The organism is Sediminibacillus sp. JSM 1682029, assembly GCF_041366435.1.
GTDB classification, from domain to species: Bacteria; Bacillota; Bacilli; order Bacillales; family Amphibacillaceae; genus Sediminibacillus; species Sediminibacillus terrae.
The window spans coordinates 574,235-631,383 of record NZ_JBEWYY010000001.1 but is presented as its reverse complement, the minus strand read 5'-3'; the positions used below and the strand labels follow the sequence as shown (position 1 = coordinate 631,383).

Here is a 57,149-nt window from a genome sequence, read left to right as displayed (position 1 = left end):
AGGCTTAAAATCATACATACCAATGACCTGCACAGTCATTTTGACAACTTTTCCAGAGCAGTGTCGTTGATCCATCAGCACAAGGATGATCATACTTTAGTATTGGATGGCGGAGACTTTGCCGATTTTAAAAGCATTGAATTACAGGGAACAAAAGGAATGGCGGCAATTGAACTGCTGACTGAAGCAGGGTATGATGCATTGACTATTGGAAATAACGAAATGTTCAACGGGATGGGAACACTGGAACATATGGCAGGAAACAGTCCGATTCCATTTATCAGCAACAATCTATTGAAAAAGGATTTGACAACGGTTGATGGAGTGGTTAGCAGTACGATCATCAAAAAAGATGGGCTGCGCATATTAATAACCGGTTCGTCTCCAGATTTAGAGGAATTCAATGATGGGCTCGGTATACATGTCTCCGATTACAAAAACGCACTGCAAACAGAACTGGATAGGCACCATGGGTTGTTCGACCTTTGTGTGGTATTAAGCCATATTGGAACAGCCGTAGATCAAAAACTTGCTGAAGAAATCGAGGGTATCGATGTGCTGATTTCCGCTCATGACCACCAGCTATATACCGAACCCAAGCTGATAAATGGTACGATTTGTAATAGTGCGGGATCGTTCGGCGAATATATCGGCATCCTGGAGTTGATGGTAGAAGACGGCAAAGTTTCCTTGATGGACTCCGGGATGCTCTCCACAGAGAAGGCAGAAGCATCCAGTAGAATTACGGAGGTGTTGGCAAACAATAAAGCAAAAGCGGTGGAAAATTTAAGTCAGCCGTTATATTTATTGAAACAGCCGTTATGGCATGATGTGATAGAGGAAAACCCGCTGTCGAATTTAATCGCCGACGGGCTGAAAGATTTATTGCAGGCCGATATCGGCTTGATCAACAGCGGTATTGCCCATGCAGGTTTATTTGAGCAAGTGTCAGAGAAAAAATTGATCGAAATCTGTCCTTCTCCCTTAAATCCCACCACGTTCGAGGTGAAAGGGAAAGCTTTAAAAGCAGCATTGGAGCAGTCACTTGATGCTCAGGTGTGCTTGGCCGATGGCAGAGGCCCTGGATTCAGAGGGAAATACGCAGGCAGACTGCATATTTCCGGAATGACTGCCGTGCATGACGGCAATCATCTTACAAAGGTGACCATTAAAGACCGGGAAATCGAGGATGATACATGGTACACCGTGGCCAGTTCGGATTATTTGCAGCGGGGTTCAGGCTTTCCGGCTTTGGCGGAGAATCGTAACCCCGTATTCCAACCGGGATATATTCGAGACGTCATCAAAGAGTATGCAGCACAACCAGCCTTCCTGAAAAAAGCGACAACCGGAAGATGGATAAAAGGTGCCGGCATCCATGTTTGAAAATAAATCAGAAAGGGCGCCCATGCAAGAGGAATTCGTCAAAAATGTCAAGCATCACTTTAAACAGGAAGGCGAAGCGTGGCTGGAAAGACTGCCGGAGGTCATCAAACAATGTGAGCAGAATTGGCAAGTGACAATGGAAGAACCATTCCAGCTCTCGTTCAACTATGTGGCTCCGGCAGTTGGAAGGGATGGCGAGAAAATGGTGGTGAAAATATCCTTACCCGGTAAAGAATTTGCTAGCGAATTGGAAGCTCTTCAGCAGTTGGCCTCCTCGTCGATGGTGAGTTTGCTCGACCTCGACGTGGAGTTGGGTGCTCTTCTTTTAGAGCGAATAGAGCCAGGGGAAATGCTCGCCGAGATAGTAGAAGAGGATAAAGCTTGCCGAATTGCCGCAAAGGTTTTCGGACAGATGACAAGAGAATTTTCGAAAGGAACGGTGTTCCCTACCACGGAAGACCGGGAGGCATCTTTGACAAAGGTTGTTGCCATTCATCCATCTGGATGCGGACCGGTTAGCCGATCGACATTGCTGGAGGCACAGCAGGTTTTTCACCGCTTACACAGTACAGGAAAAAAACAATGGCTTTTGCACGGTGATTTCCATCATTACAATGTCCTTCTGCACGAAGAAAAGAAATGGAAAGTGATCGATCCAAAAGGTTTAATCGGAGAAAGGGAGTACGACTTAATACAATATTTATTAAACAAGCTGCCGGACGATGATCCTTTTTCTGTCATCGACAAAAGGATACAAATTTTCTCGGAAATCCTGCACCTCGATAAGCATCGTTTTGTATTATGGGGATTTTGCCACAGCGTGTTGGCCACTTGCTGGACGGTGGAGGCAAATGGCAATTATCACCGTCCTTTTTACCGGGCGATTGCTGCTTTCCGACAGCTTCATCAAAACTACTACAATCATGAAATCCATGAAACAGAGATAAGCTAATCAATCGACTGATCTGCAATATCTTGTGTTTCTTTTAACCGTTTGAATTTTTCCAGGGCAGTCGTCCAATTCACCGGCTGTCCTCGTTTTAATTGATATAGCAATTCATGGAAGACGGGCTGAAGCCCATAAAAATTCCGGACACGCTCAAAAAGCTTTGCCACAGGTTCTTTCCCTTGATAATGCTGCAGGATTTGGCGGGTGAAGTCCGGTCCGAAATCCCAATAAAATCCGGCAAAATCAAAGGCTGGATCCCCGTATTGGGAATCAGTGAAATCGATGATACCGTTTACCAATTTTGATTCCCTGTCGAAAATAATGTTATTGGCAGATAAATCGCCGTGAATCCAAGTCTTTTGGATTGGTTGTTGTTCTATTCCTGGAAAAAAGGAACGAAAAAATCTAGACACCATATCGGCCTCTTCTTCAGTCAAATTAGGAAGGATATACTTTTCGACCGAAACAAACAACTCCTCCCAATAATCCGGTGTATGAATAGTAAAAAGGGGACTGTCAACCTGCTTGACTGGAAGCTGGTGCAGCTTACTCAGAAATTCGCCAAGCAGCTTTGCGTTGTGTTGATGAGAAAGTAGTGCAGCATGTTGATGACATGTCAGAGCCTCTCCCTCGATAAGTGGGTAATATATAGCAATAGTTCTGCCATGGATATCCTGAAGCGTCTGACAGTTGGGAATCTGTAATGGCGGTCTCGCTTGCTTGATTGCTTGCAATAGGGCGATTTCTCGTTCCGTATGGCGGTGAACGTCGTGATTCTTGGGAAACCGGAAGACAAGTTCATTATTAAGAATGAGGATGTCATGATCCCAGCCTGTATGATTGAAGTTGGTTGTTTCAATAGTCAAAGCAGGGAAATGGTGACTAATGATTGAGAGTATTGTCTGTTCATTCATTCTTGAGCTCCTTTCGTTCCAATCAAGGGATTAAACCAGAGTTGTGTGTAATCAACCCATCCGAGTGCATTTAGGTGAATGTTTTCTATGTTTTCCGGATAGATGGCAAACTGCTTCAACCGGTATAAAAAAAGGAAATGGTGGTGCTTGCATAATGCAGCTTCTTCTTGTTGTAATCGGTGAACATATTCCCTTTCAGAAAGACTTTCAGCCATAATCTGTCGTATTCTTCTTCGACTATATTCAGGGAGGTGACGGGCTGGTAAACTGTGTGTTCCAATAAAACAAGTCAAATAAGCCAGAAGTCGGCTCTCGTCGGCAAGCTGTTCTCCCAGCAACAGGTCCGCTTCATCTAGGTTCTGCCCTATAAGTTTCTCGTAGGGAAGAAAATGCAAGGCCACTTCCACACCTGCTTTTGTCAATTGTTGCTGTATCCATCTGCCATCCAATTCGTTCCCGGCCCCCGTATAACTATACAAATGAAGTTTTTCCCCTTGATAGGTACTAGCATCGAGCAGTGCTTTTCCCAAAGAGAAATTCCGCTTGGGTGATTCGGTGGCGTTCTCTGTATCGCGTGATAGCCTGTAGGCTGGCAAATGCCGATTTCCCTGCAGCTGTTTGATTAACTTTTCTGGTTGTAACAAATGGAAAATAGCTTTACGCAATAATGAGTCAACGGCCAGCTTCCCTTGTCTGCCATTCAAGGACAACAGTTTGCTGCCTTGATCGACCGATGTTGTTTGCCGGAAGTTCGCCGTTGAACTAGACGAGTATGGATATTGATAAAAATTGATTCGTTCACTTTCTATAACATCACCGGCTTGGTTGTCATACAGATCAGGGAAAAAATACATGATGATTTCATCCAGGAAGGGCCGTGTCCCGAAGTAACATTCAAAGGCACGGAGGTGCAGTTGTGTTTCTGTATTTTCCATTACCTGAAACGGCCCTGTCCCGATTGGCGGACCAGGATGGGGGCCGGGAGCAGGTACTATGCTGCCGCCCATGCTTGCAGCAAGATGTAAAAAATGTGGCATCGGTTTTTGAAAGGTAAACTGTACGGTGTAAAGGTGAAGTGCCACCGTTTCTTCCAGATTATCGACCATCCAGTGATAGGCTGAGTATGCCGCCTTATGGCGAAGGAAGCTGTAACATACATCCTCTGCGGTCATTTCATTTTCATCGTGAAAAAGAACCCCTTTTCTTAATTGAAAAATCCACACGGTATAGTTGGCATGATGGGACCAGGAATGAGCCAGCTCTGGTACATGCTTTTCAGTTTTTTTGTCATGACGGACCAGTCGGCTGTATATATGCCGCATGATATGGTTTTCCGAGCGGCGATGGACAAGTAAAGGGTCCAACTTTGGCAATGGCCGGTAAGACGGGAATTGAATCCGGTCGATTGTTTCGCTTTGTCGGGCCTTCCCTCTATCAGAGGTGAAAAACAGCCAGTCGATAAATCGTTGTTGCGTATACCTGCTTACTGATAACGCTTGTAAATAGCGGATTCCTTCTTCCGCCGAAACCGAACTGCGAGCTTTTGCTTCTGCTAGTATCAAGTCTTCAGGATCGGCTATTAGCTGAATAGAGGAAGTGTTCCCTCTCCCTCTGCCCGGCTTCCATATGATCCAGCCAGCCTGCTGCAAGCGGTGGACGATCAATTTTGCATTCCGTTCCGTGCAGGATAAGTTTTTGGCGAGCTCGCTGATGGTTATGGAATGAGCCTTTTCATGTTCGGATAATATCCCGGATAAACGTTGATAGTGTTCCAATAATCTCACTTTGTCACCTCTCATGGAAAAAGGGGAAATTTATATGGTTTGATTATACACTTTTTTTCCTCTTTTCAGCAGGTAGACTTTAAGGAGGGGGAGATTTTATGAAAAATGAATGCAAGAAGAAAGAAACTGGTGGGACGATCGATTTTGGAAAGAAACGTATTATTGGAATAGCTTTAATCACAGCAGCAGCAGTTCTGGGGGATTCCATGCTGTTGATCGCACTGCCGATCTATTGGAAGGAAGCCGGAATTGATTCCCTCTGGCAAGTAGGGATGCTTTTGTCGGTGAATCGTTTTATCCGACTGCCGGTCAATCCTCTAATAGGTTTGTTTTATAAACATTTTCACCGACGTACCGGTATCATGATTGCAGTAATCCTGGCCGTGTTTACGACAGCTTCATATGGATGGCTGAAGGATTTTTGGTTGCTTCTGCTTATGCGTGCCATATGGGGGGTTGCCTGGTCCCTTCTTCGTCTCGGCGGTTATCTGTCCGTGATTGAGGCATCGAATGACAGGAATCGTGGTCAGTATGTCGGCCTGTATAATGGATTATGGGGGATTGGAGGATTGACCGGTATGCTTGTTGGCGGCATGTTGATTGATCAAACTTCCTTCCTGTTTACTTCCAGCTTGTTTGCATTTGTCGGTCTATTAGCAATTCCGGCAGTGTACCGATTCATACCAGTCCATCATCAAGAAAGTACTTCCGAGCCAGGAGCACAGACAGCGGCATGGAAATGGAGATCTGTCCACACTTGGTTTGTGCTTGGTACTGGAGGGGCTGTTGGCATCCTTGTATTTGGTTTATTCGCATCGACGCTCAGTCAATTAATCGCTGGGAATATACCGAATAACTGGTCTGCAGGCGGATTTGCTGTTGGAGCGGCAACTATTGCCGGTGTCGTACAGGCAGTACGCTGGGGATGGGATCCATTTGTCGCTCCATTGATCGGGAAAACGCTAACGACTCACCGGGGTATGGTTCGGTCGTTGTTGATTGTACTGTTTTCCGGCGGGATGATTTTTATCCTGCTCGGAAACGCTGCTTCGCTGGCCATTCTGTTACCAGCATTATTGGTGTTCCAGCTGATTTCAACAGCGTTTGTCACGACTTCCGACACATTGGCCGCCAGTACAGCAGCGAAGACTGATAGGGTGAAAATGATGACGGCTTATACCATCGTTGTCGATGTAGGTGCAGCTTTGGGGCCGCTGATTTCATTCCTATTGCTGGATTTGACGAGTATAGCGCTTGTTTACACAATGGCTGGTTATATTTTTTTCGTAGGTGGCTTTTGCTGGTTGGTCGCATATGTGAGGGGTGGCAGTAGTTTTGATATTGACAGCTGATACAGATGATACACAGAAGGGATTCAAGAGGAAAATCTAGAAAGAAGGAATGGGACGGAAAATCTAATCAAGAAAGGGATCATGTCGATGAACCGAGAGAATCAATCGAAAGCGGATGTTCAGGCGCAATTTGGAAAAAATGCAGCCAATTATATAACAAGCACAATCCATGCCCATGGCCAAGACTTGGAAAAATTGAAAGCAATCATCGATTGGACAGGTGAAGAGAACGTATTGGATATTGCAACAGGTGGAGGACATGTGGCAAATGCACTGGCTCCTCTTGTTAAAAAAGTGACCGCCGTCGATTTGACCACGGAAATCCTGGCTGTTTCCAGGATGTTTATAGAGAAAAACGGGCATAGAAACGTAGAATTTATGGAAGCAGACGCTGAACAGCTGTCATTTAAAAATGAATCCTTTGACATTGCTGTCTGCAGAATTGCAGCCCACCATTTTTCAAATGTAGGGGCGTTTATTCATGAAACCTACCGGGTGCTGAAAAGGAACGGCGCATTTATCCTCATCGACAATACAGCACCCGAATCCGAACGAATGGACCACTTTTATAACAAAATAGAAAAACGCCGAGATTATAGTCACCAACGTGCCTGGAAAAAGTCGGAATGGCTGCAGTTGATCGAAGAACAAGGGTTTGATTTGGAAGAACTATATCGATTCCCCAAGCAATTTCAGTTTGAAAAGTGGTGTAAAACAATGGATTTGCCCGATAAAGAAAAACACACCTTATCGAAGGAAATGCTTAAGGCTCCCATGGATATCAGGCAGAAATTCCGCATCACTGAGGAAAAAGGGGCGGTTTCCAGCTTTCAAGCGGAGGCGAGCCTCATAAAAGCTTTGAAAGGATAAAAGAATGAGTCTTTTTACTTAGTTTGTTTACTGGACAAACTAAGAAGTGATTGATAAAATATCCCTGAGAAAGCGATTACAGTTGAAAGGGGTGTAGACGGAGAGTGTTCGATACTTTCCGGCGGTAAATGAAAAATCATAAACAGTTTTATATCATTCTTGTAACCCTGGTAGCGACACTTGGTGGATTGTTATTCGGCTACGATACTGCCGTGATTTCCGGTGCAGAGGGAGCATTGCAGGCTTATTTTGCCGATAATCTCGACCTCAGCGCGCTAGTACACGGTATAACCGTTTCGAGTGCCCTGATTGGATGTATCATCGGCGGTCTTCTGTCTGGTTATTTGGCTTCCAGGCTTGGCCGGAAGTATTCGCTCGTGCTGGCTGCCGTGTTATTCCTTGTTTCCGCGCTTGGTTCCGCATTTCCCGAGTTTCTATTTTTTACAAAAGGTGAACCTACGCTTGCTTTGTTGGTGACCTTCAATCTCTATCGGATAATAGGGGGAATCGGTGTGGGCATTGCTTCTGCGGTGTCACCGATGTATATCGGAGAAATTGCACCTCCCGAAACGAGAGGCAGTCTGGTTTCGCTGAATCAGTTCGCTATTATATTCGGCATGCTGGTCGTCTATTTCGTAAACTGGGGTATAGCCAGGGGACAGTCTGTCGCATGGGTAAATGAAACCGGTTGGCGCTATATGTTCTTATCAGAGGCAATACCGGCAGCGTTGTTTCTTTTTTTACTCTTCTTTGTGCCGGAAACACCGAGATATCTTGTCTCCAAACAGAAAAATGAAAAGGCGAGGGAAATACTCAACAAAATCTACGACAAAACGATGGCGAAAGCCACGATGTTTGAAATTGAAAAATCCTTCGATGAAAAAAAGGCAAAACTGTTGGCGTTTGGCAAGAGAATAATTGTAATCGGTATCTTGTTATCCGTTTTTCAACAATTTGTCGGCATAAACGTGGCGCTTTATTATGCTCCTCGAATATTTGAAAGCATGGGAGCTGCCCGGGATGCATCCATGTTCCAGACAATCATTATGGGACTGGTCAATGTCGTGTTTACCCTCATTGCCATCTTCACAGTTGATAAATTCGGTCGTAAACCACTGCTGATTATCGGCTCAATCGGTATGGCTGTGGGAATGTTCGGGGTAGCTGGCATGGCATTTTCTGATGCGATCGGCATCGGAACCTTGATTTTCATCATTATTTATACTGCTTCCTTTATGATGTCATGGGGTCCGATTGTCTGGGTGCTGATTGCGGAAATTTTCCCGAACAAAATCCGCGGCCAGGCAGTTGCGATTGCCGTGGCAGCACAGTGGGCAGCTAACTATTTTATATCTTCTACTTATCCATCGATGATGGAATTCAGCGGTGGTTTGACTTATTCTTTCTATGGGCTGATGAGTGTCCTCTCTGCATTGTTTGTTTGGAAAATGGTCCCCGAAACCAAAGGGCGTTCTTTGGAAGAACTGGAATCGATATTGGTTAGAAGCAGGAAGCATTCAGCATAATCCATCCGGTTTCGGATAGAGTATGCAGTGCTCGTTGAAACAGCCAACCTCTGGGATATCAACTGGAGGTTGGCTGTTTCTTGACTCCTCGGGATGCATGATGGCTGGTATGCAGGACCGATGGCCGGGCGGCTTTATACCATTGCAGGCAGACAAGAAAAATGAGGAAGGCGTCAATTAAATCTCCACCATAATACATCAGCATGCTCCCGGCTTCTGCATCCGCTACATGAACTTGTGCAGGAGGGTGCGCGTAAAGATATTTGGCCAGGATGGCATGCCCTGCCAGCGCCAGTAACAGGATACTAGCACGGTAACGGTAACCCGCACGGTGTGGAGTCGGATCGATGTACACCATGGCAGCGGTGAATACATATCCCGCAATAAAAACATGCAAATGAATAAAGACATGTAAAAAGATACTGTGATGCATCGCTTGGTACAATCCTGTTGTGTATAATACCCACAAACCGCCGATGTTTAAGATACCGGCAAATGATGGATCGCTCAGCAACGAAAATGGGCGGCTTCTTAAAAATCGTGAGACCCTCTTGGCATTGGCTACAGACAAGGCGCGGAGTAACAGCGTCACAGGAGCTCCAAGTACCATCAATAATGGAGCGAGCATTCCCAGCAATAAGTGTCCGAGCATATGAAAGAAAAAGCTATCATGCGCTAGGATTGCTATTGGTCCGGCAACAGAGATTATGGCAAAAACGGAACCTGCAAACCAGAAACATGTCCGAAATACCGGCCAAGGCCGCTGGCGTCTCGTTGTATGTATGATTCCGAATAAATAGGCAAAGCCGGCGACCGCGAAAGGAAGCAACAAAAGCAGTTGGGGAATCCGGTACAATCGGTGATCCATTTGTTCATTTTTCCTCCTTTACTTTTGGCCGGGTCCTGACGACCATGATCAAACCAGCCAACAGTATCAAACAGGCTGTAATGTTCCAGACCAAGTCATAAGGGAGGATGTCGACATGATAGCGGATCTGATGCAACCTCCATAATTTATGTTGGATTGTCCCGTCATATAGTTGAAAGAGCCCAGCCCCAGTCAAAACGCCGCCCCACCAACGTTTGATATACCAGGCATTCCTTCTTCGCAAGTCCGCCACAAGAAACAAGCCGCCGATGGTAGCAAACCAACTGAAAGCATGAAAAAAACCATCTGAAACAAGTCCTATACTCGTTGTCGATTTATCATAAAAATGATGCCAGTGAAGCAGTTGATGAAAAACGGCTTCATCAAAAAAGGCAATCAGGCCCAAACCGAATAGAAAACCGGACCAAAGGTTGCGGGAAGCATATTGAACAGTAACCGGATAATCTTTATACATGAAGCTACTCCTCCTTCCGTAATGAATAGCATGCTTTTCCTATAGTTTGCCACAAATTAAAGAGATGAAAACCTAAGAATCGGAAGTGAACGTTTGTAAGAAGACGTATCTCGAGAAGAAGAGCGGCTCTCTGGGAAAGAAGATCAACTAGTAGAAAAAGAAGAGCGACTCTCTAGGAAAGAGGATCAACTTCCGGTAAGAAGAGCGACTCTCCGGGAAAGAAGATCAACTAGTAGAAAAAGAAGAGCGACTCTCTAGGAAAGAGGATCAACTTCCGGTAAGAAGAGCGACTCTCTGGGAAAGAAGATCAACTAGTAGAAAAAGAAGAGCGACTCTCTAGGAAAGAGGATCAACTTCCGGTAAGAAGAGCGGCTCTCCAGGAAAGAAGATCAACTAGTAGAAAAAGAAGATCTACTATCTGGGAAAGAAGATCAACTAGTAGAAAAAGAAGAGCGACTCTCTAGGAAAGAGGATCAACTTCCGGTAAGAAGAGCGGCTCTCCAGGAAAGAAGATCAACTAGTAGAAAAAGAAGATCTACTATCTGGGAAAGAGGATCAACTTCCGGTAAGAAGAGCGACTCTCCGGGAAAGAAGATCAACTAGTAGAAAAAGAAGAGCGACTCTCTAGGAAAGAGGATCAACTTCCGGTAAGAAGAGCGACTCTCCGGGAAAGAGGATCAACTAGTAGAAAAAGAAGAGCGACTCCCCAGGAAAGAGGATCAACTTTCGGTAAGCGGCTCGCCCTAAAAAGAAAATCAACAAGGTGATAATTCATTTGTACTAAGTCATCCGCTCCGTATGCTTTTTAAACAGCTTCATCACCAACAGGTGGATCATTGCCTGGCTATATTTGTAGACAAACCAGGGCAGGGATGGCCGATAACCGTGAATAGCAATTATGCAATCGTCGTTGGGAACTTGACAAAACTCCAGTCTGCCTGAAGAGTCGGCTGCAAGAAGCCCTCCTGCTATTCGAAAAACGGTTCGATTTGAACTACTTGCGTCTGAAGAATATTGAAGAACGAGCAGTGGATGGCTCAGAAAACGGGTGTGTATTTCGCACGAACTCCCACGCCATTTTATGTTGATTAGCGGGCTTGCCATTCGATTCAACCAGTTCAGGTAATAAAACGCTGTCCACTCTGCATCTTTTCCATAGGTCAGTCTGACACGCTGAATAGAACGAACGCCTGCAGTCCGGTCGGAAAATACTTTCGATACCTCAAATAAGGTCGATGGAAGTGGGAGTGTTTTAACCGGTATACCGGAAGTTTGGAGCATCTTTTCTACCTCGGCAGGGCTATCAGAAGGTATCCCCCCGTCAGGCTTCAAATAAATGATTTTTTTTAAGTTTGTTTCTCTGGCAGCTCTCGTAAAGCTGTCAGCTGCCAGCACCGTCATTTCCGGCAGATGCGCCTGGGATAGACGTGCTGCTGGGAATGCAACAGGGTAAGAAAATACTGCCAAGTCTGCCCCTTGCAATTCACTTTTTATAGCATTTACGTTAAAAAGGTCTGATTGTAATTTACGCAGTCCCATGGCATTGTAACTTCCAGCCAGTTTGTCCTGGATATTGTCCTGTAGAGTTGAACCGGCTCCTATAATAGCAACCGTCAACCGATTTATCTTTGTCATCGTCATTCCTCCGACCCTATATATCTTGTTGTTTATCTTTTCATTGTAAATCAACCATGCCCATTTGATAAAATGTAGAAAAGCTAAGGTGAGGAGAGGATAGGGGTGAAAGAGTTTAAAGTAACCTATTTTTTTGATCAGGAACACTACATCCGCCGGTTCATCTTTGCAGAGTCCCAGGAACTGGCCGAAGAGCTGATTCAAAGTGAGCGGGATGATTACGTCACATTTCGAGACAGCAGGGGTATCTATCACGAACTTCATCCCCGGGATGTCCGGGTAATCCAACTATCGGAGTATTTCCGAAAACAAAAAAAGCCGGAATAGATTACATTCAAAAAAGCATCCATTCCTGCCTCGGCGCAGGATGAATGCTTTCACTTCAGCTTTTAGATAAACGCAAGTACCGTCGATAACCGCTTATGGCAATCAGTATGCCGACCACCCCGCAGGCAAGCAAGATGGTTAAAGGCACCCATATATCCAAAATGCCGCCGCCATGAAGCAAGATTTCTTTATAGCCTTCCAATCCCCAATATTGCGGGATGAATTTGCAGATGGTCTGCATGATGTCCGGCATGATTTCGATCGGCATCCACAAACCGCCAAGCAAGGCTCCTCCCAATGCAAGGATTTGCGTCAGTGCGATCCCCATGTTTTCGCTTTTCACCAGGACTGCCATTGCCAATCCCCAACTTGTTGCAAGAAAAGCCTGAAAAAGGGACATGACGATAAGTGCCATCGGATCACCAAGCGGCAGGTCGTATACAAGGAACCCGAATAGGAACAGAACAGCGATTTGCAGGAGGACAATAATCATAAAAGGCACCCATTTACCCAAAAAATAGCTTTGGACAGGCAGGGGAGTGCTGGCTATGCGAGCGACCATCCCGCGTTCCCGATCCTTTATGAAGGTGATGACCATGGAAATCATGATGAAAAAGGTGAACATGACCGCATATCCAGGGATGATCTGTGTGATGATTTCTTTATATTCCACACCTTCCTGGCCGGAAAAAACAGCAACAAAAACAACAATGAATAAAATTGGCAAAATAAAAGTCCAAAACCATATTCCTTTATCTTGTATGTTCTTTTTTAACTCGGTCCTTGCTATCGCCCACAATCTAATCTCTCCTTCTGATTTAGTTATCCCGCAGCATTGTACCGGTCAATTGAAAGAAAATATCCTCCAGCTTCGGATAATACAATTCCAATCTACGTGGTTGCAGTTCCAGTTCTCGAAATCGGATGACCAACTTCTCCAATACGAAGAGCGGATCTGCATCGATGACTAAAAAGCCGTCTCCTTTAGAGGTGATAGGGTAGGGGTGGAGATGCTCTGCTTCTATTGTATCGCCGGAAACATATAAAGAAGGGGTGCCATACTTTTCCAACAACCTGTCCATGGTTCCGTTTTCCAATAATACTCCCTTGTCGATAAGACCGATACTGTCACAAAGGTGTTCGACCTCTTCCATGTAATGACTGGAATAAATAATGGTGCTGCCGTCTGCTTTTAACTGCTCGATAATGGAGAAAATGGATTTTCGTGATTGTGGGTCTATACCAACGGTGGGTTCATCCATGATAATGATGGCGGGTTCATGCAGCAGGGCGCAACCGATGTTCAACCGACGTTTCAACCCTCCGGAAAATTTCAGCACTTTGTCTTTGCTTCGTTCGGCCAAACCGATTTTTTCCAAAACATCCTCCATACGATTATGCAAATCTTTTCCTGAAAGTCCGTAAAGTCGGCCGAATAGCAGCAAATTATCTCTTGCTGTCAATGTTTCTTCCAGACAAAGTTCCTGCGGTACATAGCCGATCAGTTGCTTTACTGCTTGTTTTTCTTTTGTTACAGAAAAACGGTCAACGACAATGTCACCTTCAAAATGCTGTAAAATGCCAGCAAGAATTTTCATCAATGTCGACTTTCCGGCACCATTCGGACCGACAAGACCAAAGCAAGTTCCTTTGTCGATGGTAAACTCGATACTGGCCAGTGCCTGGAGGTTGCCATAGGACTTGCTAACTCGGGCTACTTCAATCAATTTTTCCCCTCCTTAAAAGTTCCTTTGTAAAAACATCTCTTTCACTTTACGCAAGTTACCGGAAAAGGTTTCAGAAATTTTCATTAATTGGAGCCGTAAGATAAGGGAGGTGACGTTTGAAATTTTTCCAAAAACTCAAAAACGAGGTTTTACCGGAGAGAGTTTAAAAGAAAGGACCGCCGATCGATCGTTTGTGTTGTCGATTGGCGGTCCTGCTCATTTTCATATTTCACCAGCGTATTGATTTCATTGTATGAAGTATTTTTTCCTTCTCTGCTTCAGCGATTTGCCAGGTTTTGATTTCTGACACCAACGCCGCCATCGTGATCCAGCCTTTCACAAAACTGTTTAGGCGGGCTGTCAAGGTGGCGTTATTAAAGGCTTCAAAAGTAGGGTACAGTTTTTGCAACTTGGTCACTGCGTCTGGGTATCTTTTTAAAAAGTATTTTTGGTGTCTTTCTTCAGCTAGTGTGAAGCTGTTAAAAGGGGCGATTTCTGTTTGAATGGTCATCGGTGACAGTGTTTCCAACTGTTTTTTAACCCTCTGAATCATAGGCAGCTGATTCGCATCATGATATAACAACAAAGACAAGTATTGGCGGCCTTTATAGTTTCTGCGGTTAGAGTTATGGCTATTCCAAAAATGTTCAAGCAGTGCATCATAGGAAAGAAGCGATGGATCGAAGTCGATTTGGACCACTTCGGTATGATTGCCGATTGTTTTATAAGTCGGATGATTTGTTGTCCCGCCGGCATAGCCAGTGCGGATGCGAACGACTCCAGGTAAATGCCCGAACCGGGCTTCTGTACCCCAGAATCATCCCATGCCAAGAGTGGCGATCTGCAGTGAATCGGTCCTTCCCGTTTTCATGATAACCCTCCAAAAATCAATTTTCATTCATCATACGTGTTTACTTCGACAATGTCCAGTGGATGGTCAAAAAGTTTGATAGACTTTTCAACATAACATGATAAACTAAAAGTAGTACATAAAGGGAGACATTTCTATGAAGCTCTGGTTGAAGAAAATATCTGTCATCTTGATAACATTCATGACGCTGGGTATGTACATCCCTCCGAACTATCTGGATACGAGCGCAGCAGAAAAAGACGAAGTTCTCTCAAAATCCGATTCCGAAACACATACTTCTTCTACTGTTGGTGTGATGGAGAGGGAAGACGAAGCAGAACCGCCGACTGATGGAACAACAGACAATAGCCAGTTGATTGCATCTTTCACGGAACAAGCAGCTGAGCGAACGGCTGCAAAACTTGGTCCAAGGATTTATCCCAAAGTGGAAGATGAGTTCACTTCCAATATTCTTCCGGTGCTTCAACAAGTTGTCCATGATATTTTGACAGAAGCAGGCGATGACAAAATCCCTTATTTTGTCATCACGGAACAATCGGGAAGCGGCTATGGCGAACGTATTTTCAATATCCACGACTACCAGACTGATGAGGATGTAGCTAAATTTCACGTTCGGCGTGATAACCGTCCTGGGGAAGGATACTGGTTTAATTTCCATTATCATTTAAACAGGGACGGCTTTGAAGGGCACTACACGATTGGGGAAATTTACTGGGACAAAAATACGCCGCCAAAATGGATGGCATAGTTATAGAAAAAGAAAGGCAGGAGCTGCAGGCTCCTGCCTTTCTCTATTATTAACCGTCTGAATCCTTCTTGTTTGCAGCATCACTTCCTGAACCGTCAGACCCCCCTGGTTGATCTGCCTCGCTTTTATCCTGGCTGTTTTCGGCTTCTGTGGAGCTGGAGGTTTCCCCCAAGTCCATCTTATTATTTTCCGTCTGACTATTGTTGTTTTCATTGGAGTCATTATTTTGGTTGGTGGTGCTGTCAGTATCCTTCTCGTCATTCTTGTTTTCTTCGGTGCTTCCACTTGATTCATCTGATGACTCCGAATTGTTTTCCTCCTTGTTCTGTCCTTGTTCATTTGAGTCTCCACTACCAGACTCTTCTTCGGGGATTTGGGAAGAATCACTCGAATTTTCCTGTTCACTTTCATCTTGATCCTCCGAATCTTGCTCTGTGTCTTCGTTGGGAGATGGTTCCTCTTCATTTTCTTGTTCGGTATCTTTTTGGGTTTCGGTATTGTTCTTTGGATCCTTGTTGTCTGTTTCATTTTCATCCCCCTGGGAAGAAGAATTGCTTTTCTCTTTCTCTTCATTGTTTGATTCATTTCCACCGTTATTTTGTTCCTGATCAGAACTGCTCTCCGAATTTTCTTGTGCGTCGTCATGTGTGTCGACAACGATGGAAGCAGGATCGCTTTCCTCTTCTTCCGAGACGGCCCGGACAGTAAAGGTGTAGGAACCACCCGAATCGATGGCAGGAATGTCTATTTCCGTTTTGTCTGTTTCTTTAGTTGTGGCGGCGGAACCATCTTCGGCAGATACCTCCACCTCAAAATGCACCTCCCGGTCGTCGTCTTCCTCCTGTTCATAGTCCCAGTCTAATCGGACCGTTGCTTCTTCTTTAACGTAGTCTGCAGACAATTCTTCGGGCGCAGGCAGTTCCGGGATGAATTCCTCTGATTCCTCTTTGGGGACTTCTCCTTTTACAAACAGTTCGGTTGAGATTTTGTCTTCAGGAGTAAAACTGCTGGCGAGTTTCGGAGGATTGGTCCCTTCTTCTATTTCTTTTTCTACGACACTATCCGGCTTAGTGAAGTCTTCAGTGTCCGTATCCTTGGAAACCTCTTTCATGACATGCTTGAATATCTTTTTGGCGATATCTTTTTCATTTCCTGTCAACGGGTTTTTTCTATCTTGATAGCCGGTCCAAATTGCTGCTGTGTAATCGGTCGTGTAACCGGCAAACCAGGAATCCGGTGAGCTGTCATCCGGAATATTGTATTTTTCTATTGACTCATCTGAATAATTGGTGGTGCCGGTTTTTCCCGCTACAGGCAGTCCGGGAATATTCGCCTTGTATCCTGTGGCTGCCGGTTTTTTAATGACATCCTTTAACATATCGGTAACCATGTAAGAGGTATAGTCTTCCATTGCCTGTTGACTCTCATGTTCCGTTTCCAATGTGTCTCCGTCTCTTTCTTCGATTTTCGTAACAGTGTATGGTTCGTTATATGATCCACCGTTTCCGAATGCGGCATAAGCCCCGGCTATTTCCAGGGGGCTCGTGCCTTTTGATATTCCGCCGATTGCTGCACTTTCCATCAAGGGTTCCTCCAAATTCAAACCAAGCTTTTCGGCGAAATCGGCGGCATTTTCGTGTCCGGCTTTATTGAACGTTTTGATGGCCGGAATGTTTCGCGAATCCCATAATGCTTCGCGTATAGTGATCTCCCCTTTATATTCCCCATCCCAGTTTTGTGGTTCCTCGCCATTTTCATATTTAAATTTTTCATCGTCGACTATATGTGCGGTGGACCACTTTTTATATTCAATAGCAGGTCCGTATGCCAAAATCGGTTTCATGACGGAGCCAGGCTGCCTGCTTGTATCGGTGGCAAAATTGAAACCGCGTTTGGTTTCCTTGGCATAGTTACGGCCGCCGCCAACAGCCCGGATCGCCCCGCTTTTTGTATCAAGCAATGTGATTCCTGCCTGGAAAGGCTGCCCGTCCTTATCTTCTGGATAATCAATTACCTCTTCCTTGTCCAGTATGTTTTCGACAGTTGATTGGGCATCAGGGTCCAGGGTAGTGTGGATTTTCAAACCATCCTCGTAAATATTGTAATCGCCGAGGGCATCTACCTCACTGATGACAACGTCTATAAAAGCCTCATACCCATCAGAAGCTGATAAGTAAGTCCGTTCTCCCTCATCCCGTTCGACGAGTCCCTCGGTGATCGGCGTTTTTTCTGCCTCCACACGTTCCTTATGGGAAATTTTATCGTGTTCTTCCATTAGAGCGAGGACGATATTACGTCTTTCCTTGGCGCGTTCGGGATGGTCGTATGGGTTGTAACCGTTCGGGCTTTGCGGCATACCGGCAAGCAGTGCCGCTTGCGGCAGCGTCAGCTCTTCAAGCTCCTTGCCGAAATAGTAGTCGGCTGCAGTCTCGATGCCGTATATGTTATCGGAGAAATAAATTTTGTTGACATACATTTCAAAGATTTCCTGTTTACTGTATTCCTGCTCCAGTTTAACAGCCAGCCAAGCTTCCTGGGCTTTTCTTTTTAAAGTCTTCTCCGACGATAAAAAGGAGCGTTTTACGACTTGTTGTGTAAGCGTGCTGGCTCCTTCAGAGCCAAATCCTTCGGTTACATTGGCTATCACCGCTCCGCCAAGTCTCAGAGGATCAACACCGAAATGATCATAAAATCGGGCATCTTCTGTAGCTATAATGGCATCCTCTACTAAATCGGGGATTTCGTCATAATTTACTTGCTCTCTTTTTTTGTTGCCTATCGCTGCCACCACGTTGCCGTCTTTATCAAGGATTTGGGAGGCGGCCGAATCTACCAATTCCTTTTCACTTAAAGGCGGAGCCTGGTTCGCGTAATAAGCAAACACACCGGCACCAGTCAGAAGGCCGGCCAGTCCTAATATAAAAAGCAGGAAAATTAGTTTCAGCCAAAGTGGTTTCTTTTTCCTTCTTTTCATTCGGGAATTCTGTTCAGCCATGTTGGTTTCCTCACTTTCAATAAAGCGTACACGGTTCTTCCAGTTTCGGGTTTTCTGTGTACGCTGATTCATACTAAAAAATAAAGACTCTTGGTTGTATACCCGATTCAGTCTGTGATGGAACTTTCAGTTTTTGCCAAAACGTCGGGCTGTTCAGTCATGTTTCTTTGTATTTTGGAATCTACTATAAAAAAAGCCATTTCGGGGGACAACCTGGAGGAAGACTGGACAGTCCGCCCGGCAATAAGTACAATTTTAGAGGAGGGGGGGATGAAGATGAGCGAGAAACAAAAAACAATGATTCAAGTGAGGGATAACGGCTCCATCCTAGTCAAGGGGGAAGTCGAATTGTTGGATGCAGAAGGCAATGTGTATGAAACAAAACCCGCATTTTCTTTATGCAGGTGCGGTGCTTCCAGCAACAAGCCGTTCTGTGACGGTACGCATAAGAAAATTGGATTCGAAAGCAAAACGCGGGTACACGAGAAAGAATAAAAATAGGTGAGCTTGAGAAAAGCGGAAGGGGAAAGTTATGGAATTCATCGGTTTGATTATTTCAGTGGTGGTCACCATCTACCTAGTGGTCGATGCGCCTAAGCATGGAAAGAGCCCGGTTTTATGGGGAGTACTAGGCTTTATATTCAGCTTGTTGACGCTTGGAATCTATTGGATCCAGACAGGGAGAAAAGTCATTGGCTGGGTTCTGACTATCGTTATCATCATCGGGATTATTTTGATTCTGTTTGCGTTCTTTGCGTTATTTTGGTTCATAGTCGATTCTCAATAGTCATGAGTGGATAAATGAAGGAGGGGCAATAAAATGTTTAAAAAGGTAGCTTCAGATGCGCTGGGATTAAGTGATATCGGAAGTGTGATCACACCGGAGGATTACGACAAAACGGACGCCGATGATTATGTGATGCACGAGGATGGAGAAAAAATCTACTTTTTGATCAAATCAAAGTCAGATGAGTATTGCTTCACAAACAAGGCGTTGATTCACTTGGATGGCACGAGTGCCACTAGCAAGAAGAAGACATTGCATCGACATAGTTACTATGCAAAGGATGTCTCGAACGTGGCACTGGAAACAGCAGGAACCATCGATTTGGATGTAGAAATCAAGTTCACGTTAGGCGGGACGGCATTTTCTATCGATGTACATAAAAAGTTCATCGCCGAAATAAAAGATTTATATAAGACTCTTTTGAAAATGGAGGAAATCACAGAGGACAACCAGCTTTACCTTGATTACGCGAAGCAAAGTCTTGAGCTGGCATCTGCCACGCTTAACCAAAGCAGGAGCAGCGAAGCGCGTATATCGGAGGAATTCCATGATATCAACCAGGCAGCATTTGACTGGTTAAAAAGTCAGAAAAAGCTTTATACAAGAAAAGACTACGGAGAAATTTTTGAACTGTTTATCAATCATTGAAGAAAAGGGCTGTGCATAAGTCGATAAAAGACTTACGCACAGCCCTTGTTTTTTCTTGGTCGACGTCCCGATTGAATTCCACTATTCCCCTGAAATAGCAAAAAACGATGATGTCCAGAAGAAAGAGAAAAACGGAGAGAAGTGCTTCTAAAGACTTATCGAGTCGTGAAAGAACATGAAAATAACAGGAAGAAGGACCCGGAAATGGAAACCCTTTCCCCAAAAAACCTTGTAAGATAATCTTACAATGGAATTGCGCGAAAATTCCGATACTGCTACATTTATACTTAACATTTGATGTTAAAAGACATCACATGAAAGGGGAGGGGAACTTATGGATCCTATTTTTTTAATGAATAATGTATGGATCATGGTTAGCGGAGTACTCGTGTTTTTGATGCTTGGAGGATTTATCTTGCTGGAGGCAGGTTCGACCCGTATGAAGAACGCCGGTCATATTGCAGGCAAGACAGTATTCACTGTCGGAATCACCTCTTTGGTGTTCTGGGCAGTCGGCTGGGGGTTAATCTATGGAAGTGAAGGAACGTTAGTCGGGTTTGGCGATTTCTTTTTTGGTGATGCCACCACCATGGGCGAGGGATTGGCGGGTTCGACCGACTTTTTCTTTCAAATGGCATTTGCTTGTATCGCGATGACCATTGCTTTTGGAGGATTCGCGGAAAGGGCGAAATTGTCTGCTTATGTAGTATTCGCTGTTCTGTTTTCGGCGCTTATTTACCCGGTGGTTGCCCATTGGATTTGGGGAGGCGGCTGGCTCGCCGATCACGGGAAACAGGATTTCGCTGGATCGACAGTTGTCCATTTGACTGGAGCAATGGCTGCGTTGGCAGCAACCATCATTTTGAAGCCGAGAATCGGTAAGTATAACAAAAATGGTTCTTCTAATGATATTGCCGGTCATAATCAGGTATATACCGCGTTAGGTGTGTTGATTCTTTGGATCGGCTGGTTTGGGTTCAACGCAGGGAGCACACTCGGAGTAGCGGATGCGTTCTTCGGATATGTTGCGCTGAATACTCAATTGGCAGCAGGTGCCGGTGCCATCGGTGCAATGCTGATTGTATGGACGGTCACTGGAAAAGCGGATGTGCCGACCACCTTGAATGGTGCGCTTGCAGGCCTTGTTGCCATCACGGCATCTTGTGCATTCGTGGAACCTTGGGCAGCAGTAGTCATCGGGTTTGTCGGTGGATTGATCGTCTTCTTGAGCATGAAATTTTTCGACAAAGCAAAAATCGACGATCCCATCTTCGCATTGTCTGTTCATGGTACAGTAGGTGTATGGGGAACCTTGTCCAATGGGTTATTCGCGACGCCTGAATTGGCAAGTGTCGGTCGACCGGGCCTATTCTATGGCGGAGGCTTCGAACAATTGGGCGTTCAAATCATGGGGGTTGTCACCAGTGGGTTGTATGCCTTTGTTGTTGCCTTCATCCTGTTGAAAATCATGCAAAAAGTCATGGGCGGCCTCCGCGTTTCGGAAGAAGAAGAAATCGTCGGCCTAGACTTGAGTGAACATGGCAGCTATGGTTATCCTGAAAATTTGCCACAGACCAATAAAAATACGGAAGCGACAGGAGCGTAATGTTGTCAAAAAGGATGGATTCGGTTGTGAAATCTTATGAGGAAATCAACGCTCAGCGCCAATCTCTCATGGCAGCTGCAGCAGATCATCAAAAACTGAATTCATACCATGATCAATTGATGGCAAACACTGTCCGATTGGCACTTGAAAAAGTCAAAGGAGAGCTGGGAGACCCCCCTGCTCCCTTTGCTTTCTTTTTAATGGGAAGTGCCGGCAGGTTTGAACAATCGGTTTGGAGCGATCAAGACCACGGTATTGTTTTTGCCGGGGATGATTCGAGTAAATCTTATTTTTTAAGGGCAGGAGTTGAAATAGCAGACGCATTGGAGGCGGTTGGTTATGAGCGCTGCGATGGAGAAGTGATGTCTTGCAATCCGCTGTGGTGTAAGTCCGTGGAGGGATGGCATCGGCAAGTGACGGAGTGGTTGACGGAAGCCAGCTGGCAGTCCTTACGTCATTTTTCCACTTTCTTTGATTCCCGGGTTTTGATAGGGAATACCGACTATTTAGCGCAACTGAAACAAACCGCTTTTTCGATCCTTGAAAAGCAGCCGGGCCTTTATCGTCGTCTCATTGATAACGTTGATTTTTATCGGAAAGGAATCGGTATATTCGGACAGCTGCTTCCTGAACGACAAGGGGAACAGACCGGCTCCATCCATTTAAAACAGAAGGCGTTTTTTCCGTATGTCAATGCGTTAAGACTACTGGCCTTAAAGAATAAGATTTACGCTCCTTCCACCTTATCGAGATTCAACCAGCTGCCCGAGGAAGACCGTTTTTTGAAGACGTATGAAAAAGACTTTAGAGCACTTCTGGATTTCCGGTTGAAATTTCGCAGAGATGCAAAGACATATAAGGAAGTGCACCTTGTCCCGATTCAGGATTTAAACAGACAGGAAAAACAGGAGTTAAAGAACATGATGAGAAAAGGATATAAGCTTTTTTCCAAAACGAAATCCAAAATCGAAGAAGCGTGCCCGAAATGATCATGGATCAGATGATTCAATTTGTGAAACAGATGTCGGGAAAATTTGGAGTAAGTCCTTATGCAACGCTTCCGAATCAGTCAGACCCTGGAAAAATAGCTTACATGCGGGAGTTGCAGCGGGAGTTGAAAAACAAAGAGGTACTTGAAGTACCTTTATCAGAATTGAGGGTGGTCGTTTTTGATTTGGAAACGACTGGTTTTTTTCCGTATAAAGGGGATCAGATTCTATCAATCGGGGCTGTGAAAATGCGAGGTGATCAGCTTCTTGACAAGGAAACGTTTTATGCTCCCGTGAACTGTGAAACGGCTCTTCCTGAAGAAATAACGAATCTTACCGGATTGACGGATGAGGCGCTTGCAGAGGCTGATACCATTCATGATGTATTAAGGGAATTCTACCAGTTTATCAAAACCGACCCGTTAGTGGCACATCACGCCAGTCATGAAAAGCAGTTTATGAAGCATGCAACCTGGATGTCACTTCGTATGAACTTCCAACACCGGGTAATCGATACATCTTTTTTGACGAAGACCGCAGAACCAGATGCACAATTGGTGACATTGGATGAATGCTGTGCCCACTTCGGAATAGAAATTCCCCATCGACATCATGCGCTTCATGACGCCATTGCCGCCGCACGCCTTTGGGCGGCATGTATTGAAACGGTGCAAAAACGTGGATTTACAAACCTAAAGGAAGTATACGCACACTTGGCATCCAAATGAGGCTGCCATTGGAGAGGAAGTAAAAGGAGGGGAAGGGGTTGAGCCGTGATATTCCTGACGATGTAGCTGCTTTCCCGATCAGTGTAGTGAAGGATTTAACAAGTTTGTCTGCCAGACAGATTCGGTACTATGAAAAGCATGGATTGATTAAACCTGCCAGAAACGAAGCTAATAGAAGGGTGTATACCTTGAACGACATTAACAGGCTGCGAGAAGTGAAGGAGCTGATCGACAAAGGAATCAATATTGCCGGCATCAAGGCAATGCTTAATTCGTGATCAACAAGGAACAGCTTCTTGGTTTTCAAAGAAAAGGCGGTGCAGAAGTAGAAAATGGATTGGCAGAAATCGAAAAGGCTTATGACTGCTCTTACACAGTCATAAGCCTTTTTTATCCTGCCAAAATGGTCGTGGGGGGAGCAGGTCGGGTCATGTGTTTCTTTTGATTAATAATTAACAGCATTATAGGAATTGATTCTGCCATGCTCGAAATAGTAACCAGTTCCGCTGATTGGATCGGCTGTTTGTTCGATGGCCTGACGGATCTGGACATTGTTTCTTCCTTGTCCGGCTAATAATCCGGCTAAACCTGCGACGTGAGGGGAGGCCATCGAGGTTCCGGACATATATGCATACCCATTGTTAGGGACAGTGGCTGCAATATCTACACCTGGAGCTGTTACATCTACCCAGGTACCATAGTTGGAGAACGATGCCTTTTGATCGTTTCGATCAACCGCTCCGACAGCGATGACATTGTTGTAGGACGCAGGTTCGAAAGTGGTGGAAACACCGTCGTTGCCAGCGGCTGCCACAACTACGGAACCTTTATTCCAAGCATAATTCACGGCATTTTCCAAAGTTTGTGTATCGCAATTACATCCCAACGATAAGTTGATGACTTCTGCGCCATAGTCGGCAGCATATCGAATGCCATCAGCGATATCAGCCAGTGAACCACTACCGTTGGCATCTAATACCCGGACAGCTAGAATGGATGTATTCGGTGACATGCCTGCGATACCCGCTCCGTTGTTTGTTTCCGCAGCGGCTGTACCTGCAACATGAGTGCCATGACCGTTCAAGTCCATCGGTGTGTAGTCGTTATCGACGAAATCGTATCCTCTAATCGTTTTGCTGTCCAAATCAGTATGGTTGTAATCGACGCCTGTATCCAAAATAGCTATTTCCTGGCCGCTGCTACCTCTCGTTACATCCCATGCTCTGTTAGTGGAGGTGTTCTGTGGTCCATACTGATAATTGCGATAGTAAGTATCATTTGGTGTCCAGGTCGCACTAAATGTGTAGTTCGGCTCTGCATACTCTACATTCGGGTTTTTCTCGAGTGCCTTTACGACTGCTTCTACATTGCCTACTTGCAGCACTTTGAAAGGGGAATCCACCTTATCCTCATCAGGAAGGACTTTTGCATTCAGACTCTGCAATGTCTTGCTCTGCAGGGATTTTCCCGCTTTCTCTTTGAATTTGACGACTACCTCGCCTTTTTGATAGCTCCCTTTCTCGACAGATGCTACTGGAGCGGGTGCTTCTTTTGACTTTTCCAGCTGATCGGTTGTGGATGCTGCATCGGTGAGTGACGGAAAAATGGCCAAAGAGACAACAAGTGACAAACCGGCAAACAATGAACTTTTCATACAATTCCTCCTTTAAAAGATTTATCTACCAATTCTGCGATAAATTAGGAATTCCTGCTAAAATAAGGTTGGGAAAATCCTAGAAAATTACTTGGATTAAAGAGGATTGGGAAGGGGATGTTTCCTGGTGGGAATATATGCCAAAAGCCCCGACTCTTCATTTTTTCTGTAAAAAAAGAGGAAAGCTGTTGATAAAAAGGGGAGAATAAACATGCTCCAGCTATCCTGTTTGAAAAATAAAGAAAAACCCTGTGTAATCGGATTACACAGGGTGAAAAAAGAGTGCTGTTTAAATTTTGAATTGTTTGACCAAATCCTGTAACTCTTCGGCCATTTGAGAGAGAGAAGTGGCTGATCCACTGATTTCTTCCATGGATGCCAGCTGCTCTTCAGTAGAAGCTGAGACATTCTGGGCTCCATCTGAAGTGAAATCCGCAACCTTTGCTACTTCTTCAAATGTGCTGACAAATTGCTCGGTACCAGAGGCGATTTCCTGGATTTTAGAAGTGACCTGTTCGATTTGCTGGGAAACGGTGGTGACAAATCCGGTAATTTCGGAAAATGACTCGCCGGCATGGTGAACCACTGTAATCCCTTTTTCGACTTCTTCCGTACCTGATTTCATCGATTCCACTGCGTTGGATGTTTCAGTTTGAATCGTTCCGATCATTTGACGGATTTGGTCTGTCGATTGTGCCGATTGTTCAGCTAACTTACGGACTTCGTCTGCAACGACCGCAAACCCTTTGCCGTGTTCGCCGGCCCGCGCCGCTTCAATGGCAGCATTTAATGCAAGCAGATTGGTTTGTTCGGCTATATCAGTGATGACGTCGACTATTTTGCTGATTTCTTTAGAATGGCTGCCAAGACCTTGAATACTGCCGGACAGCTCGTTGACTGTTTGCTTGATATATTCCATTTGCCCGACCGTTGTTTCAATTGCTTTGTTTCCTTCTTTTACAGCAGAAGATGCACTTGCTGTCGTAGATGAAACTTCATTAGAGCTTTCTGCAATTAGCTGGATCGATTTGGACATTTCCTCAGCCATTTGCGTACTTTCGACAATCCGAGAAGATTGGCTGTCCATTCCGGAAGCCACTTCCTGAATGGAGGACGAGATCTGCTCCGTAGCAGAAGTGTTTTGTTCGGTGCTGGCGTTCAACTGCTCGGACGAAGCAGCCAGTCCGCTGGCTTTTTCACGTACTTGCAAAATGACGTTGCTCAGATTGTTGCGCATTTTGTTGAATGCTTCTCCGAGTTTGCCCAGTTCATCGTTGCGTTGGACATCGACACTGACACTGAGGTCGCCGTCACTGATGCGATCAGCTGCGCTGACCAGGTCGCTTATCGGTTTGTTGATGGAGCGGATAATAAAGAAGATGACTGCTCCGCCAAGTAAGATTGCTATTGCGATGACAATGATGGTAGTAATCAGGATGGGCATTACTGCTGAACTGACTTCGTCCTGGAACATGGTGCCGACGACTTTCCAGCCGGTGACATCACTGGTCGCGAATGCAAGTTTTTTCTGTTCTCCTTCGAAGCTGTAATCAAAACTTCCTGATTCATTGTTTTGAATATCCTGGAAAAAGTCTTCCGTTGCTTCAGATCCCGCTTCATTGGTCGGGTGGCTGATGTAATGATTGGTGCCATCCAATAAAAATAAATATCCTTCTTTTCCTATCGAAACCTGGTTCGTCATATCGGTAAGACTGCCGAGTTTCAAGTTGACAGCAACGACACCCTGGTTGTCGGCAGTTGCCTTTGCCAATGTCACCACTACCTGTTCGGAAGACTTGGAGACATACGGATCGGTTACGATCACATTGCCTTTTTCCTCCATTGCTTGCTGGTACCACGGTCGTTCACGTGGATCGTAATCAGGCGGGTTTTTGAAAGATGTCGGTGAATTCATGAATTGTCCTGCCTCGGTGCCGACAAAAGTCTGCTCCACATCTGCCTTGGAATCCTGGATAGTATCCAGCAATTCCCGCGTACGGGCATCATTGTTGTTTTCAATGTCGGCAGCTTGAATCGTATTGGACAGGTAATCGATGTTTTCCTGTTGGGCGGAGACGAATTGGTCTACCGTCTGACTGACAAGGTTCACATTCTTCTTGATGGTTTCTTCCATCTGGCTTTCCACTTTGTTTGCGGAGCTTATGTACGAGCTGACTGCAATGATGACGCTCGGAATTAATAGTACTCCTAAAAAAGCAATAATCAGTCTGTTTTTTAAACTGAATGATCGGTTGCCGCTCTTTTTCTTTTTCATTGGTTTTCCCCCTGTTCTTGTTGCAAAATAAAACGTTGCCTCGTTTAATTTATGCCCGCTATGATTATATCGTCTTAATTTACAACATCTTAATAGGGAGAGAACATTTTTTAAGCATTTTTTTTACAAGCTGTTCAACTTCTGAGCGAGCAAAGAAGAGGCGTCCGCGGAGAGATCGCGTTGGTAGGCAGCAAGATTTGCTTCCAAACAGGGAGCTAGCATGTCATCGGAGAAAAATTGTAAAATCTGCTGCTCCACGTTTTGCCTTCCGACACTGTCGATGGCGATGCCAAGCTGCTTGATAAGTTCCAGATTGATTTCTTCTTGTCCTGGCAAAGCATGGTAAATAAAGACCGGTTTCCGCTTTTTGGTACACTCGCTGATGGTAACGCCGCCCGGCTTGCTGATAACAGCATCGATTTGCTCGTATATTTCATTCATCTCTTCCCTGGACTCGACATATCTTAACGGTTTAATCGACCGGGAATGCTCTTTTTGCAAGCTAGTGTACAGTTTTTCATTTTTTCCGCAAAGCACAAAATACGTACAACTTTTTTCCGATATATTGCCGATCAGCTGTTTTAAGCCGCCGACTCCCAAACTTCCTCCACTGATCAGCAGGTTCGGTTTTCCTTGTCCGGGTATTCGGAACCGGGAATGCTTGATAGCCTTGTGGGTGGGAATTCCCGTTAGGTAGATGGTGTCAGGATGCACCCCTTTTTCAATCAAGTCATCTTTGAAAATACGAGACGAGACAAAGTGCATATCCGCATCTTTCTTTGCCCACATTTGGTGAGCGAAAAAATCGGTATAAACATTGATGAGCGGAACATTCAGGTGTTCCTTCTGTTTTAAACGTCCGATGATATAGGACGGGAGGGAATGCGTACAAATGACAGCATCTGGTCGTTCCTCCTCCAAAAGTGCTTGGAATGCGTTCGTGAATAGGAGGTCATATAATCGGAAATTTTTTTGTGCCGATGCATCATCATATACCGATTTTCGGTACAGCCAATTATATGTCTGCGGCAAGTATTGGATCCACTTTAGATAAGACCCGGAAATGAGGCTTTCCAGTTTACCGAAAGTGTAAGCCAGAGGATCGACTTTTTTGCAAATGAACCGGGAATCGAGTTCCCGGATGTGATCGATGATTGTATCGGCTACTTGGTGATGTCCTGATGGAAGCTGCAAAAATGGTAAAAAGAGAAGTTTTTTCACATTGGATTCCCTCCATTTTTTATCCTGAGGTTAGTATGGATGAAAAAAACATTTTGTTTTCACGGGGGGATGAGTATCTCTCTGGCAACGAAACCAGTATTTACTAGTCTGGCTTTCATCGGATTCCTGTATAATGAAGGGCGGAGGTGCTTACGATGTATCTAATGTTGACAACTGTCGCCATCCTTTTGGCGATGATAGGAATAAAAGCTTATCAGAACACCAAGCATGTGGTTATCAATACATTGCAATTGGATCACGAATCAACAAATGGCGTCATACAGGAAGCACCACTGCAGATTCTGCACCTGTCAGATTTGCATTTGGAAAATATATCGATATCCCCACAGCAGCTCTACGATAAATTAAAAGATGAATCGATCGATTTGATTGCACTTACAGGGGATTTTCTTGACAGAAAACGAACGATTCCCAAATTGGAACCGTATTTGCAAAAGTTGAATCTTTTGAAGCCTGCTTACGGAATGTATGCTGTGTTTGGAAACCACGATTATGTATTGAATAATAAAAGTTTTCAAGATTTACGAGAGGTGTTGGAATCGAATAATTGTACGGTGCTTCAGAATGAAAGCAGAACCATCCTTTTAGACGGACAGCCGTTTCATATCATCGGTATCGATGACTATGGTACTGGTCACAGCGAGCTTGCCCCCTCTTTCGAAGGTGTTGGAAAAGGTTTTCGCCTTGTATTGACCCATGATCCCAACGTCGTGTTGGAAATGAAGGATTATTCGTATGATTATCTGCTATCCGGCCATTTTCACGGTGGTCAAATTCTTTACCCCAAAGCTTACCATTTAGTGAAAATGGGCAAGCTGGTGAAGATGAATATGATCAAAGGTTTACATCAGTATCAGGGCAGGGCTCTTTATATTAGTGAAGGTCTTGGCCAGACTGGTTTGAATATCCGTATCGGAAGCAGACCGGAAATTACCATCCACCGGTTACAGTCCGAGGCAGAAGCAATCCAAGAAAAAGTAGTAGGCTAAAGCGGCTGATTTATCAAAGCAAGCCATTCTTATTCTTCACCTTTCCGCGGGCACGGCTTCAGCTTACTTTGCAAAGAATACCGCCTTGCCAAGTGGAACTTCAGCTCGCGCTCTTCCCGCTGGAGTCTGCGTACCTTGCCTCCGTTCACGTAGAATTACTCGCAAACAAACGATGCTCCACTCCTGGTTGATTTCTGTTTTCTGTCTCATACCGTTACATGGAAAGCTAAACCGTATGGAAAGAGGAGTCCTTCTTATTTCTATTTATGTTGTTGGTTCGAAAGTTCCGATTTACCCTCCGTAGTGTTTTTCGTTTTCGTCCCTGTTTAGTTATTTTGTCTTGCACACATAAAAATCAGCCCCCGAAAACGTATCTTGCCGCAGCGATGCGAAGCACGCATCAAACAACAGGATAATGAGAAGTCTATCTTAGGAAGACAAAGGTTAAAAACCGAGCGAATTTGAACTATCAATCAAATTCGCTCGGTTTTTGTTTTGGTGCCCAAGCTTTTCCGGCCACTTCATTGTGGTCACGATGCTTTTGTTCCAGTCTCTTGGAAAGGGCTACTCTTTATAGGCACTCAGCAATTTTTGTTTAGACATAAATAAATACATCGGATCCTGCTTGGTCTTATGAAGGCTTGAAGTGTTCGTAGCGAGCTTATTGATTGTGGAGAAAATGACATGTTTGAACAACTTATAAGCTGGGTTGGAGATAGAATGGGTTTCAAATCCAAGCCTTCTGCAAATTTTGTGGTTCAACACCGTTATCCCGATAATGCCTTTTATTTGCTCCTGTTTCACATGATCTCGTACATAGGCTGCCAATCCAGGGAGGGAGGCTTGCACCGTTTGATAAACGTGCCTGGCTTTACGGATCTCGCCCTGAATAGCAGATGTTTCATTGATTAACCGGATATTATGAAGATGGATTTTGATCAATGTATCGTTTCTGGTAATGGAGGTGCCATCTGCCAATGTAATATCTTTTCCTTGATAAGAAGTGAGCCGCACCCTGAAAACATTTTGAAAGTCGTTGGAATTATCTTTGATATAGGAGAGCCGGGTGCATTGAAAGTAAATGGGATCTGAATAAGTCCAGAACTGAATAAGGTTCCTTCTCATGTTCTTCATTCCTTTCGTTCGGATGACCATGTTTATTTTGTAGTAAAAAATCATATTTATTTACCTATATATGTAATTGGAAAAAATTCCTTTTCGCAATGGGACAGACAGTGTACGACACTGGTCTGTTTTATTAGATGAGGCTTTTTCCGCTGTATTCCGTCGGTTTTTAACGAATGCCGGCCCCGTTCCAAGAAAAAATGAATAACAGGTTGTTAAATAGACCTGCCTGTCTTCTTTATTTAGTAACAAGCGGTTGGATTACCCATTGAATTGTCGAAGATTCGGCGCCGCTTCGACAGTGTGTTGTAGGATCCACCCCTTGTTGCCAATCATTTATAAAGGAGCTGGTATAGATGGTACGAGTAGCGATTGATATCGGGCATGGATCAAATACGTGGGAAAATGGTGGAGGAAAAGGGGTTATTCGCAATGGAGTGGTATATGAAGAGCATGACTTCAATTCTCTTGTTGCACAGGAACTGGATCGCCAGCTTCGCAATAACGGGATCGACACATTGCTTTATCAGCAGCCATTTTCACCAGAGGTGGGCTTGACCCAGCGTACAAATTACTATAATGCCCAGAATGTCGATCTGGTGTGGTCGATTCATGCGAATGCAAGTTCTTCAGCCAGTGCGGAGGGGCGTTGCGCCTTTTACTGGTACACAGCAAGTGAAGCGCGGCGGCTGGCAGAATTGTATGTCGAGGAAGTGCAAAATGCCGGTTACAGCACGCATGGCACAGGTCTTCATGCCAGTCAGCCGGGCAGTTGGACGAATCTTCACATCTGCCGGGAAACGAATATGACTGCAGTTCTGACGGAGAATGGATTCATGACCAATGATGCTGATTTTCAGCGGATTTTCGGTTCGGGACAAGCTACTTATGTGGCCAATATCGCCCGTATCCACGCTAAAGCTATTTGCAGATTCTTCGGCATCAGCTTTGAAGATGATGGGGGCGGAAATACCGGACAACAATATATTGAGATTCTTGCTGATTCCTTATGGACGTATAATTCAGCTGATTGGAATGACAGGGCGGTCATAGTCAGCCGTGGTGAAGTGTTTACCGTAATCCGCGATCGATTCTACGTGGACGGCGGGTATATGTATCAAATCAAAAGCGGGCTATATATCACAGCCAATCCGACATATGTGCGAGTATATACGAGGTAACAAGTCATTTCGGGCTGTCGAGTGAAAGCTTGGCGGCCTGTTTTTTTACTGTCCTTCTGCCAGTTATTACATATTCGTGTCCAATCTGGAGAAGCTATTGTTTGATAACAGGTGATTTGCATTGATTCCATAAAATGACTGGCAACTGCCCTTGAAAAGGAGATGTTACCATGGCCGGAGGCACTCGCATACCTCGGGAAAAAGGGTTGGACAACAGCTTGTCGCTCATGCAGGAAGGGTATCTCTATATCCCGAACAGATGCCGCCAGTATCAATCCAATATTTTTGAAACACGACTACTGGGAAAAAAGGCGATTTGCATGAGCGGCGAAGAGGCTGCAGAAATTTTTTATGATAACGACCGTTTTCAGCGTAATCTGCACCGAAAAGGGTACAGAAGACGTTGTTCGGTATGAATGGTGTCCAAACATTGGATGGGGCTGCCCATCACAATCGAAAGCAATTGTTTATGTCGCTGATGACAGAAAAAAGGTTGAAAGTATTGAATGATATTACTGCAGAACAATGGCAGGCGAGCATCACTGAATGGGAAAAAAAGGACAAAGTAGTTTTGTTAGAGGAAGCCAGGCAAATCATGTACCGGGTTGGTTGCAAATGGGCCGGTGTGCCGGTTGAAGAGGGACAAGTGAAACAACATGCTGGAGATCTTGGGGCGATGATTGACGCATTCGGGGCGGTCGGCCCCCGTTATCAAAAGGGACGCAGGGCCCGGACGCGCATGGAACGATGGGCTCGTCAGATTATAACGGATGTGCGTAGCGGGAAATTAAAGCCGCCTGAAGAAACGGCTGCCTATGCGATGGCTTTTCACCTGGATTTAAGCAATAAAAAGCTAAGCACGCAAATGGCAGCGGTTGAATTACTGAACATCATCAGACCCATCGTTGCTATTTCCCGGTATATCACCTTTGGCGCGATGACAATGCACGAGCACCCGGAAATCCAGGAAAAGGTAAGACAAGATAAAGAGAGTTACCGCCAATGGTTCGTTCAGGAAATAAGACGCTTTTATCCATTCGGCCCATTTACAGGAGCCAAGGTTCGTCGGGATTTTACTTGGAATGGGTTTGATTTTAAAAAAGGCACCCTTGTCCTGCTCGATCTCTATGGGACAAATCATCATCCGGAAATCTGGGAGGAGCCTGAACAGTTCCGGCCAGAACGCTTCCGTCATTGGAAAGGGAGCCCTTTCGATTTTATCCCTCAAGGGGGCGGGGAATACGATATGGGACATCGTTGTGCCGGTGAATGGGTCACCATTGAAGTCATGAAAACCAGCCTGGCTTTTCTGATGCTGATTGAATATGAAGTACCTCCACAGGATAAGAGCATTGATTTAGCACGGATGCCGGCTTTGCCGAAAAGCAGGTTTGTCATCACAAATATAACCAGTATAAGCTAAATGAGGCTGGGCAAAAAGCATCGTGAATATCATAAACCAATGTGCGAATCTTCACCCGGCAAGGTACTTTCGTTTTCCGCAGGCACGGCTTCAGCTAAATTGGTAAAGGAAAGCACAGTATCTTGCTGTAACTCACTAAAAAACAGAATGATAAGAAGCTTATCTAAGGAACTACAAAGCAAAAACCGGAAGAATTCAATCAGTACTTGGAATTCTTCCGGTTTTTGCTTTGGTGGCCAGGCTTTGGTCCTGGCTGTTTTCGGAAAAAATTCCATTCACCCTCATCCTTGCTTCTAGGCACATAATACTTATAATCGAGTCATAGCACTCCGCTACGGAAAACCCCTTCGCTGATAACAGCTTTCTTTTTGAAAAAGGATACCATGAATTTCAATTAGTAATCACCCGCAAATATTTAAAAATTCGGAAAATTGAATATTGAAATATTGTCGAATCGGTGTATAGTAGACGAAAGGGGGAATCAACATGAAGTGGGAAGTACCGCCGCATAGCGGCAAAGGATTCAAGTTAATTGGAACTCAGAAGGTCGATGGGGAAATTCTTTTATATTTCATCGGTTCCAATGTAAACAGAGAAAAGGTATGGTTAAGCCGTATTCACAAGGAAAACGAAGCCATACAACATTATGTTTCTTCATATTTGCCTAAAATTCTTTCAGGTGTTTATGATGTTGCTTTGACAAATCCAAAACCGAATTAAGTCATAATTGAGAGCTTTTCCATTCTATTATCGAAAACGAATGGAAAAGCTTTTTCAGTTGCTGAAAATAATGGAAAGAGTTGATCGTGATAAAATGTTTTAAGCACCAATGTTGAAAAAAGTGTAAGAAGAGAAGAATAGGCTTCACCTTGTCGATAAAGGTTTTATAGGCGGAGGGTGGCGGTGACAGGCAACTCGTCTATTTCTTTGACCGTCCAAAATGATCAGTCTGTTTAACTGATCATTTTGGCAACGATCAGGATGATGCTTGCTCGAAGCTTCCTGCTCAAGGTCCCGGCAACAACCATACACATAAGTTAAGACGTCTCTACGTTTGCCCTCATTTGAACAGCTTTTTAAGTACTTTACCGGCCGATTTACCTGCAGCTCGTCTGCCGATTCTTTTTCCGACGCGCCCTTTTCTGACAGCGTCGATATCATTCCAAATGCGAAGAATCTTGTAAATGTTTGATTTTAGTCCCATCTTTCACCTCTCCTATGAATCACTGGATAAAGGGGCATGATTATTTCCCTTTCCCTCAACCCCTTACTCCAATAAAATGAAGCGCCTGCCGGACAGAGCCAAAGGACTTGATTGAAAAGTTGATTCCGAGCTGGGTGGCAACCTGGGCCAAATCCGGCCGCATTCCGGTGATGATCGTTTCGACCCCGAGCAAACGGATGGTTTCATTAATTTTAAACAAATAATCGGCAACGTAAGTGTCGAGATTGATGATGCCGGAAAAATCCAGTATCAACCACTCGATATCCTGGTCAGCAACCGTGGCGGGAATATGATCCAGAAACTGCTGAGCTCGTTCGGTTTCAATGGAACCGATCAGTGGTAGAACGGCAATTCCATCAAGTATCGGCACCACAGGGGTGGCAAGCTCATTAATTTCCTTTAATGCTTTATCGAGCGATTTTTCCGTTTCTTTTCGCTCTGTTATATCCCGTATGACAGATTGCACAGCTTGTTGATTTTCTATTTTCAGCGGGTTGCAATTAACTTCGACGTCCACGGTAGAGCCGTCTGTACGTTTGATTGCCTGCTCGCTGGTTGATACAGAAGTACCATGGACTTCTATCTGACGGATGCGATCTTGCACCGTTTGGTGGTAATCTTCATGGATATAAGATAGAAGTTCTTTACCGATGAAATCCTGTGCCGTTCCTCCAAGGAGCTCAGCCCCTGAATGGTTAATATAAACAATTTCTCCATCGATATGAATGATTATTGCTTCTGTCAATTGCTCTATCATTTGCTTGAATATACCATGATGGTCCAAAGAAACGTCGTTAAAACGAACGATAATCAACACATCCTTTCGCTATCATTCCTCTCCTCACCATGACACAGTTTGCCATATTTGTCGATGGCGCTCGTTGAGTATGTGTCAGAAAGAACAAAACGAAGTTATTCAGTCCCTTTTGGGTCTTTCAAAGCATCAAACAAATTTAACGCTTCGTCTAGTGTTTGGGATATTCTTAAAATTTCCGGGCTGTCTGGATTGCACGTGAAAACCTGATACATTCTCGAACGAAGGGTTTCGATTTTCCTTTCTACTTGCTCTATCTCTTTCATGTGCATCTCCCTTTTCTATCTATCTTTCAGAACGTGTGTTCTTGATAGATTAACGCCATTATAAGTGATTTCTCAGAAAATGGATAGAAAAACATATAAAAATACAGATTTTATTTGTTATGGTATAGTGAATGTATCTTGTTATGGAGGTGGACTAGTGATGGTTAAACAACAAATCCTCGGATACATTGGTACATACACTAACGGGGACAGCTTAGGCATTTATTCATTTTCGCTTGATCAATCGAATGGGGAGGTTTCCGTCCTAGCGGATGCTGCTCATGTAGAAAAACCAACCTATTTAACGATAAGCAAAGATAATAGGTTCCTTTATTCCGTTATGCAGGAACAGGATGGGGGCGGTGCAGCTGCTTACTCCATTAATGAAAACGGTACCCTTTCCCTGGTGAACAAGCAGGTGCTGGAGGGAGCAGCCCCTTGTCATATCAGTATTGACGATTCAAACCAGCAATTGGTTACGGCCAACTATCATAAAGGTACGGTCGATGCCTATCCTGTCGATGCGGAAACAGGAGCAATTGAAGCTGCTTCATCCATTGTCGAACATGTCGGTTCCGGCCCTCATGAAAGACAGGAAAAACCGCATGTTCATTTTTCGGGCTACACCCCAGATGAAAAATATGTTGTCGTAGTTGATTTAGGCTCCGATACGGTAAAAACATATGAAATCGATGATGGGAAACTGGTGGAAGTGAGCAGTCTTTCTACTAAACCAGGGAGCGGACCGCGCCATATTGTGTTTCATCCCAATGGAAAGTTTGCCTATGTAATGACGGAGCTGAGCAATGAAGTCCTGGTCCTTGCTTATGATCAGGCAAAAGGAAGTTTCTCCCAAGTACAGGCGATTTCGACTATTCCGGAAAACTTTACGGAAAACAGCCAGGGAAGTGTCATTCATATTTCTTCAGATGGACGCTTTGTGTATGCTGGAAATCGAGGCCATGACAGCATTGCTTTGTTTGCCGTGGAAGGGGACGGCGAAAAACTGTCGTTTGTCGAACATTATTCGACAGAAGGGGATTGGCCACGCGACTTTAGTATGGATCCGTCTGAAAGGTTCTTACTTGCTTCCAACCAAAACTCCAGTAATTTGACCTTGTATACACGCAATCCGGAAACCGGGAAACTGAAGTTAAAGCAAAAGGATGTGTCTGTGCCTAATCCGGTGTGTGTGAAATTTCTACATCAATGATAAAAAAGACATTCGCTCATTTAAAGCGAATGTCTTTTATTCTTCAGGGGCATTTTTTGGTTTTTTCTCGTCCTTTTCTTCTACTGCTTTCTTTGTTTTCTTCTTCCCAAAAAGAAGAGCCCTGACTTTGTCGCGCTGCTTTTTATGGGTTAGAACATATAACGTATCGCCGGTTTCGAGAATCGAACTTCCGGTTGGTGTGATCACTTTTCCATCCCTTATGATGGCGGTGATCAATGTTTCTTCTGGCAGTGTTAAGTCCTCGAGCGTCACACCTGTCGCAGGTGTATTTTCACTAATGGTTGCCTCCATTATTTCGGCTCCAGATCTCCCCAGTGTAATCAATTCCATCGTTGGAAAAGGGCTTGCCTGCCTTGTTTCCGTCAATTTCAACTTGCTTCCAAGCCAGGATAGTGTACTTCCTTGAATCAGGGCGGAAGTAAGCACGACGAAAAATACAACGTTGAAAATCAACTGACTGTTTTCAACTCCGGCGAGCGTTGGATAAGTGGCGAGAATGACTGGTACTGCCCCTTTCAAACCAGCCCACGAGATGAAGGTCTTCTCCTTTCCTGTGTACTTCATGAAGAGCATGCTGAGAAAAACACCGACAGGACGTGCGATAAACATTAAAACCACAGATAACAATAGTCCCTGCCAGAAAATATCTAGTAGTTGTTCAGGAAATACCAGTAATCCCAGAAGGATGAACATGATGATTTGCATCATCCAGGCAAAGCCTTCGTTGAACCGCAAAATGGAAAATCGGTACATCAAATCATTGTTGCCGATGTATACTGCCATAACGTAAACGGCAAGCAGCCCGCTGCCTCCGATAGCAGAGGTGAAAGCGTACGTGAATATAGCACAAGCAAGCGCGAGAACGGGATACAATCCGGAAGCGTCGAGCGTGATTTTATTGATCACAGCCGTGGTTGCCTTTCCAAGCAGGATACCGATTACCAATCCGATTCCCATTTGCCAGAAAAAGCTGCCGATTGCAGTCCATATGGAGCTGTCCGGCAGTTGAATGACCTCAATGAGCGTTACGGTCAAAAAAACGGCCATCGGATCGTTGGTGCCGGATTCGGCTTCCAATGTAGAGGTGATCCGCCGTTTAATATTTTTATTGCCAAGGACAGAAAATACTGCAGCCGCATCCGTAGACCCGACGATTGCACCGAATAGCATTCCTTCAAGCAGGGATAAATCGAGGATATACATGGCAGCCAAACCAGTCACCGCTGTTGTAATCAACACGCCAACCGTAGCTAACGAACCCGCAGCCCCCAGTACAGGACGGATATTTCCCCATTTGGTTTGCGTACCGCCTTCAAACAAAATGATAATCAAGGCGACAATACCGATCAATTGGCTGAGCTTGGCATTTTCAAAGAATATGTAATTGTTTAGAAACATACCGACCAACAGAAAGAGTACGAGCGAGGGAAGCCCTAATCGTGAAGAAAATTTTGTGGCTAATACCCCGATGATCAACATAGTAGAAAATAAAAAAATCAAAGCTTGAACCGATAACTCCAACTTTTTTTCAATCCTCTCCCAAATAATTAATTTTCTTTCTATTATCAATAGTAATCGTATTTTTAGTAAATAACAAAATACTCGTCTTGATGAAAAGGAAAAAGTGAATGGTTAAAAAAACAGACTGCCGAAATCCGGCAGTCTGACGAGCCTGTAATTAGCTCTATTTTTAAGGGGGGAGGAAGTTTCATTTACTTCTACCTCACCAATAGGAAGTAGAGAATAACCATTTAGATGAGATGTATAGATACAATATCCTTAATTTTGGAGGATTAAACCTATTTTTATAACAGAATAGGGGGAACTTTTTTTATTCAGAATATAAAAAAGCCCCTCGTTTAAAACACCATTATCATCATGGTTGTATTCTGTGGGTTTTTGCTGTTGTGCAAAATGTATAAACTGCGACATAGTTTGGGCGCGTCTTCCTGAACTTACTTTTGTTGAGTTGGAATTCGACGCTGCGAAAATACCCTGCGCTTTCCGCGGGCGGCTGGTGAGCTTCCTCGAGCTAACGCTCTGCGGGATCTCACCGAGGCCTTTCCTCCCGCAGGAGTCTTCGGATATTTTCTTCGCTAGGAACAGCTTTCTGTTTAGAAACGCCTCGAAATTTTTATTCATGGTACTCTATGCACCGTATCATCAAAAGACATTGCCAGGGAACAAGCCAAGAACAGGATAATAAATGGAACTTCAACTATCTATTTATGAAAAGAAGTACACATTTCCTGACAAAAGCTTTTAAGATGGCTTGTTGGGACTCAAAGAAAAAGTCTCTAGGTTTGCGATAACACCATGCTTCTTAGCGTAGGTAGCATGCGTAGACTCCAGCGGGAACAGCGCGAGCTGAAGATCCACTAGGTAAAGCGGTTTTCTTTACCTAGTTAGCTGAAGCCGTGCCCGCGGAAAGCGAAGTATGCTGCCGAAGCGGTGGTTAGCACGCTTTTTGAATAGGCAACGGAGCTTCCCATTACAGTTATGTCGCAGTTTCTATCCAATACGCCAATTAATGAGGAACGAGAGACTTTAACAATCAGGGTTATTTATCATTGTTAATTAATAATAAATGAACAAAATATTCTTGTATCGCTACAATTAACGAAATCAGAATTGCTCCTGTCAGGGTGACGTGGATATCCGAAAAAACAGCGGCAATAAGCAGCAGTAATCCTATCGTGGCTGCGAAATCGAGCAAGATACTCAGCCAAAATGTTTTTCTCCGCAAAAGTAAAGCTTCCATCACCACTCCAACAACCGCTAGCAAAACGATAGCTGCAATGGTCTGCCACACAGATTGAAATTGTACTCCTTCATAAGTAGATGTGAAGAGCAAAATAATAATTGGCAGCATAACGATTTTGATCAATAAACTTATCATCCCAGCAACCTCCTCTTTCCCAAGTATTGCCTTTGTGCTTTTTTATAAAACCGAGCGTGTGTCAATTCAGTTTTTTCGCCAGGGGATTTTGAAAAAAATAAAATACTCCTTCTCAAATTCTAATGTTTGGTATATACTTTAACTGTATTATAAATATTAATACAGTTAATACAGTTAACCGGAAGCGGAGGATAAGCGATGTTCGATCTCGATATTAGAAGCCGGAAGCCGATATATGAACAGCTGGTCGATAAACTGAAAGAGCTGATCATCAATGATGTGCTCCAAGTAGATGAAAAGCTGCCCTCTGTACGGGTGCTGGCCCAACAATTGACCATCAATCCGAACACGATACAAAAAGCCTATAGAGAATTGGAGACGCAAGGCTATATTTATTCGGTAAAAGGAAAAGGCAGTTTTGTCAACAAACTGGCGAAATCGGAAAAATCGGAAGAACTGCAGAAAGTGAAAGATCAATTGGAAAAATTGATAGCTGAAGCAATGTTCTTCGGGATGACCAAGGACGAATTACAGACATTGATCGAAGAAATAGAGGAGCAAGTAAAGAGGGGGGATCGCGATGATCGTCAGTAACAGTATTAGTAAGAAATACGAAAAATCCCATGTGTTGCAACATGTTGGGTTACAAGTCAACAAAGGCTCTATTTATGGCTTGCTGGGATCGAATGGGGCCGGCAAAACGACTTTATTGAAAATTATTGCCGGGATTGTCAGACCGGATGATGGAGAAATAACGGTTGACGGAAAAGGAGTTTTTGAGGATACGGAAGTGAAGGCGACAATGTTTTTTCTCTCCGATTCCCTTTATTTCTTTTCCCAATACACCATCAAACAAATGGCTGACTTTTATCGGGATACTTACCCTAACTGGAATCAGGAGCGCTTTTTGAAACTGCAGCAACTGTTTCAACTGGACAGGAAAAAGAAAATAAGTCAGTTTTCGAAAGGGATGCAGCGACAAGTGGCATTTTGGCTTGCTTTGTCCACCATGCCGGAATATCTCATATTAGATGAACCATTTGACGGTTTGGATGCCGTCATTAGGAAAAAAATAAAAAACTTGCTTGTCCAGGACGTCGCAGAAAGGGAGATGACTATTATCATTTCTTCCCACAACTTGCGGGAAATAGAAGATATTTGTGATTACATCGGCATTCTTCATCAAGGGCAGCTTTTGCTGGAAAAAGACATCGATGATTTGAAATCCGATATCCACAAAGTCCAGGTAGCCTTCCGGCAAAAGCCGGAAACGGAAGTTTGGGATAATCTGGACGTATTATACAAAGAGAGACGCGGCAGTGTGATCTTGGCGATCGTGAGAGGGAAGGAAGAAGATATCGTTTCTCATCTGGAACAGTATCAACCAGTCATTCTCGATCTCCTGCCGTTAACATTGGAAGAAATATTTGTGTATGAAATGGGGGACGCCGGTTATGCAATCGAAAACATCCTTGTTTAATAAACAATTATTGAAGCAGGATTTAATGAGTGCAGGATGGATCGGCATTGTATACTTCGCTGGACTGTTTTTTTCACTTCCGTTGAATTTGATGATGCTGGAATCGGATGAACGGAGGAATTATTCCTTCAACAGCTTGTTTGATTCAAATGCAGAGATTCAGTTATTCCTTCTTTATATTATTCCGGTACTGGTCGCTGTGTTTTTATATCGATACATGCATGTAAAAAATGCTGCCGATTTCATACACAGTCTGCCAATCACTCGAAGGAAAATCTTTAACCATCATTTTCTAATTGGAATAGCGCTTATTGTAATGCCTTTATTGTTGACTGCCGTGACTTTATCACTGATGCTGCCGGCCATGGATTTGTACATGATTTACACCCAGACAGACATTTGGGAGTGGTTTGGCGTTTCTGTCGCTTTTTCTCTCCTGCTTTTCTCAGCGGGAGTTTTGATTGGGATGTTTACTGGTGTTTCTGCGGTACAGGGTGTGCTGACATATATTTTTCTCCTGTTTCCTGCAGGCATTTTAGTGCTGATTTATTCGAACCTGGATGTCTTATTGGATGGATTTCCATCCTCCTACTATCAACTTACTAACGTGGATTTATATTCACCACTTACAGACTTTGTTGATATGTACGATTGGAAATTCCATGGCTGGAAATTCAGTATTTACATGCTGCTATCCTTGGTGTTTTACGTCTTGGCCTGGTTCGTCTATCACAAAAGGCCGGCTGAAGCAAGTGGTCAGCCTTTAGCATTCCATCAAGTACGCCCGATTTTCAAGTATGGTGTAACAACTTGCATGATGTTGTTTGGCGGATTTTATTTCGACCAAACCGATAACCATTTTGGGTGGATAGTCTTTGGCTATATAGTAGGTTCACTGATCGGCTATCTTGTAGCCGAGATGGTCCTGCAAAAAACATGGCGTGTATTCGGTAAATGGAAGGGATATGTTCTGTTTCTTGCAGTCGCAGGCGCCGTCATTCTTCTGCTTTCCTTCGATGTTACAGGTTATGAAAAACGGCTGCCAGAAGCAGAACAGATTGAATCGGTTTATTTTAATGAAAATCCAATGTACTACTCTGATGAACGCTCAACGAAAAATATACGAGATATGGCGATAGAGGATCCTAGGATAATCAGGCAGGTTCAGAAATTGCATCAGCAACTTATCGAACAATCGAGCAGTATCCTCCCGGATGACCGATCCAATGAAGAGAAATTGTTTTTCAGTTACCAGCTGAAAAACGGAAAGATGATCAATCGGGAGTACTATATCGATTTGGACGAAACGTATGAACAATACTTGAAACCGATTTATGAGTCCCGTGAATATAAGGAAATCAAGAACCGGATATTGACGATGGATGAAAATGACTTTGGCAACTTGGTCATTTCCAGTGAATTTGATCGTTCTAGCAGCACTAGTATCGTGGAGAAAACTGAAATAAAAGAAGCACTGCAGCAATTGAAGCAGGATATTTATGATCAAAAGTATGAGGAAATTGTCCATCCAAGCGACACGATGGCTTATATTGAAGTTCCCGAGGAAGAAAACATGTTTTACCAGCTTCCAATATTGCGTTCTTATGAAAATTTTCAAAGCTGGTTGAAAAATCAGGGGATATATGATCAAACAATCATCCAGGCTGATGATATATCTTATGCCGTCATATTGGACGAAAGAGATGAAAGCCAAGATGTATATGAGACGTTATATGAAGAAAAAAATGGTGATAATGGCTTGGTCACCGAAAATAAACAAAAAATCGGTCGGATTCTGGAAACAGTGACAAGTGAGCATTATGGCACGGAGGATTCTTCTCATTATTATGCAGGGTTTTACCTGGAAGGAGAAAACAATCCGGTTGTAAGGCCAATATCCAAAGCCAATGTGCCGGCATTCGTTACAGATTATTTTGGGGACAAGTAAAAGGAGAAGGAGAGAAGAGAAATGAAAGAAGCTAAGACGGGGGAGGGGATTTGTTTTGAAGCCGTTTATCAACAGTATTACCAACGAATGTATTTGGTTTCAGTCGGTATAACAAAAGACCGTTGCCTTGCCGAGGATGTTGTTCAAGATGCTTTCATAAAAGCTTACAAGCACTTTGATAAATTGCGTGATCATGACAAGCTAGGAGCGTGGTTGACAAGCATCGCTTACCGAACTGCAATCGATGCAATCAGGAAAGAGAAAAAGCGGACGTTTGTCCCGCTTGAGGATGTGTACTTGACCAGCCAGGAAAGCAGCTCTGAGGAACGGGTGGTTGAAAAACAAGTGGAGTACAAATGGACCGAAGAACAAATAAAGCGGCAGGTGGTCTTGCTGAGTCCCAAGCTTCGTAAGGTCTTTACCTTGAAATACCAAAACGAATGGACCGATAAAGAAATTGCCGGCAGTTTGAGACTTGCCCTTGGAACCGTCAAAGCCCGATTGTACAGAGCCAGAAAACGTGTCAAAGAAGGAATGGAACAGACAAGCCAAACCACCCATATCAGTGCCTGAGGAATGACTCCGGGGTGCCACTTGGGGGTCAGTCCCTCCGGGAGGGATAACAGACAATTAGTTGCCATTGAGGGACAGACCCTGATGAGAAGGATATAAAAGACTGAGATGTCAAGGATTAAGGATTTTGGGGACAGTCCCCCCGGCCAATAAATCCACGAAAAGCATGCTTTTGGGGACAGACCCCCCACATTCAGGTTGAGCCTTGTGATGGGGTGTTGGGGACAGTCCCCGTTCTGCTGTTCGATGTTGACTTTTATGGCTATGCTCTTTATAATTAGTCGGGAATAATGAAGATAATCCGTTTGATCGGGAGAGGTTCTTAGCGTAAACCCTCTATAAAAAACTAAGGACATAAACAGGTGTTTAAGGCCATGTCCGATAGGGGCATGGCCTTTTTTGTTCCGATCTTTTTATGACGATTTATGGAAACAAAGAAATGAATTATTACTTGCTGATAATCAAGCAAGTGAAAAGGAGCGTTCAAGATGGCAGGAAGAAGAGATGAAGAGCTGACGGATATAACTTTACTGGGAAGTCAGGGGACGACCTATCAATTTGACTATACACCGGAAGTGCTGGAGACATTTGATAATAAGCATCCTGGTCGTGATTATTTTGTGAAATTCAATTGTCCTGAATTCACTACGCTTTGTCCTAAAACAGGGCAGCCCGATTTCGGAACAGTCTATATCAGTTACATTCCGGATGAGAAAATGGTGGAGAGTAAATCATTGAAGTTGTACCTGTTTAGCTTCCGCAATCATGGCGATTTTCATGAGGATAGCATGAACATCATCATGAATGATCTGATTGACTTAATGGATCCTCGCTATATAGAAGTTTGGGGCAAGTTCACACCGCGCGGGGGTATTTCCATCGATCCATACGTCAACTATGGCCGTCCAGGCACGAAGTATGAGCAAATGGCTGACCATCGGATGATGAATCATGACCTGTATCCCGAAAAAATCGATAACCGTTAATTTTCAAGTTAGAAGAGGGTAAAACTTTGAGCCTTTCCTTGTTTCAAAATGAAAGGGAGAAGAAGTTATGTTGATTTATTTGAATGCACTATTCACCGGTCTCTTGGTAATATCCAATGTGCTGGGTGTGAAATTGTTTGCTGTAGGAGGGTTTGTCCTGCCAGCAGCCGTGATAGTCTATGTCATCACTTATTTGATAACGGATGTTATCGGTGAAGTCTATGGCAAGGATGCTGCCCGGAAGACTGTTCAGGCGGGATTTGTCACCCAGTTATTGGCAATGTTGTTTATTGTTATTGCGATTCAGCTTCCGGCAGCACCAGTATTTGCAGGTCAAATCGAATTTGAAACGGTTCTGGGCGGGAGTTTCCGGGTGATGCTGGCAAGCTTGGTGTCATATTTGGCCAGCCAAAACTTGGATGTGTCCATCTTCCATTCTTTAAAGCAAAAACATGGAACAAAGAAACTATGGCTGCGCAATAACTTGTCGACAATGACAAGCCAGCTGCTTGATACGATTGTTTTCGTCACCATTGCTTTTGGAGGGACAGTCCCCTTTGGGGTGCTTATCGGAATGATTGGTTCACAGTATCTATTTAAAGTGCTTATTGCCTTCATTGATACACCTATAGCTTATCTGTTGGTCAAGCTGGCGAAAAAGCCTGAAACCAAGCAACTGACGCCTTTTCCAAGTAAATAGAAAATCAAGACCACCGCTTCCTTGTGTGAAACGGCGGTCTTTTTTATGTTGTGGAGGGGACAGTCCCCCAAAAACAACTAAAAGAGGTTTTATTTCTCGATGGGGTCAGTCCCTCCTCGGGTTATATCTTACTCTCGATCCTTCTCCTGCCAAGGGTTTTAGCTGATTTGGATAATAGTCCAATTGTTTCTATCGGACCAAAATATGCCTGAATGGGGTCAGTCCCCCATATATCGATATTCATTAAAAATTTCTATTTCGACTAATTTTGGGGACTGACCCCCTTCTCGACCCCCTTCTCTAGACTCTCTAGTCGTTTTCTTTTCTTCTGATGGTTTGTATTTTTCTTTGGTTATGGTAAGATTTAACTGTTATCGATTAAAAGCAGATACATATTCATGTTTGAAATAGGGAGGTAGTATGATGGCGGCTAATTATCGTGTGATGAAGGATGCAGAAGCATTTTACTTTGCCGGCAATGAAATTGGAGTGCTGGTTGTCCACGGATTCACGGGTACGACGCAGAGTATGCGATATATAGGTGAACAGTTCGCGGCGGAAGGTTTTACTGTCCTGGGACCGAGATTGGAAGGCCATGGTACTGATCCGGAGGATATGGAAGCGTCTACTCATCAAGATTGGATTGATAACGTAGAAGCGGGCTTGGCAACGTTGAAGGAAGAATGCTCCAAGTTGTTTGTGGCCGGCCTGTCCATGGGTGGTACGTTGACATTATATTTAGCGGAGCAGCACCCGGAAATAAATGGGATCCTGCCTATCAATGCTGCGGTGGATATTCCGGAAATGGCCGAAAACTATCGGGAGTTGGCCAAGACGGATACTAGATTTGTAAACGGGATCGGCTCCGATATCAAAAGGTCGGGAATCAAGGAACTTGCCTATGAAAAAACGCCAGTTAAATCGATGGGGGAGATCGTTACATTAACAGAAAAGGTCAAGCAAAACTTAAGCAATATTACGACCCCTGTCCTGATCTTTTCTTCTAAGGAAGACCATGTCGTTCCGCCGGAAAACTCCCAATTGATTTATGATTCGGTCTCTTCGACAGAAAAAACGCTGTTTCCTTTGGAAGCAAGCTATCATGTCGCCACTTTGGACAACGACAAAGAGGTTATCGCGAATAAAGCGATCCAATTCATTAAAGCAAACTGCTAAATCAGCATTTTTATAGCCGAAAAACGAATAAATCAACCACCTATAACACACCAGGTGGTTGATTTATTCTATGTCAAGATTGCAAACTACTAGTCTGAAAATAGGAAAAAGGCTAAAATAAGCAGTAGATTATCAAGGGATTCACATAACTTTCATGGAAACTTGCCAGAAAAGCGCTTAGGAAAGGATGCTGCAGAAATGCCGAGAAGCGAGAATAGAAAACGGATGGGCTGGTTCGGTTGGACCTTGACGGCTTTAGGTGTCACATTGGTGGTCGCGGTTGCCTTTTTCTCCTTTGTCTTTGACTTGGGAGGTATCGGACTATTTAGTGACCGTCAAACAGAATCGAGTGAGCAGCAGGCAGAAGATTCCTCTGATTCGGGACAAAGCCAGGAGGAACTGGAACAAAAAGCAGAAGAAACAAGAGAGTCGGTAGGAAAAGAATACGAGGATGTCGGTGATTTTGTAGCCGAGACACATGACTTTTATAACGATACTACGGGTTATGGCCGGATCGACAATCTCGATTGGTCCGAGCAGGAAACAGAAGCCGAAGAAATCCTTGCTGTGCTGGATGAAATGCTGCCGAAAGTAGAGGACGATGCTTTAAAGAATGATTTGGAAAAGATTCAACAACTTGCCAGTTCAGCTGCAGACAATGAAGATAAGAAAACGGTAAGAAACCTGCACCGTATGTTCCATGATTTGGACATCGCCCTCAATGATTATCAGGGGACGGATAAAATATGGGGAGTAACCAATACCTTGAAATAAACGAAAAACGAGCTTAAGTGTTAAGCTCGTTTTTCGCAGGCTGTTATTTAGATGAAAAACCTCAGCCTTCCTGCTGCATTATCCATTAAGAATTGTTGTTTTTATTTTGCTGTTGGCGTCCGCGTGTTTCTCCGCCTTTTTTGCCGATTTCTTCATAGAATTCCTGGTCGTGATTACGGGAAGTTGTTTCTCCACCTTTGCGACCTGCTTCCTCTACAGACATTTTCTTGTTATTGTTCTTGTCAGCCATTCTATAAAACTCCTTTCGTGAGTGTTATATGATGCTTACATAACTACTATTCACGTTTGGCAAAAAATTAAACATACTAGATTCAGAAAAATACATTGTTTACTCTATCCAGATAACGGGCAAATTATAACCAACACAAGCTGAGGAGGGAAATGCAGATGGTAAGAGTTGCAGTGGAACAACCATTCGAAGATGTGAAAAAGCAATTGAACAAAAAAGGATATCAAGCGGAAATGCTCGAACGAAAAGTGGATGCGCCGGAGTTTGATGCAGTCGTTGTAAGAGATTTGGAAGACTTGACAGACATCCACATGAATGTACCGTTGATTTCCGCCCGCGGACGAAGTGTAAAGGAAATCGTCACAGAAGTGGAAGAAAGACTTCAACGCGCCGGAACGATCGATAAGAAATCCGGCGGCATCTCAGGTAAACAACTTGTAAACGGCATAGCTGTAGGAAGCATTGTCGGAGCCACCATTGGTTTTATGTTAGCTCCAGCCAGCGGCAAAAAAACACGCGATAATTTGAATCAAAAACTACAGCAGACAAAACAGCAGACCATGAATTTGACCGACAAAGTGAAGGACAAGGTCCCTGGCCAATCCGGCAGTAATCTGAACGAGGATAGTAAAAATGAGCTTGCTGCCCAAGAAAGGGATTTAGAATTGATCGGCGGCACAGAGCTGAAAAAATAAAAGTTGAAAGGCACCCGGAGAAGGGTGCCTTTTCATTGATAACAGGCAGCAGATAGAAAAATATGCTGGCCTGACAATGGGGAGAGGAGTAAAACGAATACTCCTCGCCCTATTATAAAAGAGACTGGGACAAATGTATCGTGAACAAAACAAGAACCGAACGATTCCATCATTCGTTCGGTTTTTTGGTTTGAAAAAATAAACCGTACTAATCTTCCCTTTTAAAAAGAGCAACGCTCCACTCCGGCAAGGTACTTCGTTTTCCACGGGCACGGCTTCAGCTAACTTGGGAAAGAAAAGTCCTTTACCAAGTGGATCTTCAACTCGCGCTCCTCCCGCAGGAGTCTGCATACCTTGCCTCCGTTCATGTGGAATTGTTCGCAAACGGGCGATGCTCACTCCTGGCTGATTTCTGCTTTTTTCTCATACCGTTATAGGAAGAAAGCCAGTCTGTATGGAAACAGGAGAAGTTATTCTTATGGAATTGGTTCGCAAGTTCTCCTTTTAAAATAAAAAAACCTTCCGTGCTGACTTTCGGCTTCATAATTGTTTAGAAACCAGCCAATAGAAGACTATGGTTCTATTTATTTTGTCTTGGTTAAATAAAAATAAACCCCCTAAAGCGTAGCGATACGAACCACGCATCAATTAATAGGATAATAAAAAGTCTATCAAGGAACACAAACATTCAAAACCGAGCGAATTGGATTGATCGTTCAAATTCGCTCGGTTTTTTGCTTTGAGGCCATGGTTTTGTCCCTTCCGGCCACTTTTCAATCACCTCCAAGAAAAATATAATAATCAATATGACAAATATATATTGCAAAAAGACAAATTTAATATATAATATAATCAAGATGGAATCAAGATAAGGGAGGGATAGAAGTTGAGCTTAGGCATTCAACTGAAAAATGTGACGAAAAAAATCGGCAGCAATACGATTATCGATCAGCTGTCGCTCGACATTCATAAAGGTGAGGTGGTTGGCTTGCTTGGACCAAACGGCGCAGGGAAAACAACCACAATCCGGATGATGGTCGGCTTAATGAAAATGACCTCGGGAGATATTCTGATTGATGGTTTATCTGTATCCGAAAAACGTTCTGCTACAGCTCAAAAGCTTGGAGCAATTGTCGAAAATCCTGACTTTTATTCCTATATGAGCGGGTTGGACAATTTGCGTTACTTCGCCAAGCTTCAGGATAAAAAAATCGGCAGGCAAACCATCGACGAAGTCGTAAGCATTGTCGGTTTAACCGAAAGCATAAAGAAAAAAGTGAAGACCTATTCGCTCGGGATGAAACAGCGTCTCGGTTTAGCGCAAAGCCTGTTGCATCAACCGAAGGTGCTGATACTGGATGAACCAACGAATGGACTGGATCCAGCCGGCATCCGTGAATTCCGGGAGTACATCCGCCGGCTGGCGGGAGAACAAAATATGACGATTGTCGTGTCGAGCCACTTATTATCGGAAATTGAATTGATGCGCGACCGGGTAGCGATTATACAAAACGGACGGCTGGTCCGTACGGAAACGATCAAAGAAACCTCCGATCAAGAGAATCTGGTGAAACCGTCCAGTCAAGTGGTGATGGAACTGGCCGATAGCAGCAAGGCGGAACAAATTCTTCAAGAAAAGCTGCCAACGCTTGAGACACAATCAAGAGGGCAGCGGGAACTTTTGATCCAGGCGGACAAAGAAACGACGGCGAAGGTGATTCATTTGTTGGCGGTGCAAGACCATCCAATTTATCGGGTCAGAGACAGCCAGCAATCACTCGAAGATCGCTTTCTGGAAATAACCGATGAAAAGGGGGAGGCATATGCTGACGCTCATTCGCAATGAATGGTTTAAATTAAGAAAAAAACCTTTGATTTATTTAATGGCGATAATTATCGTACTGCTAGTCATAGCTACTGGGATGATTGGCAAAGTCACAGAGGACGCTCATTCGGTGCCCGATAATTGGAAGGAGGATCTGGCTGCGAAAAGCGAGCAGCTGAAGGAAGAAAACCAGGAGCATGCCAATAACCCGATTTTGACAGAAAACAACCGGAATTTGATTGCTGTCAATGATTATCGGATTGAGCACGACATAAAACCAGGATCACAGCTGAGTGTCTGGTCTTATACTGTGGAAAATGTTCCCTTGATTTCTGTTGCCGGTTTGTTGGTGATGATTATTGCGGCAGGAATTGTTTCTGGAGAATTCAGCGGGGGAACGATTAAGCTGATGATGATCCGTCCTGCCGCCCGTTGGAAAGTACTGCTTGCCAAATATTTGACAGTATTGACTTACGGCTTGCTGCTTGTGGTACTGCTTTTACTTGCCTCGCTCGCGGTGGGGATAATCCTGTTTGGAACGGGCGATTCCATGATCCACTTGACGGTCAACAACGGAGTCGTTTCCGAAGAGAATGTGCTCGTATATCTGCTTCGTTACTTCTTTTTCTCCACTATCGACCTATGGATGATGGTGTCGCTTGCTTTTGCCTTGTCCGCGATTTTCAGAAATACAGCAGTATCCCTCGGTGTTTCGCTGTTTGCGTATTTGATGGGGGGCACTTTCACGAGCTTGCTGGCAGAACGGTTCGATTGGACCAAGTACTTGTTGTTTGCCAATACAGATCTCAACCGTTATGTGAGTGGGACTCCTTTTGTGGAAGGAATGACGATGACATTTTCGATCGTCATGCTGTTTCTGTACTTGGCAGTGTTCCTTGGAACAGCCTTTATGACTTTCACCAAACGGGATATTGCATGAGTAATTTGTAAAAGTACTGCTTTTCGCAATCCGTTCCGCCTGCTAAAATAAAACAAGAGCCTGCACAAAAGAGGGTGTGAAGAATGAACAGTCTTTTCAATAGGAATCGTTTGAAGGATGAACGAATTATCAATCTGCAAAACAAAATCTATCGGGAAATTTATATTTTCGTAATCGCTATCTGTGTACTATCTTTGGTGATCAAGTATGTAACAAGTGATGATGATCTTCAGAACGTATGGCTGGAATTGGTTATCTTACTGGGATCTTCAATTTATTACATGATACGATCGACAGGAATGGGGGTTTTTTCCGCCGAAGTAGAAATGCATGATCAGACAAACAAACGACCGATGAGTGTGAAAACCATTTTGATTGGTGCTTTGTTTGGTGCTGGATTGGCTATCTTTCTAGGGATTCACAGTGCAGTGAGCTACGCTGATACAACAACGCAGTCGGTTTATTACTTCCTGCTTACGTCGGTTGTTTCCTTTATAATCTATATTCCATTCTTGATGATCGTGAATGGTCTCGCGTATTGGGGAGCAAAGAAAAGGAGCGATAAGGCGGTTGCGAAGGAATTGGAAGATGAAGAAGAGCAGGATGAGGAAAGATGAAGAACATCCGGATGAAAGTAGCCAGAACAGAAATGGATCTGTCCCAGGAGGAATTGGCCAAGCGTGTCGGCGTATCGCGTCAGACCATTGGACTGATCGAACTGGGGAAATATAATCCAAGCCTGAATCTGTGCATTGCAATCTGCAAAACGTTGTCCAAAACCCTCGATGAATTGTTTTGGGAAGAATAAAAAAACCTCCGTGCCCGTTTGGGTACGGAGGTTTTCCAATTATTCCACAACCAAAGTGGAGCTCATGTCTTCATGACCTTCCCCACAAGGCAATGCACACTTGATGATGTATTCGCCGGCTTTCAGTGTAGCTGTTGCGGATCCTTCGTTTTCAATTTTGACATCCGTTCCTTCGATTTCGATGGCATGGACGCCTTCTTCATTGGTCAGATTGAATGTGATTTCTCCAGCGGGTGCCGTGTATTCTTCTTTATCAAACTGCCAGTTGCTTGCAGCAATATCGACAACTGCGGCAGAACCACCATCATCCCCTTCGGCTGCTCCGGCATCATCACTACTGCCGCAAGCCGCCAGCAATAACATGAACATCGAGACCATAAGTGCTAAAAGTGCTTTTTTCATCGTTAAAAACCTCCCGGAAAATTGTTTGAATGCTTTTCACATTTTTAGTGTAAAACATCTTCCGGATGACTGGCTGTGAGAAATGTCACATTTCCTGGCTGTTCAAAATACCGTAACATTTTTTTACAAAATGGTAATGCAAAAGGCTGGGGCGAGGCGTATGATGAAAGTATCAAGAAGGGGATATGTATCATCTTTTATAAGATGTCAGGGAATCGTACGCTATGGAAAAACACTGCGCTTTCCGCGGGTGGTTGGTGAGCCTCCTAACGCTCTCCGTCTCCACCTGGCCATTTCGTGTTTTTCCTCCGCTGGTGACATGCTTCCTGGCATTCCCTCTTTTTTCATCCAGCAGGAACGTAACAAAGGAAGCATGCATTTACTTTGTAGTCTTGTAGACACTTATTTATGAAAACAGCAACATCGAAAAATGGGGAGGCGGATTACATGGGGATTGCTGTAAAACAAGAACAGGCAGTCGGCAACACCTGGCAGTTCACGAAAGAAAGCTTTGAAAAAATACAAGGAATCATGTATCAACACGTATTCCCGGCGGGAACGACATTGTTTTGGGAAGGGGACGAAGCAGAAAAACTCTATTTTCTTGAAAGTGGCTCCGTCCGCCTGGTGAAAACAGCAGATGATGGCAAGGACTTGTGCCTTTATTATTTCCATGAAGGTGATTTGTTCGGAGAAATCCAATACCCCGGACAGGAAGGGCAGATGTCATACACTGCCGAAGTCTTGCAGGATGCGCGGGTCGGCGTCATCCAGCAGCGTGATCTGGAAATCCTGTTATGGCAGCACGGTGATTTGGCGATTGAATTCAGCCGCTGGCTCGGATACATGCAGCAGCTTACCCAGGTGAAGCTGAGAGATTTGATGTTCCATGGGAAAAATGGAGCGCTCGCTTCCACTCTTATTCGTGCTGCCAACACATATGGCGTGCAGGATGGCGGAACCATCCGCTTCACTGAAAAATTCACCAATGCAGAGCTTGCCAGCCTGATCGGCGCTACCCGCGAGACGGTCAACCGGATGTTGAACCAATTGAAAAAGCAACAGTTCATCGACATCGAACATGGCCGGATCGTGATTCTTGACTTGGCTGAACTAAAAGCCATCTGCCATTGTGAAGAATGCCCGCTTGGCATCTGCCGTTTATAGTTGATCCGTCTCCCGGGGAAACCCCCGGTTTTTTTATTTATGGAAGCGATAGTGGGGATTAGTCCTTCCGGAAGAATAAAGCCTTATTTTGCCTTGGATGGTGTTTGAAGTGTTATGTTCATTTTTCCATCTCTGAATCGCACATATGGATCATCTCTTTCACCTACAAGTAATTTCCCTTTCCAAATGTGTGCTATTTCATGGTACTCCTTCTTTTTTCCATTCACCTCTGCAGTTACTAAAATATGAAACCAGAAAGTATGACCATCCGCATATTCCACCTCTGAAATCTCATAGCCTTTGAGGGCGTAGTTCTGCTCTTCTAAAAAGGCAGTTTTTTTCAAATAAAAGTCCTTCGCCTCTGCTTTCGTTAATTTTGTTCCGGTAGACAAGTATTCGTTCGTATTTTCTTGATAATCGTAGAGATATAAAACTTCAAAGGCTTCTTCATATTCTTCATTGATAAGGGATTGGTAATAGTGATTGATCATATGTTCTGCTTCTTTTTCCGGAAAGTAATTTTTTCGTATGCTGGGCCAGGAAAGAACAAATGTACAGAGGAGTGCGGCGAAAATAACAAGCGTAACTACTTTTTTAATGGAAACCTCCCCCCTTTTTCAAGCTTATCTACCGATTGATTCTATCACAATTTTGTTGTAAGAGAAGCGATAAAAAGGAATTGATATACAGGTGGATATTCATTTTACCATCTTTAAAACTTATAGAAATCCCAGCCTACTAGCGAGCTTTCTATAATCCTTCGTTTTATCCTCATCCTCCTTTACAGTATTCAACGCTAAAGGGGTTTGTACAGCTTATCATCGGGATATCGTCTGAAAAACTGGCTGTTCAATCCATACCTCTGCAATTCCGTCTCATCCATTCCCATCCATTCCAACAATTGAAAACATTCGTAGAACGATACAGGCTTCCGTTTTTCTATACATGCACAAACCGTTTTCAGCGTCTGCTGACGTCGGTATAATCCATGAAACGGAATCGGGGTGTTTTGGAAATACGGAACGACTGCCGAATGACCCGTTTGTTGAAGTCTCTCCTTCATCGCTGCTGCCGCTTGAGAGGATAAAGCGGGCATATCACAGCTGACCAGCCAGATTAAAGGATGGCTGGCAAGGGAGAACCCGGCATGAATTGCCCCTAATACCCCTTTGTTTTTGTGGAAAACGGTGACAATGCGGATATCTGATCCGACCCGTGGCAAAAACGTCATCGGATTTTCGGTGACGAGCACAATTTCTTCGACAAATTGCTGCATTTCCCTGATTTGCCGGTTGATCAGTCTTTCACCGGCCAGCGTTTGTAACGCAATTTCTTCCGCATATGGATGGATGCTTCGATCTGCTATTATAATGCCGCTTTTCATCCTTTCCCCTCCCTTGTTTTTTCCTGTTCAGCATAACTGTTTTGAAAACACAAAACTGTAATGGAAGTCACATTCCCGACTTATTGAAAAGGATGTGATATTTATCACAGAATCGACCTGTCATGTTCCGCTACAATCAAATTAGATTAAAGGGAAGGGAGCGTTCACGATGGCGAAATTGGATTCTGCCAAATCGTTCGAAGCCGAAAAAGAGCACGCCGGGAAAACAGAATCGAAGCTTAACGGAACCTTGTTGTCCGTCATGCTCGTCGGAGGATTTATCATATTATCCTGGATCGGGGTGTACGCGCTTTATCTATCCAGGTAGGAAAAGGGGGAGTAACAGATGCACATGCACAAGTATGAAAAAATATGGCTGATTTTTGGCGGTATCACATTGATTGTATTCCTGTCGGTAATCGGCGTCAGCGCGTTTGCCATGGGACATCATCCGCCAAGCGACATGACGACAATCGATCCGGAAAAAGTGAAGGAAACAGCACCTTTCGATGACCCTGGTCTGAAGAAAATCGGGGACAATGAATATGAAGCGGTGATGGTTGCCCAGGCGTTCATGTTCGGGGAACCCTTAGAAGTGCCGAAGGGGGCGACCGTTCATTTCAAGGTGACGAGCGCGGATGTGGTTCATGGTTTTTCGATTCCGGGGACGAACGTGAACATGATGATCACACCAGGGCATATCAATACGATTACCCACACGTTCGACGAAGCCGGTGAGTTTTTGATCATTTGCAATGAATATTGCGGAGTCGGACATCAGGCCATGAGCGGAAGGATAGAGGTGAATTAAATGGAAACCACGTTGATCAATCGGAAAGATGCGAAATTGAGTCTTGCCCACATTTATGTAGGCTTTATCGCCGTATTGCTTGGAGGGATTGCCGGACTGCTGCAAACCTTCGTCCGCAGCGGGGCGATCACATTGCCAGCGGGGATTGGCTATTATCAGCTGTTGACCGCCCATGGCGTTCTGTTAGCACTTGTATTCACTACTTATTTTATAATTGGATTTTTGTACTCGGGCATCAGCAAAACAACGGGAACGCTGGCTGAAGGACCGCGAAAACTTGGCTGGGCCGGCTATTATGTCATGACAACAGGAACCGTGATCACCACGATCATGATCTTGACCAACGATGCCAGTGTGTTGTACACATTTTACGCGCCGCTTCAGGCCTCGCCATGGTTTTATATTGGGCTTGCACTTGTCGTGATCGGAAGCTGGATCAGCGGAGCCGGCATGTTCCGCCAGTACCGTAATTGGAAAAAAGCCAATCCAGGTCAGCTTTCTCCGTTGTTCAGTTTCATGGCAGTGATGACAATGCTGCTTTGGCTGATCGCCACACTGGGCGTGGCAGCTACCGTCGTCCTGCAATTGATTCCATGGTCATTCGGCTGGGTGGACACCATCAATGTCCTGTTGAGCCGTACACTGTTTTGGTATTTCGGCCATCCGCTTGTCTATTTTTGGCTGCTGCCTGCTTATATTTGCTGGTATGTCATCATTCCGAAAATCATTGGCGGAAAAATTTTCAGTGATTCGTTGGCCAGATTGTCCTTTGTCTTGTTCTTGCTGTTTTCGATCCCGGTCGGCTTTCACCATCAATTGCTCGAATCCGGAGTATCGCATACATGGAAGTTTATCCAGGTAACCCTGACCTTTATGGTCATCGTCCCTTCGTTGATGACAGCCTTCTCCTTGTTTGCCACCTTTGAATTGAGCGGCAGGCAGAAGGGTGCTAGAGGATTGTTCGGATGGGTGAAAAAATTGCCATGGAAGGATGCACGGTTCTTTGCACCATTTATGGGAATGCTGATATTCATTCCTGCCGGGGCAGGGGGCATCATCAATGCCAGTAACCAACTGAATCAAGTCATTCATAACACGCTTTGGGTCACCGGTCATTTTCACTTGACGGTAGCAACCAGTGTCGCTTTGACCTTTTTCGGAATTGCTTATTGGCTGATCCCGCATTTGACAGGGCGGACTTTGACAAAGAAAATCAACTTGCTTGCCAACATCCAGACAATCATTTGGGTAGTAGGGATGGCGATGATGTCCGGGGCGATGCATACGGTCGGATTGTTAGGGGCCCCGAGAAGAACCGCTTATACGACATATGGTGATTACCCCGATGCATTGGGGTGGATTCCTTATGAAGTGGCAATGGCTGTCGGAGGGAGCTTCTTGTTTATCGGCATTCTCGTCTTGATTTACATTGTCGTCCATTTGAGCTTTTTTGCACCAAAAGGGGTGGAAGCGTACCCTATCGGCGAAGTGGCGGATCAGGCAGAACGTACTCCGGCAATCCTGGAAAATTGGAAGCTGTGGATCGGTGTTTGCGTCGCATTGATCTTGTTCGCTTATACCATCCCGATTATGGAAATTATCGAAAATGCTCCTCCGGGATCGCCTGGATTCAGGCTTTGGTGACATAAAAATATAAAAATCTATTCCATTGAAAAAACATGCCGGAATCCTCGAGGACACTGAAAAGTCCCTTCTAA

At 44.3% G+C, this 57,149-nt stretch carries 56 protein-coding genes, 3 pseudogenes and 1 riboswitch (1 of these 60 cut by a window edge); of the genes and pseudogenes, 36 read left to right on the top strand and 23 right to left on the bottom strand.

Annotated elements, in window-relative coordinates; all coding sequences use genetic code 11:
• On the top strand, positions 1 to 1,386 hold the 3' portion of the coding sequence (locus ABVF09_RS03180; protein ID WP_371068601.1) for a bifunctional metallophosphatase/5'-nucleotidase. Its footprint begins 3 nt before the window's first position; only the last 1,386 of its 1,389 coding nucleotides appear in the window; the start codon falls outside the window, past its left edge; its stop codon occupies positions 1,384 to 1,386.
• The gene (locus ABVF09_RS03175; protein ID WP_371068600.1) at positions 1,379 to 2,338 is read left to right on the top strand and encodes an aminoglycoside phosphotransferase family protein; all 960 of its coding nucleotides are present in this window, start codon (positions 1,379 to 1,381) and stop codon (positions 2,336 to 2,338) included. Before ABVF09_RS03180 ends, ABVF09_RS03175 begins: the two co-directional genes overlap by 8 nt.
• On the opposite strand, the gene ABVF09_RS03170 is transcribed toward ABVF09_RS03175, so the two are convergent.
• Both ABVF09_RS03170 and ABVF09_RS03165 read right to left on the bottom strand, forming a co-directional pair.
• Entirely contained in the window at positions 2,335 to 3,249 is a 915-nt protein-coding gene (locus ABVF09_RS03170) for an aminoglycoside phosphotransferase family protein (RefSeq protein WP_371068599.1), read from the bottom strand. The two genes, ABVF09_RS03175 and ABVF09_RS03170, sit on opposite strands and share 4 nt — an antisense overlap.
• Positions 3,246 to 5,033, bottom strand: a complete 1,788-nt coding sequence (locus ABVF09_RS03165) for an ABC transporter substrate-binding protein (protein ID WP_371068598.1) — start codon at positions 5,031 to 5,033, stop codon at positions 3,246 to 3,248. Before ABVF09_RS03165 ends, ABVF09_RS03170 begins: the two co-directional genes overlap by 4 nt.
• Before the next feature lie 98 nt (positions 5,034 to 5,131).
• Between ABVF09_RS03165 and ABVF09_RS03160 the strand changes: the two genes are divergently transcribed.
• The 3 genes from ABVF09_RS03160 (at position 5,132) to xylE (ending at position 8,781) form a co-directional block, all read left to right on the top strand.
• Positions 5,132 to 6,385: an MFS transporter gene (locus ABVF09_RS03160; RefSeq protein WP_371068597.1), complete on the top strand. Its 1,254-nt coding sequence runs from the start codon at positions 5,132 to 5,134 to the stop codon at positions 6,383 to 6,385.
• An 87-nt stretch (positions 6,386 to 6,472) separates the two neighbouring features.
• Positions 6,473 to 7,255: a class I SAM-dependent methyltransferase gene (locus ABVF09_RS03155; protein WP_337189817.1), complete on the top strand. Its 783-nt coding sequence runs from the start codon at positions 6,473 to 6,475 to the stop codon at positions 7,253 to 7,255.
• 128 nt (positions 7,256 to 7,383) lie between these two features.
• Positions 7,384 to 8,781 carry a D-xylose transporter XylE gene (gene xylE / locus ABVF09_RS03150; protein ID WP_371068596.1) on the top strand — a complete coding sequence of 466 codons (1,398 nt, stop codon included), beginning with the start codon at positions 7,384 to 7,386 and terminating at the stop codon, positions 8,779 to 8,781.
• Between the two features lie 58 nt (positions 8,782 to 8,839).
• Here the strand turns inward: xylE and ABVF09_RS03145 are convergent, their stop codons facing one another.
• The 3 genes from ABVF09_RS03145 to ABVF09_RS03135 all read right to left on the bottom strand — a co-directional run bounded on the left by ABVF09_RS03145 (position 8,840) and on the right by ABVF09_RS03135 (position 11,759).
• On the bottom strand, positions 8,840 to 9,649 hold the full coding sequence (locus ABVF09_RS03145) for a cytochrome c oxidase assembly protein (RefSeq protein WP_371068595.1): 810 nt from the start codon (positions 9,647 to 9,649) through the stop codon (positions 8,840 to 8,842).
• Between the two features lie 4 nt (positions 9,650 to 9,653).
• Positions 9,654 to 10,124, bottom strand: a complete 471-nt coding sequence (locus ABVF09_RS03140) for a DUF2243 domain-containing protein (protein ID WP_026571712.1) — start codon at positions 10,122 to 10,124, stop codon at positions 9,654 to 9,656.
• Between the two features lie 780 nt (positions 10,125 to 10,904).
• A complete protein-coding gene (locus ABVF09_RS03135; RefSeq protein ID WP_371068594.1) occupies positions 10,905 to 11,759 on the bottom strand; it encodes a Rossmann-fold NAD(P)-binding domain-containing protein in 855 nt (284 codons plus the stop codon).
• A 105-nt stretch (positions 11,760 to 11,864) separates the two neighbouring features.
• Here ABVF09_RS03135 and ABVF09_RS03130 point away from each other — a divergent pair, with 105 nt between their 5' ends.
• Positions 11,865 to 12,086 carry a hypothetical protein gene (locus ABVF09_RS03130; RefSeq protein WP_026771612.1) on the top strand — a complete coding sequence of 74 codons (222 nt, stop codon included), beginning with the start codon at positions 11,865 to 11,867 and terminating at the stop codon, positions 12,084 to 12,086.
• Positions 12,087 to 12,141: 55 nt separating this feature from the next.
• Here ABVF09_RS03130 and ABVF09_RS03125 read toward each other — a convergent pair whose 3' ends face one another.
• From ABVF09_RS03125 to ABVF09_RS03115, 3 genes and pseudogenes are all read right to left on the bottom strand, one after another.
• Entirely contained in the window at positions 12,142 to 12,885 is a 744-nt protein-coding gene (locus ABVF09_RS03125) for an ABC transporter permease (protein WP_026571715.1), read from the bottom strand.
• Between the two features lie 19 nt (positions 12,886 to 12,904).
• Entirely contained in the window at positions 12,905 to 13,813 is a 909-nt protein-coding gene (locus tag ABVF09_RS03120; protein ID WP_371068593.1) for an ABC transporter ATP-binding protein, read from the bottom strand.
• Positions 13,814 to 14,042: 229 nt separating this feature from the next.
• A pseudogene (locus ABVF09_RS03115) lies at positions 14,043 to 14,618 on the bottom strand (peptide-methionine (S)-S-oxide reductase MsrA); the annotation flags it as partial.
• A gap of 202 nt (positions 14,619 to 14,820) precedes the next feature.
• Here ABVF09_RS03115 and ABVF09_RS03110 point away from each other — a divergent pair.
• Positions 14,821 to 15,432: a YpjP family protein gene (locus ABVF09_RS03110; RefSeq protein WP_026571717.1), complete on the top strand. Its 612-nt coding sequence runs from the start codon at positions 14,821 to 14,823 to the stop codon at positions 15,430 to 15,432.
• Positions 15,433 to 15,481: 49 nt separating this feature from the next.
• Here ABVF09_RS03110 and ABVF09_RS03105 read toward each other — a convergent pair whose 3' ends face one another.
• Entirely contained in the window at positions 15,482 to 18,427 is a 2,946-nt protein-coding gene (locus ABVF09_RS03105) for a PBP1A family penicillin-binding protein (RefSeq protein ID WP_371068592.1), read from the bottom strand.
• A 276-nt stretch (positions 18,428 to 18,703) separates the two neighbouring features.
• Between ABVF09_RS03105 and ABVF09_RS03100 the strand changes: the two genes are divergently transcribed.
• The 7 genes and pseudogenes from ABVF09_RS03100 to ABVF09_RS03070 form a co-directional block, all read left to right on the top strand.
• Entirely contained in the window at positions 18,704 to 18,922 is a 219-nt protein-coding gene (locus tag ABVF09_RS03100; RefSeq protein ID WP_026571718.1) for a CDGSH iron-sulfur domain-containing protein, read from the top strand.
• A 37-nt stretch (positions 18,923 to 18,959) separates the two neighbouring features.
• Positions 18,960 to 19,214: a hypothetical protein gene (locus tag ABVF09_RS03095; RefSeq protein WP_371068591.1), complete on the top strand. Its 255-nt coding sequence runs from the start codon at positions 18,960 to 18,962 to the stop codon at positions 19,212 to 19,214.
• A 33-nt stretch (positions 19,215 to 19,247) separates the two neighbouring features.
• On the top strand, positions 19,248 to 19,862 hold the full coding sequence (locus ABVF09_RS03090; RefSeq protein ID WP_153462084.1) for a PH domain-containing protein: 615 nt from the start codon (positions 19,248 to 19,250) through the stop codon (positions 19,860 to 19,862).
• 334 nt (positions 19,863 to 20,196) lie between these two features.
• Entirely contained in the window at positions 20,197 to 21,468 is a 1,272-nt protein-coding gene (locus ABVF09_RS03085) for an ammonium transporter (RefSeq protein ID WP_026571721.1), read from the top strand.
• 26 nt (positions 21,469 to 21,494) lie between these two features.
• The gene (locus ABVF09_RS03080) at positions 21,495 to 22,457 is read left to right on the top strand and encodes a DUF294 nucleotidyltransferase-like domain-containing protein (protein ID WP_237648595.1); all 963 of its coding nucleotides are present in this window, start codon (positions 21,495 to 21,497) and stop codon (positions 22,455 to 22,457) included.
• Positions 22,454 to 23,185, top strand: a complete 732-nt coding sequence (locus ABVF09_RS03075; protein WP_026571723.1) for an exonuclease domain-containing protein — start codon at positions 22,454 to 22,456, stop codon at positions 23,183 to 23,185. The genes ABVF09_RS03080 and ABVF09_RS03075 overlap by 4 nt, the downstream gene beginning before the upstream one ends.
• A gap of 38 nt (positions 23,186 to 23,223) precedes the next feature.
• Positions 23,224 to 23,445 (top strand): annotated as a pseudogene (locus tag ABVF09_RS03070) (MerR family transcriptional regulator); the annotation flags it as partial.
• 185 nt (positions 23,446 to 23,630) lie between these two features.
• On the opposite strand, the gene ABVF09_RS03065 reads toward ABVF09_RS03070, so the two are convergent.
• From ABVF09_RS03065 to ABVF09_RS03055, 3 genes are all read right to left on the bottom strand, one after another.
• Positions 23,631 to 24,839, bottom strand: a complete 1,209-nt coding sequence (locus ABVF09_RS03065) for a S8 family peptidase (RefSeq protein ID WP_026571724.1) — start codon at positions 24,837 to 24,839, stop codon at positions 23,631 to 23,633.
• A 289-nt stretch (positions 24,840 to 25,128) separates the two neighbouring features.
• The gene (locus ABVF09_RS03060; protein WP_026571725.1) at positions 25,129 to 27,114 is read right to left on the bottom strand and encodes a methyl-accepting chemotaxis protein; all 1,986 of its coding nucleotides are present in this window, start codon (positions 27,112 to 27,114) and stop codon (positions 25,129 to 25,131) included.
• Between the two features lie 123 nt (positions 27,115 to 27,237).
• A complete protein-coding gene (locus ABVF09_RS03055) occupies positions 27,238 to 28,335 on the bottom strand; it encodes an MGDG synthase family glycosyltransferase (protein ID WP_153462082.1) in 1,098 nt (365 codons plus the stop codon).
• Positions 28,336 to 28,490: 155 nt separating this feature from the next.
• Between ABVF09_RS03055 and ABVF09_RS03050 the strand changes: the two genes are divergently transcribed.
• Positions 28,491 to 29,345, top strand: a complete 855-nt coding sequence (locus tag ABVF09_RS03050; protein WP_026771605.1) for a metallophosphoesterase — start codon at positions 28,491 to 28,493, stop codon at positions 29,343 to 29,345.
• Between the two features lie 564 nt (positions 29,346 to 29,909).
• On the opposite strand, the gene ABVF09_RS03045 is transcribed toward ABVF09_RS03050, so the two are convergent.
• Positions 29,910 to 30,470, bottom strand: coding sequence for a YkoP family protein (locus ABVF09_RS03045; RefSeq protein WP_371068590.1), 561 nt, complete (start codon positions 30,468 to 30,470; stop codon positions 29,910 to 29,912).
• 356 nt (positions 30,471 to 30,826) lie between these two features.
• On the opposite strand from ABVF09_RS03045, the gene ABVF09_RS03040 reads away from it, so the two are divergent.
• Both ABVF09_RS03040 and cypC read left to right on the top strand, forming a co-directional pair.
• Complete coding sequence (locus ABVF09_RS03040) at positions 30,827 to 31,651, top strand: N-acetylmuramoyl-L-alanine amidase (RefSeq protein WP_051382075.1); 825 nt, start codon at positions 30,827 to 30,829, stop codon at positions 31,649 to 31,651.
• Positions 31,652 to 31,821: 170 nt separating this feature from the next.
• Positions 31,822 to 33,074: pseudogene (gene cypC, locus ABVF09_RS03035) on the top strand (CYP152 family fatty-acid peroxygenase CypC).
• Positions 33,075 to 33,103: 29 nt separating this feature from the next.
• On the opposite strand, the gene ABVF09_RS03030 reads toward cypC, so the two are convergent.
• The gene (locus tag ABVF09_RS03030; protein WP_026571729.1) at positions 33,104 to 33,349 is read right to left on the bottom strand and encodes a hypothetical protein; all 246 of its coding nucleotides are present in this window, start codon (positions 33,347 to 33,349) and stop codon (positions 33,104 to 33,106) included.
• Positions 33,350 to 33,560: 211 nt separating this feature from the next.
• On the opposite strand from ABVF09_RS03030, the gene ABVF09_RS03025 reads away from it, so the two are divergent.
• On the top strand, positions 33,561 to 33,794 hold the full coding sequence (locus ABVF09_RS03025) for a hypothetical protein (protein WP_026571730.1): 234 nt from the start codon (positions 33,561 to 33,563) through the stop codon (positions 33,792 to 33,794).
• A gap of 340 nt (positions 33,795 to 34,134) precedes the next feature.
• Here ABVF09_RS03025 and ABVF09_RS03020 read toward each other — a convergent pair whose 3' ends face one another.
• The 3 genes from ABVF09_RS03020 to ABVF09_RS03010 all read right to left on the bottom strand — a co-directional run bounded on the left by ABVF09_RS03020 (position 34,135) and on the right by ABVF09_RS03010 (position 35,379).
• On the bottom strand, positions 34,135 to 34,278 hold the full coding sequence (locus ABVF09_RS03020) for a hypothetical protein (protein WP_162832886.1): 144 nt from the start codon (positions 34,276 to 34,278) through the stop codon (positions 34,135 to 34,137).
• A gap of 55 nt (positions 34,279 to 34,333) precedes the next feature.
• Entirely contained in the window at positions 34,334 to 35,116 is a 783-nt protein-coding gene (locus ABVF09_RS03015; RefSeq protein WP_051390504.1) for a PAS domain S-box protein, read from the bottom strand.
• Positions 35,117 to 35,211: 95 nt separating this feature from the next.
• Entirely contained in the window at positions 35,212 to 35,379 is a 168-nt protein-coding gene (locus ABVF09_RS03010; RefSeq protein ID WP_371068589.1) for a Spo0E family sporulation regulatory protein-aspartic acid phosphatase, read from the bottom strand.
• A gap of 160 nt (positions 35,380 to 35,539) precedes the next feature.
• On the opposite strand from ABVF09_RS03010, the gene ABVF09_RS03005 reads away from it, so the two are divergent.
• A complete protein-coding gene (locus tag ABVF09_RS03005) occupies positions 35,540 to 36,592 on the top strand; it encodes a lactonase family protein (protein ID WP_371068588.1) in 1,053 nt (350 codons plus the stop codon).
• 36 nt (positions 36,593 to 36,628) lie between these two features.
• On the opposite strand, the gene ABVF09_RS03000 is transcribed toward ABVF09_RS03005, so the two are convergent.
• On the bottom strand, positions 36,629 to 38,134 hold the full coding sequence (locus ABVF09_RS03000) for a potassium/proton antiporter (RefSeq protein ID WP_026571733.1): 1,506 nt from the start codon (positions 38,132 to 38,134) through the stop codon (positions 36,629 to 36,631).
• A 1,039-nt stretch (positions 38,135 to 39,173) separates the two neighbouring features.
• Positions 39,174 to 39,512 carry a hypothetical protein gene (locus ABVF09_RS02995; RefSeq protein ID WP_051390505.1) on the bottom strand — a complete coding sequence of 113 codons (339 nt, stop codon included), beginning with the start codon at positions 39,510 to 39,512 and terminating at the stop codon, positions 39,174 to 39,176.
• A 198-nt stretch (positions 39,513 to 39,710) separates the two neighbouring features.
• Here ABVF09_RS02995 and ABVF09_RS02990 point away from each other — a divergent pair, with 198 nt between their 5' ends.
• From ABVF09_RS02990 to ABVF09_RS02955, 8 genes are all read left to right on the top strand, one after another.
• On the top strand, positions 39,711 to 40,106 hold the full coding sequence (locus tag ABVF09_RS02990) for a GntR family transcriptional regulator (protein ID WP_026571735.1): 396 nt from the start codon (positions 39,711 to 39,713) through the stop codon (positions 40,104 to 40,106).
• A complete protein-coding gene (locus ABVF09_RS02985) occupies positions 40,093 to 40,992 on the top strand; it encodes an ABC transporter ATP-binding protein (RefSeq protein WP_371068587.1) in 900 nt (299 codons plus the stop codon). The genes ABVF09_RS02990 and ABVF09_RS02985 overlap by 14 nt, the downstream gene beginning before the upstream one ends.
• The gene (locus ABVF09_RS02980; protein WP_371068586.1) at positions 40,967 to 42,940 is read left to right on the top strand and encodes a DUF6449 domain-containing protein; all 1,974 of its coding nucleotides are present in this window, start codon (positions 40,967 to 40,969) and stop codon (positions 42,938 to 42,940) included. Before ABVF09_RS02985 ends, ABVF09_RS02980 begins: the two co-directional genes overlap by 26 nt.
• Before the next feature lie 21 nt (positions 42,941 to 42,961).
• Complete coding sequence (locus tag ABVF09_RS02975; protein ID WP_026571738.1) at positions 42,962 to 43,513, top strand: RNA polymerase sigma factor; 552 nt, start codon at positions 42,962 to 42,964, stop codon at positions 43,511 to 43,513.
• A gap of 309 nt (positions 43,514 to 43,822) precedes the next feature.
• Positions 43,823 to 43,869, top strand: a riboswitch (PreQ1 riboswitch).
• A 132-nt stretch (positions 43,870 to 44,001) separates the two neighbouring features.
• A complete protein-coding gene (gene queF, locus ABVF09_RS02970; protein WP_026571739.1) occupies positions 44,002 to 44,499 on the top strand; it encodes a preQ(1) synthase in 498 nt (165 codons plus the stop codon).
• A gap of 67 nt (positions 44,500 to 44,566) precedes the next feature.
• Positions 44,567 to 45,199 (top strand): queuosine precursor transporter, encoded by a 633-nt coding sequence (locus tag ABVF09_RS02965; protein ID WP_026571740.1) that lies wholly within the window; start codon positions 44,567 to 44,569, stop codon positions 45,197 to 45,199.
• A 423-nt stretch (positions 45,200 to 45,622) separates the two neighbouring features.
• The gene (locus tag ABVF09_RS02960) at positions 45,623 to 46,375 is read left to right on the top strand and encodes an alpha/beta hydrolase (protein ID WP_026571741.1); all 753 of its coding nucleotides are present in this window, start codon (positions 45,623 to 45,625) and stop codon (positions 46,373 to 46,375) included.
• Positions 46,376 to 46,573: 198 nt separating this feature from the next.
• Positions 46,574 to 47,149 carry a hypothetical protein gene (locus ABVF09_RS02955; RefSeq protein WP_026571742.1) on the top strand — a complete coding sequence of 192 codons (576 nt, stop codon included), beginning with the start codon at positions 46,574 to 46,576 and terminating at the stop codon, positions 47,147 to 47,149.
• Between the two features lie 85 nt (positions 47,150 to 47,234).
• On the opposite strand, the gene ABVF09_RS02950 is transcribed toward ABVF09_RS02955, so the two are convergent.
• Positions 47,235 to 47,399: a KGG domain-containing protein gene (locus ABVF09_RS02950; RefSeq protein WP_371068585.1), complete on the bottom strand. Its 165-nt coding sequence runs from the start codon at positions 47,397 to 47,399 to the stop codon at positions 47,235 to 47,237.
• A 158-nt stretch (positions 47,400 to 47,557) separates the two neighbouring features.
• Between ABVF09_RS02950 and ABVF09_RS02945 the strand changes: the two genes are divergently transcribed.
• The 5 genes from ABVF09_RS02945 to ABVF09_RS02925 all read left to right on the top strand — a co-directional run bounded on the left by ABVF09_RS02945 (position 47,558) and on the right by ABVF09_RS02925 (position 51,667).
• Complete coding sequence (locus ABVF09_RS02945; RefSeq protein ID WP_051382073.1) at positions 47,558 to 48,094, top strand: YkuS family protein; 537 nt, start codon at positions 47,558 to 47,560, stop codon at positions 48,092 to 48,094.
• Positions 48,095 to 48,980: 886 nt separating this feature from the next.
• Positions 48,981 to 49,940, top strand: a complete 960-nt coding sequence (locus tag ABVF09_RS02940) for an ABC transporter ATP-binding protein (protein WP_371068584.1) — start codon at positions 48,981 to 48,983, stop codon at positions 49,938 to 49,940.
• Complete coding sequence (locus ABVF09_RS02935) at positions 49,918 to 50,859, top strand: ABC transporter permease (protein ID WP_371068583.1); 942 nt, start codon at positions 49,918 to 49,920, stop codon at positions 50,857 to 50,859. Before ABVF09_RS02940 ends, ABVF09_RS02935 begins: the two co-directional genes overlap by 23 nt.
• 83 nt (positions 50,860 to 50,942) lie before the next feature.
• Complete coding sequence (locus ABVF09_RS02930) at positions 50,943 to 51,476, top strand: DUF6773 family protein (RefSeq protein WP_026571774.1); 534 nt, start codon at positions 50,943 to 50,945, stop codon at positions 51,474 to 51,476.
• Entirely contained in the window at positions 51,473 to 51,667 is a 195-nt protein-coding gene (locus tag ABVF09_RS02925) for a helix-turn-helix transcriptional regulator (RefSeq protein ID WP_026571775.1), read from the top strand. Before ABVF09_RS02930 ends, ABVF09_RS02925 begins: the two co-directional genes overlap by 4 nt.
• Positions 51,668 to 51,706: 39 nt before the next feature.
• On the opposite strand, the gene ABVF09_RS02920 is transcribed toward ABVF09_RS02925, so the two are convergent.
• A complete protein-coding gene (locus ABVF09_RS02920; RefSeq protein ID WP_153462069.1) occupies positions 51,707 to 52,069 on the bottom strand; it encodes a cupredoxin domain-containing protein in 363 nt (120 codons plus the stop codon).
• Positions 52,070 to 52,516: 447 nt separating this feature from the next.
• Here ABVF09_RS02920 and ABVF09_RS02915 point away from each other — a divergent pair, with 447 nt between their 5' ends.
• The gene (locus ABVF09_RS02915; protein WP_371068582.1) at positions 52,517 to 53,236 is read left to right on the top strand and encodes a Crp/Fnr family transcriptional regulator; all 720 of its coding nucleotides are present in this window, start codon (positions 52,517 to 52,519) and stop codon (positions 53,234 to 53,236) included.
• 83 nt (positions 53,237 to 53,319) lie between these two features.
• Here the strand turns inward: ABVF09_RS02915 and ABVF09_RS02910 are convergent, their stop codons facing one another.
• Positions 53,320 to 53,727 carry a hypothetical protein gene (locus ABVF09_RS02910; protein ID WP_153462067.1) on the bottom strand — a complete coding sequence of 136 codons (408 nt, stop codon included), beginning with the start codon at positions 53,725 to 53,727 and terminating at the stop codon, positions 53,320 to 53,322.
• A 305-nt stretch (positions 53,728 to 54,032) separates the two neighbouring features.
• Entirely contained in the window at positions 54,033 to 54,620 is a 588-nt protein-coding gene (mobA, locus tag ABVF09_RS02905; RefSeq protein WP_153462065.1) for a molybdenum cofactor guanylyltransferase, read from the bottom strand.
• Between the two features lie 169 nt (positions 54,621 to 54,789).
• Here mobA and ABVF09_RS02900 point away from each other — a divergent pair, with 169 nt between their 5' ends.
• From ABVF09_RS02900 to ABVF09_RS02890, 3 genes are read left to right on the top strand one after another with little or no spacing between them, the layout of a single operon-like run.
• A complete protein-coding gene (locus ABVF09_RS02900) occupies positions 54,790 to 54,948 on the top strand; it encodes a cytochrome c oxidase subunit 2A (RefSeq protein ID WP_371068581.1) in 159 nt (52 codons plus the stop codon).
• Positions 54,949 to 54,966: 18 nt separating this feature from the next.
• The gene (locus tag ABVF09_RS02895) at positions 54,967 to 55,431 is read left to right on the top strand and encodes a cytochrome c oxidase subunit II (protein WP_026571780.1); all 465 of its coding nucleotides are present in this window, start codon (positions 54,967 to 54,969) and stop codon (positions 55,429 to 55,431) included.
• Entirely contained in the window at positions 55,432 to 57,075 is a 1,644-nt protein-coding gene (locus tag ABVF09_RS02890; protein WP_026571781.1) for a b(o/a)3-type cytochrome-c oxidase subunit 1, read from the top strand.
• The last annotated feature ends 74 nt before the right edge of the window (positions 57,076 to 57,149 follow it).

Bases quoted from the DNA above. Each gene is read 5' to 3' on its own strand.
- ABVF09_RS03175 (WP_371068600.1), top strand. From the start codon at position 1,379: ATGTTTGAAAATAAATCAGAAAGGGCGCCCATGCAAGAGGAATTCGTC.
- ABVF09_RS03170 (WP_371068599.1), bottom strand. From the start codon at position 3,249: ATGAATGAACAGACAATACTCTCAATCATTAGTCACCATTTCCCTGCT.
- ABVF09_RS03160 (WP_371068597.1), top strand. From the start codon at position 5,132: ATGAAAAATGAATGCAAGAAGAAAGAAACTGGTGGGACGATCGATTTT.
- ABVF09_RS03155 (WP_337189817.1), top strand. From the start codon at position 6,473: ATGAACCGAGAGAATCAATCGAAAGCGGATGTTCAGGCGCAATTTGGA.
- xylE (WP_371068596.1), top strand. From the start codon at position 7,384: ATGAAAAATCATAAACAGTTTTATATCATTCTTGTAACCCTGGTAGCG.
- ABVF09_RS03145 (WP_371068595.1), bottom strand. From the start codon at position 9,649: ATGGATCACCGATTGTACCGGATTCCCCAACTGCTTTTGTTGCTTCCT.
- ABVF09_RS03140 (WP_026571712.1), bottom strand. From the start codon at position 10,124: ATGTATAAAGATTATCCGGTTACTGTTCAATATGCTTCCCGCAACCTT.
- ABVF09_RS03135 (WP_371068594.1), bottom strand. From the start codon at position 11,759: ATGACAAAGATAAATCGGTTGACGGTTGCTATTATAGGAGCCGGTTCA.
- ABVF09_RS03110 (WP_026571717.1), top strand. From the start codon at position 14,821: ATGAAGCTCTGGTTGAAGAAAATATCTGTCATCTTGATAACATTCATG.
- ABVF09_RS03105 (WP_371068592.1), bottom strand. From the start codon at position 18,427: ATGGCTGAACAGAATTCCCGAATGAAAAGAAGGAAAAAGAAACCACTT.
- ABVF09_RS03100 (WP_026571718.1), top strand. From the start codon at position 18,704: ATGAGCGAGAAACAAAAAACAATGATTCAAGTGAGGGATAACGGCTCC.
- ABVF09_RS03095 (WP_371068591.1), top strand. From the start codon at position 18,960: ATGGAATTCATCGGTTTGATTATTTCAGTGGTGGTCACCATCTACCTA.
- ABVF09_RS03090 (WP_153462084.1), top strand. From the start codon at position 19,248: ATGTTTAAAAAGGTAGCTTCAGATGCGCTGGGATTAAGTGATATCGGA.
- ABVF09_RS03085 (WP_026571721.1), top strand. From the start codon at position 20,197: ATGGATCCTATTTTTTTAATGAATAATGTATGGATCATGGTTAGCGGA.
- ABVF09_RS03075 (WP_026571723.1), top strand. From the start codon at position 22,454: ATGATCATGGATCAGATGATTCAATTTGTGAAACAGATGTCGGGAAAA.
- ABVF09_RS03065 (WP_026571724.1), bottom strand. From the start codon at position 24,839: ATGAAAAGTTCATTGTTTGCCGGTTTGTCACTTGTTGTCTCTTTGGCC.
- ABVF09_RS03060 (WP_026571725.1), bottom strand. From the start codon at position 27,114: ATGAAAAAGAAAAAGAGCGGCAACCGATCATTCAGTTTAAAAAACAGA.
- ABVF09_RS03050 (WP_026771605.1), top strand. From the start codon at position 28,491: ATGTATCTAATGTTGACAACTGTCGCCATCCTTTTGGCGATGATAGGA.
- ABVF09_RS03045 (WP_371068590.1), bottom strand. From the start codon at position 30,470: ATGAGAAGGAACCTTATTCAGTTCTGGACTTATTCAGATCCCATTTAC.
- ABVF09_RS03040 (WP_051382075.1), top strand. From the start codon at position 30,827: ATGGTACGAGTAGCGATTGATATCGGGCATGGATCAAATACGTGGGAA.
- ABVF09_RS03030 (WP_026571729.1), bottom strand. From the start codon at position 33,349: ATGGAATTTTTTCCGAAAACAGCCAGGACCAAAGCCTGGCCACCAAAG.
- ABVF09_RS03025 (WP_026571730.1), top strand. From the start codon at position 33,561: ATGAAGTGGGAAGTACCGCCGCATAGCGGCAAAGGATTCAAGTTAATT.
- ABVF09_RS03020 (WP_162832886.1), bottom strand. From the start codon at position 34,278: ATGGGACTAAAATCAAACATTTACAAGATTCTTCGCATTTGGAATGAT.
- ABVF09_RS03010 (WP_371068589.1), bottom strand. From the start codon at position 35,379: ATGAAAGAGATAGAGCAAGTAGAAAGGAAAATCGAAACCCTTCGTTCG.
- ABVF09_RS03005 (WP_371068588.1), top strand. From the start codon at position 35,540: ATGGTTAAACAACAAATCCTCGGATACATTGGTACATACACTAACGGG.
- ABVF09_RS02995 (WP_051390505.1), bottom strand. From the start codon at position 39,512: ATGATAAGTTTATTGATCAAAATCGTTATGCTGCCAATTATTATTTTG.
- ABVF09_RS02990 (WP_026571735.1), top strand. From the start codon at position 39,711: ATGTTCGATCTCGATATTAGAAGCCGGAAGCCGATATATGAACAGCTG.
- ABVF09_RS02985 (WP_371068587.1), top strand. From the start codon at position 40,093: ATGATCGTCAGTAACAGTATTAGTAAGAAATACGAAAAATCCCATGTG.
- ABVF09_RS02980 (WP_371068586.1), top strand. From the start codon at position 40,967: ATGCAATCGAAAACATCCTTGTTTAATAAACAATTATTGAAGCAGGAT.
- ABVF09_RS02975 (WP_026571738.1), top strand. From the start codon at position 42,962: ATGAAAGAAGCTAAGACGGGGGAGGGGATTTGTTTTGAAGCCGTTTAT.
- queF (WP_026571739.1), top strand. From the start codon at position 44,002: ATGGCAGGAAGAAGAGATGAAGAGCTGACGGATATAACTTTACTGGGA.
- ABVF09_RS02965 (WP_026571740.1), top strand. From the start codon at position 44,567: ATGTTGATTTATTTGAATGCACTATTCACCGGTCTCTTGGTAATATCC.
- ABVF09_RS02960 (WP_026571741.1), top strand. From the start codon at position 45,623: ATGGCGGCTAATTATCGTGTGATGAAGGATGCAGAAGCATTTTACTTT.
- ABVF09_RS02955 (WP_026571742.1), top strand. From the start codon at position 46,574: ATGCCGAGAAGCGAGAATAGAAAACGGATGGGCTGGTTCGGTTGGACC.
- ABVF09_RS02950 (WP_371068585.1), bottom strand. From the start codon at position 47,399: ATGGCTGACAAGAACAATAACAAGAAAATGTCTGTAGAGGAAGCAGGT.
- ABVF09_RS02945 (WP_051382073.1), top strand. From the start codon at position 47,558: ATGGTAAGAGTTGCAGTGGAACAACCATTCGAAGATGTGAAAAAGCAA.
- ABVF09_RS02935 (WP_371068583.1), top strand. From the start codon at position 49,918: ATGCTGACGCTCATTCGCAATGAATGGTTTAAATTAAGAAAAAAACCT.
- ABVF09_RS02930 (WP_026571774.1), top strand. From the start codon at position 50,943: ATGAACAGTCTTTTCAATAGGAATCGTTTGAAGGATGAACGAATTATC.
- ABVF09_RS02925 (WP_026571775.1), top strand. From the start codon at position 51,473: ATGAAGAACATCCGGATGAAAGTAGCCAGAACAGAAATGGATCTGTCC.
- ABVF09_RS02920 (WP_153462069.1), bottom strand. From the start codon at position 52,069: ATGAAAAAAGCACTTTTAGCACTTATGGTCTCGATGTTCATGTTATTG.
- ABVF09_RS02915 (WP_371068582.1), top strand. From the start codon at position 52,517: ATGGGGATTGCTGTAAAACAAGAACAGGCAGTCGGCAACACCTGGCAG.
- ABVF09_RS02910 (WP_153462067.1), bottom strand. From the start codon at position 53,727: ATGATCAATCACTATTACCAATCCCTTATCAATGAAGAATATGAAGAA.
- mobA (WP_153462065.1), bottom strand. From the start codon at position 54,620: ATGAAAAGCGGCATTATAATAGCAGATCGAAGCATCCATCCATATGCG.
- ABVF09_RS02900 (WP_371068581.1), top strand. From the start codon at position 54,790: ATGGCGAAATTGGATTCTGCCAAATCGTTCGAAGCCGAAAAAGAGCAC.
- ABVF09_RS02895 (WP_026571780.1), top strand. From the start codon at position 54,967: ATGCACATGCACAAGTATGAAAAAATATGGCTGATTTTTGGCGGTATC.
- ABVF09_RS02890 (WP_026571781.1), top strand. From the start codon at position 55,432: ATGGAAACCACGTTGATCAATCGGAAAGATGCGAAATTGAGTCTTGCC.